47 protein-coding genes and 1 riboswitch (1 of these 48 running past the window's edge) are annotated in these 57671 nt (G+C 38.9%); of the genes, 14 read left to right on the forward strand and 33 right to left on the reverse strand.

Annotated features, from left to right (window positions below; genetic code table 11):
- Nucleotides 1-482: 482 nt before the first annotated feature.
- The 6 genes from gmhB to AC27HL_RS11935 form a co-directional block, all read right to left on the reverse strand.
- Nucleotides 483-1031 (reverse strand): D-glycero-beta-D-manno-heptose 1,7-bisphosphate 7-phosphatase, encoded by a 549-nt coding sequence (gene gmhB / locus AC27HL_RS11910; protein WP_487081223.1) that lies wholly within the window; start codon nt 1029-1031, stop codon nt 483-485.
- Nucleotides 1032-1144: 113 nt separating this feature from the next.
- Nucleotides 1145-1906 carry an SDR family oxidoreductase gene (locus tag AC27HL_RS11915; protein ID WP_487081224.1) on the reverse strand — a complete coding sequence of 254 codons (762 nt, stop codon included), beginning with the start codon at nt 1904-1906 and terminating at the stop codon, nt 1145-1147.
- Between the two features lie 114 nt (nt 1907-2020).
- Entirely contained in the window at nt 2021-3145 is a 1125-nt protein-coding gene (locus AC27HL_RS11920; protein WP_487081225.1) for an enoyl-CoA hydratase/isomerase family protein, read from the reverse strand.
- 70 nt (nt 3146-3215) lie between these two features.
- A complete protein-coding gene (locus AC27HL_RS11925) occupies nt 3216-4229 on the reverse strand; it encodes an oxidoreductase (protein WP_487081226.1) in 1014 nt (337 codons plus the stop codon).
- A 134-nt stretch (nt 4230-4363) separates the two neighbouring features.
- Nucleotides 4364-6157, reverse strand: coding sequence for an acyl-CoA dehydrogenase C-terminal domain-containing protein (locus AC27HL_RS11930; RefSeq protein ID WP_487081227.1), 1794 nt, complete (start codon nt 6155-6157; stop codon nt 4364-4366).
- 10 nt (nt 6158-6167) lie between these two features.
- The gene (locus AC27HL_RS11935) at nt 6168-9563 is read right to left on the reverse strand and encodes a methylmalonyl-CoA mutase family protein (RefSeq protein ID WP_487081228.1); all 3396 of its coding nucleotides are present in this window, start codon (nt 9561-9563) and stop codon (nt 6168-6170) included.
- A 243-nt stretch (nt 9564-9806) separates the two neighbouring features.
- Here AC27HL_RS11935 and AC27HL_RS11940 point away from each other — a divergent pair, with 243 nt between their 5' ends.
- A complete protein-coding gene (locus tag AC27HL_RS11940) occupies nt 9807-10694 on the forward strand; it encodes an AraC family transcriptional regulator (protein ID WP_487081229.1) in 888 nt (295 codons plus the stop codon).
- Nucleotides 10695-10856: 162 nt separating this feature from the next.
- Here AC27HL_RS11940 and AC27HL_RS11945 read toward each other — a convergent pair whose 3' ends face one another.
- Both AC27HL_RS11945 and AC27HL_RS11950 read right to left on the reverse strand, forming a co-directional pair.
- Nucleotides 10857-13145: a M14 family zinc carboxypeptidase gene (locus AC27HL_RS11945; protein ID WP_487081230.1), complete on the reverse strand. Its 2289-nt coding sequence runs from the start codon at nt 13143-13145 to the stop codon at nt 10857-10859.
- Between the two features lie 112 nt (nt 13146-13257).
- Complete coding sequence (locus tag AC27HL_RS11950; protein ID WP_487081231.1) at nt 13258-14442, reverse strand: acetyl-CoA C-acyltransferase; 1185 nt, start codon at nt 14440-14442, stop codon at nt 13258-13260.
- A 294-nt stretch (nt 14443-14736) separates the two neighbouring features.
- Here AC27HL_RS11950 and AC27HL_RS11955 point away from each other — a divergent pair, with 294 nt between their 5' ends.
- The 10 genes from AC27HL_RS11955 (at nt 14737) to AC27HL_RS12000 (ending at nt 25750) form a co-directional block, all read left to right on the forward strand.
- Nucleotides 14737-15129: a MerR family transcriptional regulator gene (locus tag AC27HL_RS11955; RefSeq protein WP_487081232.1), complete on the forward strand. Its 393-nt coding sequence runs from the start codon at nt 14737-14739 to the stop codon at nt 15127-15129.
- 112 nt (nt 15130-15241) lie between these two features.
- On the forward strand, nt 15242-16411 hold the full coding sequence (locus AC27HL_RS11960; protein WP_487081233.1) for an isovaleryl-CoA dehydrogenase: 1170 nt from the start codon (nt 15242-15244) through the stop codon (nt 16409-16411).
- Between the two features lie 329 nt (nt 16412-16740).
- A complete protein-coding gene (locus AC27HL_RS11965) occupies nt 16741-18348 on the forward strand; it encodes a carboxyl transferase domain-containing protein (RefSeq protein ID WP_487081234.1) in 1608 nt (535 codons plus the stop codon).
- Between the two features lie 13 nt (nt 18349-18361).
- Nucleotides 18362-19225: an enoyl-CoA hydratase/isomerase family protein gene (locus AC27HL_RS11970; protein WP_487081235.1), complete on the forward strand. Its 864-nt coding sequence runs from the start codon at nt 18362-18364 to the stop codon at nt 19223-19225.
- A gap of 4 nt (nt 19226-19229) precedes the next feature.
- Nucleotides 19230-21242 carry an acetyl/propionyl/methylcrotonyl-CoA carboxylase subunit alpha gene (locus AC27HL_RS11975; protein ID WP_487081236.1) on the forward strand — a complete coding sequence of 671 codons (2013 nt, stop codon included), beginning with the start codon at nt 19230-19232 and terminating at the stop codon, nt 21240-21242.
- Nucleotides 21242-22153 (forward strand): hydroxymethylglutaryl-CoA lyase, encoded by a 912-nt coding sequence (locus AC27HL_RS11980; protein ID WP_487081237.1) that lies wholly within the window; start codon nt 21242-21244, stop codon nt 22151-22153. Before AC27HL_RS11975 ends, AC27HL_RS11980 begins: the two co-directional genes overlap by 1 nt.
- 64 nt (nt 22154-22217) lie before the next feature.
- Nucleotides 22218-22928 (forward strand): CoA transferase subunit A, encoded by a 711-nt coding sequence (locus AC27HL_RS11985; protein WP_487081238.1) that lies wholly within the window; start codon nt 22218-22220, stop codon nt 22926-22928.
- A 20-nt stretch (nt 22929-22948) separates the two neighbouring features.
- Entirely contained in the window at nt 22949-23605 is a 657-nt protein-coding gene (locus AC27HL_RS11990) for a 3-oxoacid CoA-transferase subunit B (RefSeq protein WP_487081239.1), read from the forward strand.
- Nucleotides 23606-23864: 259 nt separating this feature from the next.
- Nucleotides 23865-23963, forward strand: a riboswitch (cyclic di-GMP riboswitch).
- Between the two features lie 65 nt (nt 23964-24028).
- Entirely contained in the window at nt 24029-24388 is a 360-nt protein-coding gene (locus tag AC27HL_RS11995) for a DUF3718 domain-containing protein (protein ID WP_487081240.1), read from the forward strand.
- A gap of 210 nt (nt 24389-24598) precedes the next feature.
- On the forward strand, nt 24599-25750 hold the full coding sequence (locus AC27HL_RS12000; RefSeq protein ID WP_487081241.1) for a patatin-like phospholipase family protein: 1152 nt from the start codon (nt 24599-24601) through the stop codon (nt 25748-25750).
- 84 nt (nt 25751-25834) lie between these two features.
- Here the strand turns inward: AC27HL_RS12000 and AC27HL_RS12005 are convergent, their stop codons facing one another.
- Nucleotides 25835-27802 carry a monovalent cation:proton antiporter family protein gene (locus tag AC27HL_RS12005; RefSeq protein WP_487081242.1) on the reverse strand — a complete coding sequence of 656 codons (1968 nt, stop codon included), beginning with the start codon at nt 27800-27802 and terminating at the stop codon, nt 25835-25837.
- Between the two features lie 314 nt (nt 27803-28116).
- Here AC27HL_RS12005 and AC27HL_RS12010 point away from each other — a divergent pair, with 314 nt between their 5' ends.
- Entirely contained in the window at nt 28117-29019 is a 903-nt protein-coding gene (locus tag AC27HL_RS12010; RefSeq protein WP_487081243.1) for a GGDEF domain-containing protein, read from the forward strand.
- Nucleotides 29020-29031: 12 nt separating this feature from the next.
- On the opposite strand, the gene AC27HL_RS12015 is transcribed toward AC27HL_RS12010, so the two are convergent.
- From AC27HL_RS12015 to AC27HL_RS12100, 18 genes are all read right to left on the reverse strand, one after another.
- Nucleotides 29032-29667 (reverse strand): hypothetical protein, encoded by a 636-nt coding sequence (locus AC27HL_RS12015; protein ID WP_487081244.1) that lies wholly within the window; start codon nt 29665-29667, stop codon nt 29032-29034.
- Nucleotides 29668-29693: 26 nt separating this feature from the next.
- Nucleotides 29694-31025 carry a DEAD/DEAH box helicase gene (locus AC27HL_RS12020; protein ID WP_487081245.1) on the reverse strand — a complete coding sequence of 444 codons (1332 nt, stop codon included), beginning with the start codon at nt 31023-31025 and terminating at the stop codon, nt 29694-29696.
- Between the two features lie 109 nt (nt 31026-31134).
- Entirely contained in the window at nt 31135-32571 is a 1437-nt protein-coding gene (locus AC27HL_RS12025; RefSeq protein WP_487081246.1) for an alanine/glycine:cation symporter family protein, read from the reverse strand.
- Nucleotides 32572-32817: 246 nt separating this feature from the next.
- Nucleotides 32818-35346, reverse strand: coding sequence for a PAS domain S-box protein (locus AC27HL_RS12030; RefSeq protein WP_487081247.1), 2529 nt, complete (start codon nt 35344-35346; stop codon nt 32818-32820).
- Nucleotides 35343-36509 (reverse strand): response regulator, encoded by a 1167-nt coding sequence (locus tag AC27HL_RS12035; RefSeq protein WP_487081248.1) that lies wholly within the window; start codon nt 36507-36509, stop codon nt 35343-35345. Before AC27HL_RS12035 ends, AC27HL_RS12030 begins: the two co-directional genes overlap by 4 nt.
- Before the next feature lie 80 nt (nt 36510-36589).
- Entirely contained in the window at nt 36590-37504 is a 915-nt protein-coding gene (locus AC27HL_RS12040; protein ID WP_487081249.1) for a GGDEF domain-containing response regulator, read from the reverse strand.
- A gap of 22 nt (nt 37505-37526) precedes the next feature.
- A complete protein-coding gene (locus AC27HL_RS12045) occupies nt 37527-39260 on the reverse strand; it encodes a SpoIIE family protein phosphatase (RefSeq protein WP_487081250.1) in 1734 nt (577 codons plus the stop codon).
- A gap of 2 nt (nt 39261-39262) precedes the next feature.
- A complete protein-coding gene (locus tag AC27HL_RS12050; RefSeq protein WP_487081251.1) occupies nt 39263-39571 on the reverse strand; it encodes an STAS domain-containing protein in 309 nt (102 codons plus the stop codon).
- A 42-nt stretch (nt 39572-39613) separates the two neighbouring features.
- The gene (locus tag AC27HL_RS12055) at nt 39614-40795 is read right to left on the reverse strand and encodes a methyl-accepting chemotaxis protein (protein WP_487081252.1); all 1182 of its coding nucleotides are present in this window, start codon (nt 40793-40795) and stop codon (nt 39614-39616) included.
- On the reverse strand, nt 40792-41868 hold the full coding sequence (locus AC27HL_RS12060) for a protein-glutamate methylesterase/protein-glutamine glutaminase (RefSeq protein ID WP_487081253.1): 1077 nt from the start codon (nt 41866-41868) through the stop codon (nt 40792-40794). The genes AC27HL_RS12055 and AC27HL_RS12060 overlap by 4 nt, the downstream gene beginning before the upstream one ends.
- Before the next feature lie 15 nt (nt 41869-41883).
- Nucleotides 41884-42543, reverse strand: a complete 660-nt coding sequence (gene cheD, locus AC27HL_RS12065) for a chemoreceptor glutamine deamidase CheD (RefSeq protein WP_487081705.1) — start codon at nt 42541-42543, stop codon at nt 41884-41886.
- 26 nt (nt 42544-42569) lie between these two features.
- Nucleotides 42570-43418, reverse strand: coding sequence for a CheR family methyltransferase (locus AC27HL_RS12070; protein ID WP_487081254.1), 849 nt, complete (start codon nt 43416-43418; stop codon nt 42570-42572).
- A 6-nt stretch (nt 43419-43424) separates the two neighbouring features.
- Nucleotides 43425-46073 carry a methyl-accepting chemotaxis protein gene (locus AC27HL_RS12075; RefSeq protein WP_487081255.1) on the reverse strand — a complete coding sequence of 883 codons (2649 nt, stop codon included), beginning with the start codon at nt 46071-46073 and terminating at the stop codon, nt 43425-43427.
- A 25-nt stretch (nt 46074-46098) separates the two neighbouring features.
- Nucleotides 46099-46602: a chemotaxis protein CheW gene (locus tag AC27HL_RS12080; RefSeq protein WP_487081256.1), complete on the reverse strand. Its 504-nt coding sequence runs from the start codon at nt 46600-46602 to the stop codon at nt 46099-46101.
- 11 nt (nt 46603-46613) lie between these two features.
- Nucleotides 46614-47141, reverse strand: a complete 528-nt coding sequence (locus AC27HL_RS12085; RefSeq protein WP_487081257.1) for a chemotaxis protein CheW — start codon at nt 47139-47141, stop codon at nt 46614-46616.
- Nucleotides 47141-49267: a chemotaxis protein CheA gene (locus AC27HL_RS12090; protein ID WP_487081258.1), complete on the reverse strand. Its 2127-nt coding sequence runs from the start codon at nt 49265-49267 to the stop codon at nt 47141-47143. The genes AC27HL_RS12085 and AC27HL_RS12090 overlap by 1 nt, the downstream gene beginning before the upstream one ends.
- Before the next feature lie 5 nt (nt 49268-49272).
- Complete coding sequence (locus tag AC27HL_RS12095) at nt 49273-49635, reverse strand: response regulator (protein ID WP_487081259.1); 363 nt, start codon at nt 49633-49635, stop codon at nt 49273-49275.
- 35 nt (nt 49636-49670) lie between these two features.
- Nucleotides 49671-49946, reverse strand: coding sequence for an STAS domain-containing protein (locus tag AC27HL_RS12100; protein ID WP_487081260.1), 276 nt, complete (start codon nt 49944-49946; stop codon nt 49671-49673).
- A 263-nt stretch (nt 49947-50209) separates the two neighbouring features.
- Here AC27HL_RS12100 and AC27HL_RS12105 point away from each other — a divergent pair, with 263 nt between their 5' ends.
- Complete coding sequence (locus tag AC27HL_RS12105; RefSeq protein ID WP_487081261.1) at nt 50210-51079, forward strand: tetratricopeptide repeat protein; 870 nt, start codon at nt 50210-50212, stop codon at nt 51077-51079.
- A 95-nt stretch (nt 51080-51174) separates the two neighbouring features.
- On the opposite strand, the gene pntB is transcribed toward AC27HL_RS12105, so the two are convergent.
- Nucleotides 51175-52578 carry a Re/Si-specific NAD(P)(+) transhydrogenase subunit beta gene (pntB, locus tag AC27HL_RS12110; RefSeq protein ID WP_487081262.1) on the reverse strand — a complete coding sequence of 468 codons (1404 nt, stop codon included), beginning with the start codon at nt 52576-52578 and terminating at the stop codon, nt 51175-51177.
- A gap of 11 nt (nt 52579-52589) precedes the next feature.
- Entirely contained in the window at nt 52590-54128 is a 1539-nt protein-coding gene (locus AC27HL_RS12115; protein ID WP_487081263.1) for a Re/Si-specific NAD(P)(+) transhydrogenase subunit alpha, read from the reverse strand.
- Nucleotides 54129-54406: 278 nt separating this feature from the next.
- Between AC27HL_RS12115 and AC27HL_RS12120 the strand changes: the two genes are divergently transcribed.
- The gene (locus tag AC27HL_RS12120) at nt 54407-54928 is read left to right on the forward strand and encodes a gamma carbonic anhydrase family protein (RefSeq protein ID WP_487081264.1); all 522 of its coding nucleotides are present in this window, start codon (nt 54407-54409) and stop codon (nt 54926-54928) included.
- Between the two features lie 43 nt (nt 54929-54971).
- On the opposite strand, the gene AC27HL_RS12125 is transcribed toward AC27HL_RS12120, so the two are convergent.
- From AC27HL_RS12125 to rnd, 4 genes are all read right to left on the reverse strand, one after another.
- Nucleotides 54972-55520: a YcgN family cysteine cluster protein gene (locus tag AC27HL_RS12125; protein WP_487081265.1), complete on the reverse strand. Its 549-nt coding sequence runs from the start codon at nt 55518-55520 to the stop codon at nt 54972-54974.
- A gap of 19 nt (nt 55521-55539) precedes the next feature.
- Nucleotides 55540-56589 (reverse strand): lytic murein transglycosylase, encoded by a 1050-nt coding sequence (locus AC27HL_RS12130; RefSeq protein ID WP_487081266.1) that lies wholly within the window; start codon nt 56587-56589, stop codon nt 55540-55542.
- The gene (locus AC27HL_RS12135) at nt 56589-56894 is read right to left on the reverse strand and encodes a YcgL domain-containing protein (protein WP_487081267.1); all 306 of its coding nucleotides are present in this window, start codon (nt 56892-56894) and stop codon (nt 56589-56591) included. Before AC27HL_RS12135 ends, AC27HL_RS12130 begins: the two co-directional genes overlap by 1 nt.
- A 154-nt stretch (nt 56895-57048) precedes the next feature.
- Nucleotides 57049-57671, reverse strand: partial view of a ribonuclease D gene (gene rnd, locus AC27HL_RS12140; protein ID WP_487081268.1) — the 3' portion only. Its footprint extends 529 nt past the window's final position; only the last 623 of its 1152 coding nucleotides appear in the window; its start codon lies beyond the right edge, outside the window — the gene reads right to left on this strand; it ends in the stop codon at nt 57049-57051.

A 57671-nucleotide genomic window follows, 5' to 3' on the forward strand; every position in this document is an offset into this window, starting at 1 on the left:
AAAAGGTAAGCGACTAGGTAAAATCAACATCAACGTGAGTGTCCACACAAATTGCATGATAACTAATTGTTAAAGAACGTTAACTCGAAGAGTTAACCGTTAAACATCTCATTCGTGTTTAACGTGTCGCTGCAGGCCTTGCCCGAAGCGAGATGCGCATTCTACGCAACCGTGTTTTAAAGTCAACATTTTTTTGATTTATTTTTAAAGTTTTTCAACTTTCAAAACCAACCGTTTTAAAACGTTAAGTTAATCACATCAGCCTAAACCGACAGAGATAACTCTTTAAAACAGCAAACTGCGTCCTGCGTTTGCTTAATACCGTACTTCCTGTACATACCTTCTTGGGTTGCCCCGAAGAAGTGGAGCGCATTTTAGGGAATTCTACGCTTAGGTCAACAACTAATTTCACTTTTTTGAAATTAGTTACTAGATACTAGTTCATCAGCACAAAAAACGCACAATAAGATGAGAAAATAATCTTAAATAATATAAGTGGAAGCTTCCTTGAGATTTTGTATCTCAATTACGCCAGCCAATTGCCCTGATGTTTGAGCATTAACATAGCGACTACTCATTAATATTTTGCGATCAACACCGGCGTTACTTGCCGCCTGCATATCAGAAAGTTTATCACCAATAAAAATGCTATTTGCTAAATTAATTCTAAATTCCTGTTGCGCTTGATTGAGCATACCGGGCTCGGGTTTACGACATTGGCAAGACATAACAAACTCATTAACACCTTTTACTGGGTGATGGGGGCAATAATAGACCTTCATTATCTTTACTCCTTGCTTAGCAAACTCCTCAACCATCCAGTTTGTTAATTTTTCAAAAGCAGGGATATCATAATAACCTCTCGCTATTCCCGCTTGGTTGGTAATAACAAAAATTTGATAGCCCTTATCTATTGCTCTTTGACAAAGTTCAAAAATGCCATCAACAAATTCGAAATCTTCTATTTTATGGACATAACCATGGTCGATATTAATAATGCCATCTCTGTCGAGAAAAAGTGCTTTAGTCATTTACAGTCCAAATTAGTCTTTACTGTTAGAATTAAAAAAGACGAGCACAGCTCGCCTTTTCATTATCTTCTTTCTATATACTCTCTGGCAACTATTATGATTGCCATATGAGCTTACATACAAAGGCCACCATCGATTTCAACCACTCGCCCCGTGAAAAACTCATTTTCAAAAATATAATTCACTGTATGCGCTATTTCATCCGCTTCACCTAAACGCCCTACTGGTTTCATTTTCTCAAGACGCTCACGCATTTCAGGTTTCATAGCGTCTGTCATCGCTGTACGAATAACACCTGGTGCAATCGCACCAACACGAATACCGTGGCGACCAAGTTCTCTGGCCCAAGTTACCGTCATAGCGACAACCCCAGCTTTTGATGCTGCGTAGTTAGTTTGCCCCATGTTACCGCCACGAGCAATTGACGACATATTGATAATAACACCTTTACGATTGCCTTCTATCATATGAACAGCTGCTTCACGGCCACAAAGAAACACGCCTGTTAAGTTGACATCAATTACTGATTGGAATTGTTCTAACGACATTTTTTTGCTTACAACACCATCTTTAGCCTTTACGAACATACCATCTCGTAAAATACCTGCATTGTTGATCAGGCCATCAATACCAGAAAAATCTTCATTAATTTTAGCAAAGGTTGCTTCTACTTCACTTTCGTTCGTTACATTAGCTAAATAATATTTCGCGTTTGAACCAGCTTCTTCAACTAAAGAAACGGTCGTTTGTAATTGCTCTTCATTTAAATCAATCAGTGCTAATTTGGCACCCATTTTTGCCAAGTTCAATGCCATTGCGCGACCTAAGCCTTGACCACCACCCGTAACAACGATAGTTTTACCGTTTAAATTCATTTGTAATCCTCTGTACTCTATTTTTATTTATTTACTCAATTGACTTTAACTGAGTTTGAATCGCGTGAAATTTAACGAAACACTATAAATTAACAGTCAATTAAAATTAATCTTTTATAAGTTTTCTATCGGCGAAAAAAACCAAGCCAATAATTCTGTTGGAATATCTTCAATATGATTAAATGCCCATTGCGGCTGCTTGTCTTTATCGACTAATAATGCACGCACACCTTCACTAAACTCTTGATATTGACAACAACGAAGACTTAAATTTAGCTCTGATGAAAAGCATTTTGCTAATGAATAACTCCTGCTAGTTTGCAATTGATGATAGATTATCATAGCTGAAAGTGGGCTGCCTTTTTTTAATTTAGCTTGTGCACTTTGCAACCACTGATTATCAGTTTCCAACGCTACTAAAGCGTTATAGATATTCAAAGCATTGTCAGATTCAAATAATCCACCGATCAACTCTTGGTGTTGCTCAATGTTAGACTCTATTAATTCGAACACTTGCTCACTGGTTTTAATAAAATATGCCAATGCTTCATCAAGCAACTTGAAATTTTCTCGTTCACTTTTCCACGCTACTTTACTTAAACATTGTAATAATTCATCCTTAAATTCGCTTTTAATTGCAATATTGGCTAATCCAATGTTTATCGCATCTACAGCATTAAAAGTTGCGCCTGTAAGGCCTAAAAACAAACCTATATTGTTTGGTATTTTATTGAGAAACCAACTTGCGCCAACATCAGGATATAAGCCTATGGTAATTTCAGGCATTGCGAGTAGGGAATTTTCAGTGACAACTCGATGACTAGCTCCGGCAAATAAACCAATACCGCCTCCCATAATATAGCCATCGCCCCACACTAACAGGGGTTTAGTATATTCATGTATAAGTTGGTCAAGTTGATATTCTTTCGTAAAAAAATCATAAGCCAAGCTTTCAACAATAGCTAAATCACTAAGAGTTGCTTCATTATCACCCTTTTCAGACTTTAGTGCATGAAATAAGCTAACAACATCCCCCCCAGCACAAAAAGCTTTGTTGCCCGCGCCTTGTAAAATCACCATAGCAACATCATCATCAGCTTGCCAGAGTAATAATTGTTGTAGCAACAGCTCAAACATATTCAGACTTAGGGCATTAAGAGATTGCGGCGAGTTTAACTCTGCAACAGCTAACTTTTTACTATTTGACGTAACTATCTCGTTAAATATTACAGCTGACATTATATTTTTACGCTCTTGTTATTTAAAGTATGACGAGTTTTTTTGCCACTAGGCACTTATCAAAGATTAGTTACTCTAAGCTCGCGTCAATTTCCACAACTGTTCGACCCGTTACCGTACCATCAACATAAGCGTCAAATGCATTAGGTAAATCGGCAAATTTAATAGTCGTTGGTGAGATTAATGCTAATTTGCTTGGTTTAAGATCGGTTGCTAAACGTTTCCAACCTTGCTCACGAACAGAAAGTGGCATTTCTACAGAATTGATACCTAACAAACTAACACCGCGCAAAATAAATGGCATAACGGTAGATTCAAGTTTGAAACCACCCGCTAAACCAATAGAGGCAATATTTCCCCATACATTAGTCGTTCGGGTTAACCATGCCAGTGTATCGCCACCAACATTATCAATGGCACCACCCCACTGAGCATTTTCAAGGGGTTTTGAACCCATATCGATGTCATGACGATTAAGCAATTTACTCGCGCCAAGCTCTTTTAAATAAGCTTCTTGTTCGCTTTTACCCGTATAGGCAATAACTTCATAACCTAATTTTGCCAGCATATTAATTGCAAAACTACCAACACCGCCTGTAGCGCCTGTTACTACGATTGGGCCACGTTCGGGAATTTGACCGTTATCTTCCATACGCTGTATTGCAATAGCAGCAGTATAACCGGCAGTACCAAGCGCCATAACATCACGCAAGCTCATGCCTTCAGGTAAATTTACCACTGACTCTGCTTTTACGCGGGCATATTCGGAATAACCACCATCATATAGTTCAGACAATTGTGCGCCACAAACGAGTACTTTATCACCCGCTGAGAAACGTGCGTCTTGTGAACTTACAACAACACCGGATAAGTCGATACCGCCAACTAAAGGATACGTTCTTAAAATTCTGCCTTTTCCCGTTGCCGCAAGTGCATCCTTATAATTAATATCTGAATACGCAACTTTAATGACGACTTCGCCAGCCGTTAAGTCGTCTAGGCTAATTTGCTCAAAACCACTGCTGATCACTTTGTCATTTTTATGAATACGAAATGCAGTAAATTTTTCTGGAACTATAGACATGGACTCACCTTAATAAAATTTATTTTATAGCCAGTTTAAGGAATTTCACAATATGGCTAGGACTAATGAATAAATAAGCATCTAATAAGAAAAACACTTATACAATTAGACATTAGTCCCGCGCCCGATAATTATTAATTATTATAATTAAATAAGTTTTCAGGCATTGCCATTAAGGTTCTACTCCCCGCTTCAACAGCCTTAAGGTGACCATCAATTTTCGGCAGTAATCGTTCAATATAAAAGGCACCAACATACATTTTAGCTTGATAGAATTCGTCATTTTCGTGTTCAACGGCTTTTTCAGCCATCATTGCCCACATGTAGGCATAACTAACTAGGCCAAAAGCTGCTAAATAATCAGTTGCCGATGCTCCAACCATATCTTTATCATTACTTTGTTGAGTGATAATAATGTCGGTGACTGCTTGCAACTTAGTTACTGCAGCACTTAATGGTTTAAGGTAAGGTGTTAATGCTTTTACACTGTTATTTTGGCTAATAAATGTATTTATTTCTTCTACATAACTTTCAAGAAACTGCCCTTTATTAGCTACGACTTTACGGCCTAATAAATCAAGCGATTGAATACCATTTGTACCTTCATAAATTTGTGCAATACGAACGTCACGTACTAGTTGTTCTTGTCCCCATTCTCGCACATAACCGTGGCCACCAAAAACCATTTGACCTAAGCCACAACTTTCAAAGGCCATGTCGGTCATAAAGGCTTTCGCAACTGGGGTTAGCAATGCCACCAATTGTTCTGCCTTTTGTTTTTCTGCTTGATTATCAGAAAACTTAACAATATCTAGTTGTTTAGCAACGTAAGTTGAAAAACAACGACCAGCCTCATTGTATGCGCGCATGGTTAATAGCATTTTGCGAACATCAGGGTGAACGATAATTGAATCTGCTTTTTTGTCTGGTGATTTCACTCCGGTTGCACTGCGACCTTGTAAACGCTCAATGGCATATTCAGCCGCTTGTTGATATGAAGTTTCAGCAGCACCAATACCTTGAATTCCCATACCTAAACGTTCGTAATTCATCATAGTGAACATATAGTTTAGGCCTTTGTTTTGCTCACCAACTAAATAACCTTTAGCACCATCAAAGTTCATTACACAAGTTGCAGAGCCTTTAATACCCATTTTGTGTTCAATAGAGCCACAACCTAGGGTATTTCTGGCGCCTAAACTACCATCTTCATTAATTAAAAATTTAGGTACAACGAACATTGAAATACCACGTGGCCCTTCTGGAGCGCCGGGTATTTTAGCTAATACTAAGTGAATAATGTTCTCAGTTAAGTCTTGCTCGCCACCGGTAATAAAAATTTTAGTGCCGGAAATAGCAAAGCTGCCATCTTCTTGCATTTCGGCCTTGGCGGTCATAATACCTAAATCACTGCCTGCATGAGGCTCGGTTAAGCACATAGTGCCAGCCCACTGACCCGAGTACATATTCTCTAAATAGGTTTGTTTCATTTCATCAGATGCATGAGCCGATAACGCTAAGCAGGCACCCGCTGTTAGCATTGGGTATAGCGCAAATGAAATAGAGGCCGATTGCGTCATCTCTTCGAAAAAAGATTGCAACATTTTCGGCATACCCATACCACCAAATTCTGGGTCGCCACTTAGAGCGCCCCAGCCGCCTTCACAATACATTTGATACGCTTTTGCAAAACCATCTGGCGTAGTTACATCACCATTATTCCACGTAGCACCTTGCTCATCGCTATTTCGATTTAACGGCGCAATAACTTCTGAGGTTAATTTCGCACCTTCAGACAAAATAGCATCAGCAGTGTCTTTATCAATCATCTCTGCAACAGCAGGCATGCTTGCCCATAGTTTTTCAGCGTTAAATACTTCATGTAATAAGAACTGCATATCGCGCATTGGCGCTTGGTAATTACTCATCACAGAACTCCTACATGTTACGACGGTATTGACCGCCGACTTCAAACAATGAATTTACAATTTGCCCTAATGAACAAACTTTACATGCGTCCATCATTAATTCGAAAATGTTTTCATGATTTATCGCGGCAGTTTGAAGACGTTTAAGTAGTTTTTTCACTTCTTCTTCATTTGATTTATGCAAGCTTTCAAGCATATTAATTTGATAAGTCTTTTCTTCTTCTGTCGCGCGAATAACTTCTTCTGGCACTACTGTAGGCGAGCCTTTTGCACTTAAGAAAGTGTTAACACCAATAATTGGGAATTCACCTGAATGTTTTAAATGCTCGTAATGCAAACTCTCTTCTTGAATTTTGCTACGTTGATACATAGTTTCCATGGCACCTAATACGCCACCACGTTCATTAATACGATCAAACTCAGTTAATACAGCTTCTTCAACAAGGTCGGTTAATTCTTCAATAATAAATGCACCTTGAATAGGGTTTTCATTTTTCGATAAACCTAATTCGCGGTTAATAATTAGTTGAATTGCCATTGCACGACGCACACTGTCTTCTGTTGGTGTGGTGATCGCTTCATCGTAAGCGTTAGTATGCAATGAGTTACAATTATCATTGATTGCATACAAAGCTTGTAACGTTGTACGAATATCGTTGAAGTCAATTTCTTGTGCATGCAGTGAACGACCAGACGTTTGAATATGATACTTCAACATTTGTGCGCGTGGGTTTGCACCATATTTGTTTTTCATGGCTTTTGACCAAATACGGCGAGCCACTCGGCCAATTACTGCATATTCTGGGTCAATACCGTTTGAGAAGAAAAATGATAAGTTTGGACCAAACTCATTAATGTCCATACCACGGCTTAAGTAATATTCTACAAAAGTAAAGCCATTCGCTAAGGTTAACGCCAATTGTGTAATTGGATTCGCACCAGCTTCTGCAATATGGTAACCAGAAATTGATACCGAATAGAAGTTACGTACGCCTTTCTCAATAAAGTATTCTTGTACATCACCCATTAAACGTAAGGCAAATTCAGTGGAGAAAATACAGGTATTTTGCGCTTGATCTTCTTTTAAAATATCAGCTTGTACCGTACCACGCACTAGCGTTAATGTGCGATCTTTAATTTCTTGATATACCGCAGGTGGTAGTACTTGGTCGCCAGTAACGCCTAACAGCATTAAACCTAAACCATCATTGCCTTCTGGCAATTCACCTTGGTACTGCGGACGTTCGCAACCTTTATCTTTATAGATTTTTTTGATGGTAGCGTTAACTTCTTTTTCTAAACCATTTTCAATAATGAAACGCTCACATTGTTGGTCTATAGCTGCATTTAAGAAGAATCCTAGTAACATTGGCGCTGGACCGTTAATGGTCATCGACACCGATGTCATAGCGTGTGCTAAATCAAAACCTGAGTAAAGTTTCTTTGCGTCATCTAAACAACAAATAGAAACACCTGCATTACCAATTTTACCGTAAATATCTGGGCGTAAATCAGGATCATTACCGTATAAGGTTACTGAGTCAAACGCGGTTGAAAGGCGCTTGGCCGGCATACCTTTTGAAACATAATGGAAACGACGGTTAGTACGTTCTGGGCCGCCTTCCCCCGCAAACATACGTGTTGGGTCTTCACCTTCGCGCTTAAATGGGAATAAACCAGCAGTATACGGGAACTCTCCTGGCACATTCTCTTGCAAGCTCCATTTTAAAATGTCACCCCAACCTTGATATTTCGGCATGCTGATTTTAGGAATGTCAGTATGAGAAAGTGATTTAGTATGAGTTTCAATTGATAACTCTTTATTACGTACTTTAAATTTGAATTCTGGGTCTTTATAACGCTGAACCTTTGCTTGCCATTGTTCAATAACTAACTTATTTTTCGGGTCTAAGTCTAATTCAACGGTTTTATATAAGGTTTCTAGCTGTTTAACTAATTCAGCACCACTTTCTTCACCGCTTTCTTTCGCTGTTTCCATAGCTTTATGAATGCCATAAAGTTTTTGAGCCACTTTTGCTTGCTGCTCAACCCAGTCATCATAGCTACGGTTATTTTCAGAAATTTCAGACAAGTAACGAACACGCTTACCAGGAATAACACTGCTCTTTTCTTCTAACGTACCTTCAATTGACAATGGTGCTGCAATTTCAAAATTTGCTTTAGTGTTTAATTCTGCGATAACGGCGTTATAAAGTTTAGTCATACCACGGTCGTTAAACTGTGATGCAATTGTGCCATACACTGGAACCTCATCATCACCGGCTTCAAACATACCACGGTTGCGCTTGTACTGCTTTTTAACATCGCGCAGTGCATCTAAAGCGCCACGTTTATCAAACTTGTTTAGTGCGATAATGTCGGCAAAGTCAAGCATGTCGATTTTTTCTAGCTGAGTTGCCGCACCGTATTCTGGCGTCATCACATATAAAGAAACATCTGAATGCTCTTCAATTTCTGTGTCTGATTGGCCAATACCTGATGTTTCAAGAATAATTAAATCAAAATCAGTTGCTTTTAAAATATCAAGCGTATCGTTAACATAAACAGATAAGGCTAAGTTTGATTGACGTGTGGCAAGCGAGCGCATATAAACTCGCTCATTGTTTACCGCATTCATACGAATACGGTCTCCAAGTAAGGCGCCGCCCGTTTTACGTTTTGAAGGGTCAACCGAAACGATGGCGATTTTGCTGTCATCCGTTGCCATTAAAAAGCGTCGAATCAATTCATCAACTAATGATGATTTACCGGCACCACCTGTACCGGTAATACCCAACACCGGCGTTTTGCTGACTGCTGAAATTTTACGAATTTTATCAAGTGCTGCTTTGTTTTCTTCCGGCGCATTTTCTGCAGCGGAAATTAAGCGTGCAATGGCTTGCTTTTTATCTTGTAACGGAATACTTTTCTTCAGATTAGCAACATCGTCTTTTTTAACGTCTAAACCCGTTTTAAAGTCGCAACGCTCAAGCATGTCATCAATCATGCCTAGTAGCCCTAACTCACGTCCATCATCAGGTGAGTAAATACGGGTAATACCGTAATCTTGCAGCATTTTAATTTCTTCTGGCAAAATAACGCCACCGCCGCCGCCAACGATACGAATATGCTCGCAACCACGCTCTTTTAGCAGGTCATACATGTATTTAAAATATTCGTTATGGCCGCCTTGGTATGAGGTCATAGCAATGGCATTCGCATCTTCTTGAATAGCCGTATTTACTACTTCTTCAACACTACGGTCATGTCCTAGATGAATAACCTCTGCACCGCTAGATTGTAAAATACGACGCATAATATTAATTGCTGCATCATGACCATCAAATAGCGATGCCGCCGTTACGATACGGATCTTATTTTTTAACTGATATCTTTCAGTATTCATCTTCAACTCTCTTATTTGTCAAAATTGCTTTTACTAAAGCAATAATTGCTTATTTGGCAACGACTAAAATTTATAAATAAATTACTTGTGACCTAGTTTTAGTCGCAAAAACCAATAATGGAAACTTAATGGCAAAATTAAACCATAGTAAAAATACAATGAACATTGATTTTATTGTTAATTTGATGGACTATATTGTGATTACTCCGGTTAAAAAGCACTTCATTTAAAATTTAGATAATCATGGCAAATAATCCCTGTTACATTTCTTCAGATATTCGCTTATTTATTCCAGTATTCCTATTGAAAAAATTGTCCAAGCATCGCTTAACAGATGGACTATACCCAGTTTCATTAGGTATGACTCAAGCAGAAAGTAACTATAAGTTACAACAAGGAAATGAAGGCTGCCATACGCTTATTTACTGTTTGTCCGGCTTAGGAAAATTACAATATAAAGGCCGAGAAAGAATAATAGAACGTGGCGATCTTGTTATTATCGAACCGAATTCGCCTTTTAAATTTAGCATTTCTAAATCAAATAAAACGGTACGAAATAATGTTTATTGGATTAACTTTACCGGGTGTTTAGCGCACGATTTTGCTGAGCGATTATTAATGAAAATGGAAGCAGGTGTAGCACAGGTCGGTATACAAAATAATATAGTTACTGATTTCGATCACCTATTGGCACTAGGGGCAAGAGGCTACACCGCCACCAACGTTATACATGCGGTTCATATTTTACAACAAGCATTAAGTTTTTTAGCACTGCAATTACGCCTAACCATATTTAACAGTACCTCTAGTTTTGATCTTGAGGCGGTCGAGGCTTTAATGCGTAATAGCTTACATCAAGAATTAAGTTTAGATACGTTGGCGCATTACAGTCAGTTATCGAAATTTCACTTCGCAAAGAAGTTTAAGGAGCTTACAGATAGTTCACCGATCCAACATTTTATTAATATGAAAATTCAGCATGCCTGTTCACAGTTAGATAATACTGATATTACTATCAAAGATATAGCTAATGGTCTTGGTTACAGTGATCCTTACTATTTTTCTCGACTTTTCAAAAAGGTTGTTGGTATATCACCAAAGCAATATCGAGATTCTCGCCATAGTTCATAAACTAAAACGTATCAATACATATTCGAGTGTTATCAACATAGCAATATCATAAGTATCATGCTCGTTTTCGAACTTCTTTATTTTTCAACACACTAAAAAGCTACATTGACGCTGTCAATGTAGCTTACAAATATGATAATTAAATCTTTGAAGTGTATTCAGCTAAACAGGCAGTTTTTTCGCTCTTAGTAAGGGCAATCCAAGCATTAAGCAAAGTAATATTGCAATTGCTCCACCACCACTACTAGCACGCTCAGGCACGTCAGGTGTCGCTTCAATATTTGTCAACGTTATAGTTTGTTCGGAGGATGCTTCTGCACCACGGTTATCGGTAATCAACAACCTAATGATAATACTACCAGCACTTGTGAAACTATGTGTTAGCGTTTCACCAGCGCCAATTATTTCACTTGTGCCAGACGTTATACTCGACCATTGAAATTGCACAATTTCGCCATCGCTATCAACGCTCTGAGAAGCATTAAAATCACACGTAAGGTTTTGGCATGATGCGGTAAACTTAGGCTCAGGTAATTTATTTGTGACATCGACTTCTAAGCTAATAACTTGCTCAATACTAGCTTGTAATTGGCTATTATCCTCAATCAGTAAACGTACTTTTACGTCTCCTGCTTGCGCAAAATTGTACTGTAACAACTTACCATTTCCTATGATTTCAAGTTCGTCATCATTAACATACCTTGCCCATTGATAACTTGTAATTTCACCATCGCTATCAATACTTTGAGAGGCGTCGAAGGTACAATTTAAATATTGACAGTCAAATGTGAAGCTTGGCGTTGGTGCACTGCTGTCTGAAATATTAATAAAAGCTGATTGCACTACACCATATTGATCATCTGCATTTTTTGCTCGCACCGAAATAATATGCTGCCCAAGGGCTAGCTCGGCAGTATTTAGCTGTATCTTGGTACTAACCGTTTCATTAACTACCTCAAGATTTTGCAAACTGATAACTTTATCACGCTCAGTAAATGAACCATCAATAATGTATTCAAACAGTTCAATATCATTACTGGCGCTAGCTAAGTTAGTTTGCTTGCGAGTACTAATATCAACGTCAATTAACGATGCTGGAACGACAGTTACCCCGTCTATATTGTTATTTAATTTAAGTACTGAAACATCAGGGCCGGTCGAGAGTAAGTAAGGAGCTTCACTTACTTTAGCCGAATATATTAATGCTTTTAAGTTATCAGGCTTAATTTTATTATCATACTCAGAGCAGTTTTGAAAAAAGGAAGAGCCAAGTTCAAAGGTAATCGCCGCTACGCCCAGCTCACCATAACTGACATTATCACTCGTTCCATCGGTGGCATATAAGCCAATTGATTGCTGTGGTGTATAATCATTAAACCAAGCTAGCTTATGACCAAGATGTAAAAAGCCATTATTATTAGGTGATACGCCCTCTTTATGGCCATATGGCCACAATATGAGTTTTCCATAACTGTGTAAATCTATATGCATACCGCTTTTATTTTGTGGGGCTGCATCGTCATCATTTTCCCCTCGTTCATCAGGAAATAATGAACGAATGTAATTAGATACTGCTTGAGTTTCAGGCTCTGATTCTGCACTCCTACCACGATAAACTTCAGAGCATTCATCACCGCTTGAGCCATTTGCAGTTACCCCCCAGGTTTGGGCAAAATTTCGATTTAAATCAACACCAACGGTTGAGCCAGCGCAATGATTTTGATTAGTATTTTTACGTTGAAATATTTGGTTTTCTGCGATTTTTCTGCCATCAGGATTCATATGAAACATTAAATGCACTTCGCGATTATCAACAATCCACTTAGCTTCAGCATTGGTAAGGTAGTTATTTAATAACCAATAAGCAAAATCTAAATTAAGGGCGGCTGGAGCATATTCGCGAGCATGCATACTGCTATGAACAAATAAAATAGGCTTAGTGGCAGTTATTTCACTATTAGTTATTTTTAACACCATTAAGTCATAACCACCTTGAGCATTAGCTTTCATCCAAGAATCACCAATGTCACGCCATGATGCCAATTTAGGAAAATTATCGGCTAATGCCTGCGCTTGGCTATAGGTTTCTTCAACAGTTGCGTAACATTCAAAGCCATCAATCGTATTTAAATACTGAGAGCCTGTGTTATTAAATAATGGTTTATCGTAATTTGGAAAAGTATTTGATAATTTTTTAGCCCACTGCTTAGCCACACTTATTTGAAAACCTTTTTTCATTAGCAGCTGTTTTTCAGGCTCAGTTAACGTCGCAATAATATATTTTTCATTTCTGTTTATTTCTAATACAGCGTGGTGCAAGGAGATCAGTAACTTATCAGCTGATTTTTGCTCGCCGTAGCTGATTTTAGAAAACATGTTGGCACTTACGTCCGCACTCGAGAACAATAATACCAACACTAGAAAACACCATGTACGAAATGGTTTCATCATAAAGACTCTTATTTAATTAATCACACACCTTTTTTAACATTTTTTTTACAAATAAAAAAGCCATATAGGTATTGCACCTATATGGCTTATTAAACATATAAAATTTATGTAATTACATCATTTCTACTGCAATTGCAGTGGCTTCACCGCCACCAATACATAAAGAAGCAAGACCTTTACTCAAGCCTTTGTTTTTCAATGCGTGAATTAGTGTAACCATAATACGAGCACCACTAGCACCTAAAGGGTGACCTAAAGCACAAGCACCGCCGTTGACGTTAACTTTCTCAACATCTAAATCAAGTTCTTTAATACCTAGCATAGTTACCATAGCGAACGCTTCGTTGATTTCAAATAAGTCAACGTCAGCAGTTGTCCAGTTAGCTTTTGCTAGTACTTTTTTCATTGCGCCAACCGGAGCTACCGTAAACTCAGCTGGTTTTTGTGCATGCATAGCATGGGCTACAATTTTACATAATGGTGTTAAACCACGCTTTTGCGCCTCTGATAACTTCATCATGACTAATGCCGCAGCACCGTCAGAAATTGAGCTCGAGTTAGCCGCTGTAATCGTACCGTCTTTTTTAAATGCAGGACGTAAACTTGGAATTTTATCTGGGCGAGCATTGCCAGGCTGTTCATCAACAGCAAAAACTGAATCACCACGACGAGATTTAATTGTAACCGGAACAATTTCATTGGCAAAAGCGCCATCAGCAATGGCCGCATTAGCGCGTGCTAAAGAACGAATGGCATAAGCATCCATATCTTCACGACTAAATGCCGACTCATCAGCGGTATCTTGGGCAAAACAGCCCATAGCAATACCGTCGTAAGCGTTTTCTAAGCCGTCAGTCATCATGTGGTCTAAAATTTGGCCATGACCCATTTTAATACCTGAGCGACCTTTTGGCATTAAATGCGGGGCATTAGTCATGCTTTCCATACCACCGGCAACCGCAACATCAATAGAGCCAGCTAATAGTGCATCGTGGGCCTGCATTGCTGCTTTCATACCTGAGCCACATACTTTATTAATGGTGGTACAAGCAGTTGATAAATCTAACTCTGCTTCAAGTGCCGCTTGGCGTGCTGGAGCTTGCTTTAAACCCGCTGGTAAAACACAGCCCATGATCACTTCATCTACCTGATCATTAGATAAGTTAGCATCTTGCATAGCACCGCGAATAGCAGTAGCACCTAAGCTGGTAGCACTAACTGCTGATAAACCGCCCATAAAACCGCCCATAGGGGTACGTTTGGCAGCAACGATAACGATAGGATCTTGAGTAGACATATGGCTCTCCGACAAAGTATTGTTCAATATATTTCGATACCTGCTTACTAAATATAAACGGTATTCGATAAGAATTGCGCAACAGGTTAACTTAAATTTACCTTTACGCCAACGTAAACTTTATGGACCTTTAGTCTAATAACTATAAATTATTACGAAATTGACAATCATTCTTTACAGTATCAGAAACTAACATTTTATTTACATAGCTCAAGGCCGCACTTTACGTTAACGTAAACTTGTTGTATGGTAGCTCACAGATAAAGTAATACGAGTTAACTAAGAGTATCAAGAATGAGCGATAAAACCCCTGTCACCTTCTCTATCGGTGAATTAGCGAGAGAGTTTGACATTACCACTCGAAGCATTCGTTTTTACGAAGATCAAGGTTTAATTCTGCCAACACGTAAAGGCCAAACAAGAATTTACAACCAAAGAGACAGAGTTCGTCTAAAGTTAATTCTACGCGGTAAACGCTTAGGCTTTTCATTGGCAGAAACTGGCCGACTATTTGAGCTTTACGATGCAGATAAATCAAGTGTAACGCAATTAAACACTATTATGGATTTAATTGCAGAAAAGAAAAACGATTTAAACCAACAATTAGAAGATATTCAAGCGGTGTTAATCGAATTAACAGGCTTGGAAAATAACTGTCAAGACGCCTTAGCGGCAATTGACAAGTAATGATAAAAATTTAGCCATAATATAAGCAATAAAGAACAATCTACATTTACGTAAGCCTTAACGCACAATAATTTACCTGCGTTAATACGACAACAATGATTAAGGTAACACTATGATTTCTACATTCTCATCAATGAACTTTAACTTAGGCGAAACTGTTGACATGATCCGTGACACAGTAAATGCATTTGCACGTGATGAAATTGCACCTCGCGCTGAGAAAGTTGACCAAGAAAACGAATTTCCAATGGACTTATGGCGCAAATTTGGCGACTTAGGTTTATTAGGTATGACAGTAGATGAGCAATACGGTGGCTCAGGCTTAGGATACCTTGAACACATGGTTGCCATGCAAGAAATTTCACGTGCTTCAGCATCTGTTGGTTTAAGTTACGGTGCTATGTCTAACTTATGTTTAAACCAATTAAACAAAAATGGTAGTCATGAGCAAAAAGCTAAGTATTTACCAAAACTTTGTACTGGTGAGCATATTGGCGCTTTAGCTATGTCTGAGCCAAATGCAGGCTCTGACGTAGTTAGCATGAAGCTACGTGCTGACAAAAAAGGTGACAAGTATATTCTTAACGGCAACAAAATGTGGATCACTAACGGTCCCGACGCCCACGTTTATATCATTTACGCAAAAACTGACACTGCTGCTGGCTCAAAAGGCATAACTGCATTTATTGTTGAACGCGACTACCCAGGTTTTTCACGCCATCAAAAATTAGACAAGTTAGGTATGCGTGGCTCAAATACATGTGAATTAGTATTCCAAGATTGTGAAGTCCCTGCCGAAAATATTTTAGGTGAAGAAGGCAAAGGCGTTCGCGTACTTATGTCTGGCTTAGATTACGAACGTTTAGTATTAACCGGTGGTCCATTAGGCATAATGGATGCATGTATGGACTTAGTTGTACCTTACATTCATGACAGAAAACAATTTGGCCAATCTATTGGTGAATTCCAATTAATTCAAGGCAAAATTGCCGACATGTACACACAAATGAATGCGGCTAAATCATACGCTTACATGTGTGCAATGGCAGCAGATCGCGGTGAAACTACCCGTAAAGATGCCGCAGGTGTAATTTTATACTCTGCCGAATTAGCAACAAAAATGGCGCTAGATGCAATTCAACTTCTTGGTGGCAACGGCTACATTAACGAATTCCCTGCGGGCCGTTTATTGCGTGATGCTAAATTGTATGAAATTGGTGCGGGTACTTCAGAAATTCGCCGTATGTTAATCGGGCGTGAGTTGTTCAACGAATCTGTTTAGTGTAATTTTTCTCATTGCCAATGAGCACGACTTCTTTGTCAAAAATACACTCATAGACGACTATGCTTAGTATTTTTCCTTGAACTCTCGCCATTGGCTTCGAGAAAGCTAAATAGTGAACCAATTCAATTATTAAATTATCAATGAATAATACGATTACTAACAAATTATAAACCTCAGTGACTATTGCTATTGAATACGTTTAACACTTTTGTCTCTTAACAAGTCTAATGTTAAAGCGTTCAAACAATACCAATGTGCATTGTTAACTTACTGGCATTAACAACGCCAACAATTAACAAAACGATCAACAAATAAAAGGTTATACCGTGGCTAAGATAATATCGAAAATCAATCCCCGCAGCCCTGATTTCATTGAAAATGCTGAGCATATGCAGCAACAAGTCAATGATTTAAAAGCAAAGTTAGAAGAAATTAAACTTGGTGGTGGCGAACGTAGCCGTGAACGTCATTTATCTCGCGGTAAATTATTACCACGAGACCGCGTATACGCCCTACTTGATCCAGGTTCAGCATTTCTTGAATTATCACAATTAGCAGCCTATGAAGTATACGATGATAACGTACCTGCCGCTGGTATTATTACTGGTATTGGCCGTGTTGGCGGACAAGAATGTATTATAGTAGCCAACGATGCCACGGTAAAAGGCGGAACTTATTACCCATTGACCGTTAAAAAGCATTTACGCGCACAAACAATCGCACAAGAAAACAATTTACCGTGTATCTACTTGGTTGACTCAGGTGGTGCAAACCTACCAAACCAAGATGATGTTTTCCCAGACAAAGAACATTTTGGTCGTATATTCTTCAATCAAGCCAATATGTCAGCGCAAAGCATTCCGCAAATTGCCGTTGTAATGGGTTCATGTACTGCTGGTGGTGCTTATGTACCTGCCATGGCCGATGAATCTATTATCGTCAAAGAGCAAGGCACAATATTCTTAGCTGGCCCTCCGTTAGTGAAAGCAGCAACAGGTGAAGTGGTGAGCGCTGAAGACTTAGGTGGCGCCGATGTTCACTGTCGTACATCTGGTGTGGCTGATCATTATGCCCAAAATGATCATCACGCGTTAGAAATAGCGCGCAATGCTGTAAGCAATTTAAATCGCGTTAAGCCAGTACAAATGGCAATACAAGAAGTTGCTGAGCCCGCTTATGCCAGTGACGAAATTTACGGTATTGTTCCAAAAGACTCTCGCCAACCATTCGACGTACGTGAAATTATTGCGCGTGTAGTTGATGGCAGCGAATTCGACGAATTTAAAGCACTTTACGGCACCACTTTAGTTTGTGGTTTTGCTCGTATCTACGGCTACCCTGTCGGCATAGTTGCAAACAATGGTATTTTATTTGGCGAATCAGCACAAAAAGGTGCTCACTTTATCGAGCTTTGTGCGCAACGAAAAATTCCACTGGTATTTTTACAAAACATCACTGGCTTTATGGTCGGTCAACAATATGAAGCTGGCGGAATCGCAAAACATGGCGCTAAAATGGTAACCGCTGTTGCAACTGCACAAGTACCAAAGTTCACCATTTTAATTGGTGGTAGCTTCGGCGCTGGTAACTACGGCATGTGTGGCCGCGCTTACGACCCGCGTTTCTTATTTATGTGGCCTAACTCACGTATTTCAGTTATGGGCGGCGAACAAGCCGCGGGCGTACTTGCACAAGTTAAACGTGACCAAAAAGACAAACGTGGCGAAACATGGAGCGAGCAAGAAGAAGCAGACTTCAAACAACCTATTATCGACAACTATGAGCACCAAGGTCATCCGTATTATGCCTCTGCTCGATTATGGGACGATGGCGTGATTGACCCAGCAGATACTCGCCAAGTGTTAGGTTTAGCTATTTCAGCTTCATTAAATAAACCTATAGAAGAGACCAAGTTTGGTCTGTTTAGAATGTAGGGAGAAGTTGATTATGTTTACACATCAAAATATTAAAAGTCCTAGCGAACAAGTGTTATTCGACGTTGACAGTCGTGGCGTAGCAACCGTTACCATGAATAATCCTGACAAGCACAATGCCTTTGATGACAGTATTATTTTTGCCTTAAGCCACTTATTTCATGAAATCGCAAAATGTCATGACATCAAGGTAATGGTGTTGGCTTCAACCGGTAAAAGCTTTTCAGCCGGCGCTGATTTAGGCTGGATGAAACGTATGGCGTCATACACTTATGAAGAGAATTTAGCCGATGCTAATGCCCTAGCCCATATGCTTAAAAACCTTAACTTTTTACCTCAACCGACGATTGCTAAAGTACAAGGTGCGGCTTTTGGCGGCGCAGTTGGGCTAGCAAGTTGCTGTGACATTGTGCTTGCTAGCGAAAAAGCCAGCTTTTGTTTAAGTGAAGTAAAACTTGGCTTAATACCTGCCACTATTAGCCCATACGTAGTTAATGCCATTGGTCAAAAAGCCAGTCGCCGTTACTTTCAAACTGCCGAACGATTTTTTGCTGATAAAGCGCAGCAACTTGGTTTAGTTGACGAAATTCTGCCTTTAGAAGAATTAGATTCAGCCGTTGAGAAAATGACAGCAACATTATTGGCAAACGGGCCATTAGCGGTGCGCCAAGCTAAACAATTAGCGCTTGATGTTGCTTATCAAGATATCGACGAAGCATTAATTACAATTACCAGTGAGCGCATTGCGTCAATTAGAGTATCGCCAGAAGGTCAAGAAGGATTAAGCGCCTTTTTCGAAAAACGCCAACCAACTTGGCAAGCTCCATTGCAACAACAAGCATTAAAACAAAAATCATTAGATAAAGGCGAAGGATAAATTCATGTTTACTAAAATATTAATTGCCAACCGTGGCGAAATCGCCTGTCGTGTTATTAAAACTGCACGAAAAATGGGTATCCTAACCGTTGCTGTTTATTCTGATGCCGACGCTGATTCCTTACATGTCAATATGGCCGATGAAGCTATTCATATTGGTGGTTCACCATCGCGTGAAAGTTACCTGTTATCTGAAAAAGTTATTGAAGCTGCTAAGCGCACTGGCGCGCAAGCAATTCACCCAGGTTATGGTTTCTTATCAGAAAACGCTGACTTTTGTCGTATGTGTGCCGCCGAGGGCATTACATTTATTGGCCCTCCTGTTGGTGCAATTGAAGCTATGGGTTCAAAGTCTGCCGCTAAAAATATTATGGAAGCGGCACAGGTACCACTAGTACCAGGTTATCACGGCGATGACCAATCAGAAGCTGTGATCAAAAAAGCTGCCGATGATATGGGCTACCCTGTACTATTGAAAGCTACTGCAGGTGGCGGTGGTAAAGGTATGAGACAAGTCTGGAGCGAAGCCGAATTTTCAGAAGGTTTTGCTGCCGCAAAACGCGAAGCGAAGTCTTCATTTGGCGACGATACCATGTTGGTTGAAAAGTATTTAACACAACCACGCCATGTTGAAATTCAAGTTTTTTGCGACAATCACCAAAATGCCGTTTATTTATTTGAACGTGATTGCTCTGTGCAACGACGCCATCAAAAAGTGATTGAAGAGGCACCAGCCTTTAGCATGAGCGAAGAGTTACGCGCTAAAATGGGAGAAGCTGCAATTAAGTCTGCCCAAGCTATTGGTTATCAAGGCGCTGGTACAGTTGAATTCTTACTTGATATTGACGGTTCATTCTACTTTATGGAAATGAATACCCGCTTGCAAGTAGAGCACCCGGTCACTGAATTAATTACTGGCCAAGATTTAGTTGAATGGCAATTACGTGTTGCTGCCGGTGAAGTATTACCGAAAGCTCAACATGAATTAAAAATCAATGGTCATGCGTTTGAAGCACGTATTTATGCTGAAGACCCAAACAACGATTTTTTACCCGCAACCGGCACCTTAGACTTTTTACAACCACCGGTTGAAAGTGAGTTCGTCCGTGTTGACACTGGCGTTCGTCAAGGTGATGAAGTCAGCGTTTTTTATGACCCTATGATTGCTAAACTGATTGTTTGGGATGAGAATCGTGAAAAAGCGCTGCAGCGGATGGCAAAAGCGCTTTCTGAATACCGTATCAATGGCGTTACCACCAATATCGACTTTCTTTATAACTTAGCAACTTGCGCACCGTTCGTTAATGCCGATATTGATACCGGCTTTATCGAGAAAAACCAAGAAATTATTTTCCATGAAAGTGAGCAAGCCTTAGCCGGTGAGTTGCCAATGGCAGCGCTTTATTTAGTATTATCGCAAGAACTACAAGCTCAGGCTAAAGCCGCGAAAACCAATGACCCTTTTTCGCCATGGAATATGACCAATGCTTGGCGCTTAAATGAAGCCAATATTCATCATATGGTGCTCGCTCATAACGACACTGAATACCCTGTTGTTGTAGAGCAAAAACGCCAAGGTAGTGGCAGCTATTACTTGATCACGGTTGATGGTCAAACGGTTGATTGCCAAGGTCGAATCGAAAACGATACTTTATATGTCAGCATTGATGGCTATCGCAGCCATGCTACGATTGCACAAAACGGCACACAAATTAGCTTATATCATCAAAATGGCGTGTTTAATTTCACGCACATATTACCAGACTGCGGCGACAACAGCGGAGACGACAGCCATGGTGGCTTAGTTGCGCCAATGAACGGCACTATGGTTTCAGTACTGGTTAGTGCCGGTGAAACTGTAACAGCAGAGCAGCCGTTAATGATCATGGAAGCGATGAAAATGGAACACACTATTCGTGCGCCAAGCAATGGTGTTGTTGACACTATTTACTATAAAGATGGTGATATGGTTGACGGTGGTGCAGAATTGATTGCTTTTACTGCGGAGGAAGCGTAATGGCTAATACGGCAAGCTTACCAACGCAGGTAAAAATTGTTGAGGTTGGCCCTCGCGATGGCTTACAAAATGAAAAGCAGCAAATCAGTGCTGAAGATAAAATATCTTTAATTGAGAAGTTAGCAGATGCAGGCGTTCGCTATATTGAAAGCGGCAGCTTTGTCTCACCTAAATGGGTGCCACAAATGGCAACGTCTACGGATGTATTTAATGGCATCAAACGTAGAGACAACGTTACCTACGCGGCCTTAACCCCAAACATGAAAGGCTATGAAGCAGCAGTGAATGTTAATGCCGATGAAGTGGCGATATTTGGCGCCGCTTCAGAAGCCTTTAGTCAAAAAAATATCAACTGCTCTATTGAAGAAAGCTTGCTACGTTTTGAGCCTATAATGGCAGCAGCAAAAGCCGCTAATATTCCGGTGCGCGGCTATGTTTCCTGTGTTGTCGGTTGTCCTTATGACGGCTTTATTGAACCAGAGCAAGTCGCTATTGTTGCGGAAAAACTATACCAAATGGGCTGTTACGAAATATCACTCGGCGACACCATAGGTGTTGGCACTCCAGCTACCGTAACTAAAATGATACAGGCCGTTAGCGCCCGAATACCAGTAGAAAAACTCGCCGTTCACTTTCATGATACCTACGGCCAAGCGTTAACTAACATTTACAGTGCTTTACAAGCGGGTGTTATGGTAGTCGATAGTGCTATTGCAGGTCTTGGTGGATGTCCATATGCTAAGGGCGCTTCTGGCAATGTAGCAACTGAAGATGTTTTATACATGCTTAACGGTTTAAATATTGATACCGGTATTGATTTTAACAAGTTATTAGCTGCGGGTTGGTACATAAGCGACAAATTAGGTAAAGCGCCGGTATCTAAAGTATCAACAGCGTACCGCGCAAAATGAGTTTCTGCGAACTTCAAATACGAAGATAGCAATCACGATAAGAATTTTTAATGAGGAACAAACAATGGCAGGATTTGACAAGGTAGTGTCAAGCTATGAAGAAGCTATGGCAGGTCTTGAAGACAATATGACCGTAATTGCCGGTGGTTTTGGCTTATGTGGTATTCCAGAAAACTTAATTGGTGAAATTAAGCGTAAAGGTACCAAAGGTTTAACCGTGGTTTCAAACAACTGTGGTGTTGACGATTTTGGCTTAGGAATTTTACTACCGGATCGTCAAATCAAAAAAATTATCGCGTCTTATGTCGGTGAAAATGCTGAATTTGAACGTCAAATGATGAATGGCGAGCTTGAAGTAGAATTAACGCCGCAAGGCACTTTAGCTGAAAAAATGCGTGCTGGCGGCGCTGGTATCCCAGCATTCTACACGGCGACAGGTTACGGCACTCCAGTTGCCGAAGGCAAGGAAGAACGTGAGTTTGACGGTAGACATTACATTTTAGAGCCAGCTATTAAAGGTGACTTTGCTATTGTCAAAGCTTGGAAAGCCGATCGCTACGGCAACTTAGTCTTTAGAAAAACGGCACGTAACTTTAACCCTATGGCAGCAACTGCCGGTAAAATTACCGTCGTGGAAGTCGAAGAAATTGTTGAACCTGGCGAGTTAGACCCTGATCAAATCCACACACCAGGTATTTATGTAAATCGACTGATATTAGGTTCATTTGAAAAACGCATTGAACAACGTACCGTTCGCAGCGACGCATCATCATAAGTGTTAGTAAGGAGTAATTTATGGCTTTATCAAGAGAGCAACTAGCACAGCGCGTTGCACAAGAATTACAAGACGGTTATTACGTTAATTTAGGTATAGGTATTCCAACGTTAGTGGCAAACTATGTGCCTGAAGGTATGGAAGTGATGCTGCAATCTGAAAACGGCTTGCTTGGTATGGGGCAATTCCCTACCGAAGCAGAAATTGATGCTGACTTAATCAATGCAGGAAAGCAAACCGTTACTATGGCTACCGGTGCATCAATTTTTGACTCAGCAGAATCGTTTGCCATGATCCGCGGTGGTCATGTTGATTTAACCGTTTTAGGGGCATTTGAGGTCGATGTTAACGGTAATATCGCCTCATATATGATCCCAGGTAAGTTAATCAAAGGCATGGGCGGCGCAATGGATTTGGTTGCCGGTGCAGATAATATTATTGTTACTATGACTCACGCTTCAAAACACGGCGTATCAAAGCTACTCAGTAACTGTACTTTGCCATTAACAGGTAAAGGTTGCATAAAGAAAGTGTTAACAGATCTTGCCTTTATTGAAATTAAAAACGGTAAGTTTTACTTGTTAGAGCGTGCACCTGGTGTAACAGTGGAAGAAATCGTCTCATTAACCGAAGGTGAACTTGTTGTTAATGGTGAAATTCCAGAAATGATTTTTTAAAAAATTAACAACATATTGACATAAAACTACAAAACAAAGGAGCAAACGCTCCTTTTTTTGTACTTAATATCTCACAATCATTACAGAAAACAGCCATTTTTGATGGTTTTATTGGCTATTTATACAAAATACTTACAACTGTTAAATACCATCATTCCACCATAATATCAACAACTTAACAAAGTCAATGTGTTATACAGCGAAACAAATTATAACAAAGCAGTTGCATTTAATTATCGTTTTGGTAATACTGAAATTGACAAAGAAAAGGCAAGACACGCGAAAACGTGTTACGCAAAACCACCGGTCTAAGGGTAAATATAATACTGTATTTATCTATGACAGCGGAGTTACCGTGTTATTAGGTACATCCTGTGGTTTTTTCTTTTACTAACTCTATTTGTATTATAAAAGGTTATTAAAATGAAAAAATTATTACTAGTTACTACCATTACTGCTTTAACTATGACGTCTATAGTATCTGCGCCGAAAGCGCAAGCCGCGAACATCGCACAAAGTGTATGTGAGTATGTTGCCGCTGACGACAAGAAACGTATGCGTTCATTCTTAAAGACGAACAAATTAAAAATTCGTAATATCTTCGCGGGTATCCAGTGTAACGGTAAAAACTTGTTAGAATTCGCTGCTACTAAAGGTTCAGTAGAAACAGGCTCTTTGATGATTAGTAAATTACCAAAGAAAACAGTTTCAGCTAACATGGCACTTATTCAAAGTGGATCGCAACCATTAATAGACGCTGCTAACAAACGCGTAAGCAGCTAGAAATTTATTTTCCAGTAGGCGTTAATACTTATTGTAAGTTCAATGTTTTACTAGTTAATAATTCTTATGTCATTAAAAAGGCCAGCATTAGCTGGCCTTTTTCTTTAGTAGTTTTTTACTTCATAAAAATCATAAAATTCAACTAGCTACAATGCAAAAAACTGATTAAAATTAAATTAACTGAGTACCTCTCTTTCATTGGTTGTTTTAATGCCCCATAAGCGTAGTTACATTGATAGGAATAACGCCCTAATACTTACCGGTGGCGGCGCGCGTGCAGCTTATCAAGTAGGTGTATTATCAGCCATTGCTAAATTTATTCCCAGAAATCATGGCATTCCCTTCCCTATTATCTGTGGCACTTCTGCTGGCGCTATAAACTCAACAGCGCTGGCTTGTTATGCCTCATGCTTTCAATTAGGTGTTAAGAAGCTCGAATGGGTATGGAAAAATTTAGACCCAGGCCGCATCTATCACAGCGATGCTATACGAGTACTGGCTCATTTATCCGCAGGTTTGTTAGGGAGCTTTCAAGCAGATTATGCAAATAAAAGTGCTAGAAGTTTGTTAAACAACGCACCTCTTAGAGATTTGCTTAATATGGTGATAGATTTTAATCGTATTGATACCAATATTCGGCGAGGTTATTTATCAGCGGTTTCGGTTACCGCATCGAGTTATACCAGTGGTGATTCAATTAGTTTCTTTCAATCTAACGACACCATATCTCCTTGGTTTCGGGCAAAACGTCGAGGAGAGCCTACTCAACTAAATAGTCAGCATTTGATGGCTTCTGCAGCCATTCCGTTAGTTTTTCCTTCTGCTAAAGTTAGGCATGACCATTTAGGCGATGGTTCAATTCACCAGCTTTCACCGTTAAGTCCTGCAATACACTTAGGCGCTGAAAAAATATTCGTGGTAGGCGTTGAACAACCAAAAGAGCCGATTCACAATAGAGAAAATAATCCTCACCCACCAACCACAGCGACCATTGCAGGTCATTTGCTTGATACAATTTTCTCAGACACATTACAAAGTGATATTGAACGGATGGAGCGGGTAAATCATACGTTATCACTTATACCTGAACAGTTAAAAACAGAAACCACCGGGCTGAAAAACATCGAATCACTGGTGATCAACCCTAGTCATGACTTTAATGCTATTGCGGTAAAATATTACCGAAAGCTGCCATTATCAATCAGGCTTTTATTACGTAGCGTTGGTATTACTAATGATGCTGAATCAAGCTTGGTTAGCTATTTATTGTTTGAAAAAAACTACTGTAAAGAACTAATAAATCTTGGTTTTAACGATGCCTTGGAGCAAGAAAGTAAAATTCGCTCATTTCTTGAACTTTAAAAAGCAGGTGTTAATTTAAATAAAGCCTGCTAAAGATAATGACGGATAGCAATTTAGATGCAATAGAATAATCTTCTACAGACGCTACGGCCCTTCTTGAACAAAGCGTTCAGCTCTTTCAACACGGCGAGGTTTACCACGTACAATTAAGGTATCCTGAGGCTGTAGCACAGTATCTGCAGCTGGCTCTTCGGTTTCAATATCGTCTCTTCTTAGCGCTACAACAATCACACGGCGCTCCTCTAATTTTAGCGACGCAATAGAATGACCATTAGCATATGAGTCATCAGTTAAAAGAATGGCATGGGCAAACTCAATACGATCAATGGCATCTGGGCCCATATCTGTATGCTCGCCTTGAAAGAAACCATGTAGGTGATTGTAATGATTTTTTCGCTCTTTTTGCACACGACGAACAATTCTCGAAAATGGCACGCCAGTAAGCGATAAGACTTGTGACACTAGCATTAAACTCCCTTCTAAGCTTTCAGGCACAACTTCATTGGCGCCAGCTGCATGTAATTCATCAAGTTGATCATCATTACGAGTTCTGACTAAAATAGGCACCTCTGGCGCCAATGAGCGCACTCGTTGAATAACATCTAATGATTGTTTATCTTCACCAAAAGCAATCACGACCAATTTAGCACTTGATAATTTAGCCGCATGTAACAGCTCTGCTTGCCTTGATGAACCAAACAATACATTTTCGCCGGCTTCACGGGCCTTTGTTGCCCGCAGTGGGTCAATATCTATAGCGACAAAATCGATTGATTCTTGCTTTAAAAAACGACTGACAGTTTGGCCTATTCGTCCAAAACCACAAATAATCACATGGTCTTGCAAACTGGCACTTTTTGGCAATTGTTCAAGGGGTTGAGTGTCAACTTGCTTTTCTCGACTAAACCACAGCGCCCAACTACGTGCATGAGCTACCATATAAGGCGTTATTGCCATACTCAACACACCCGTTCCCAACAAAATAGATGCTGTTTTTTCTGGTAGAATTTCAACTTGGCTCGCTAAAGCTATTAGTACAAAACCAAATTCGCCCATCTGTGCCAACATAATGCCCGATGCCCATGCATCTTTTGGCGACTCACCTGCTCGTATGGCAAGTACAGCAATAATGACCGTTTTAATAACCATAAAACATATTAAAAGAAAAACTATGGTCAAAGGTGAAGAAAACACGACATTAATATCGAGTTTCATACCGACTGTAACGAAGAACAAACCAAGTAAAATATCGCGATAAGGCCTTATATCAGCCTCTAGTTGATGTTTATATTGGCTTTCCCCTAACATCATACCCGCCAAGAATGCGCCTAAGGCCATAGAAAGACCAAACCATTGCGTAAGTGCTGATGCGACCAAAGTAACCAACAAAGTTGTTAACACAAATAGCTCATCGGTTCTGACTTGTGCAACTAAATTAAAAAGGCGAGGTAGTATCCATTTGCCAGCAAACAACAACAATGAAACAACAAAAACTCCTTTTACCAAGGCAAATAACAACGCCAAAATAAATGAAGAATCACCATCTTGTGCTAGCAATGGGATAACAATTAATAATGGAACAACTGCAACATCTTGAAAAAGTAATACCGCTACAGAAAGCTGCCCAGATTTTTTCTTCATACCGCCACTTTCGCTCAATTGCCGAATAACAATTGCAGTAGAAGACAAAGCTAAAATACCACCAATAGTTAATGACGCTGCAAAGCTTTGCCCTAACAACATGGCAACAACCATAAATAACACCAATGATATGGTAACTTGTAAACTTCCGACGGTTACCACAAGGTGTCGCATGGCCATTAGCTTAGGCAATGAAAACTCAAGTCCAAGGGTAAATAAGAGAAAAACAATACCCAGTTCGGCGAAGTGCTCATAATCCACATGCTCTTGCGCAAGTGCTAAGCCATGTTCACCAACGAGAACACCAGCGACTAGGTACGCTAAAATTGCCGGTAACTGTAGTCGTCTAAACAACCAGACAATTAATACTGCACTGGTTAAAATCGCAAGTAATTCAAGGTGCCCTGTCACAAAAAATCCTTAGAAATGAAAAACGCTCGTGGCTAATAAATGCTTCAAACAAGTTACTGTAAGTTTAGCCTCCTAAATGACTGTTTGTCTAAGACATTTTTAATCTTCAAAAGAGGCTATTTTACATTACAGAAATATGTGCCAGTTATTGTCTAAATAAATAGGCTCGACAAGCTTTAAATCATAACAAGCTCTCAGCCAAATGCCTCACTACCCATCATTTTCCCTACAAACATAAGCGTCACAATTAAATAGGTACGATATTTGCTTTAATCGTAATGAAGTTACCGCCCCCAACTGAAACGGAACATTGTATGCGAACAGTAAATATTGTTAATCATCCAAACTCAAAATTTAACGCTTTTACGTTATTTCAACATAATAGCCAGCACAGTGAGCGCAACCTCGCCTTATTAGAGCAGTTGCAAACAACACTGGATGTTAGTGAACTGATCAATGTTTTCGCCTTAGAAGTAGCAAAGTTTGTCGATTTTACAGGGCTTTACTTTAAACACGACGAAGTTAGCGCAACTGCCAGAGGTAGTCGACAAGCAAAAGCCGAACGACAGTTTGAACTTAAACTTAACGGCAAGTTTATTGGATTACTTAGTTATTCTGTTAATGCACCAATTAGTCTTACTAACTTCAAAATATTAACGGAATTACATCAGCTATTAGTTAACCCGCTCAATAACGCCCTTCGTTATCATCAAGCGATGCAATTAGCCATGCAAGATGCATTAACGCAATTAGGAAACCGTCGAAGTTTTGACAACCAACTAAAACGAACTATGGCACAAGCAAACCGCCGCCATACACGTGTTGGATTAATTCTTTGTGACTTGAATAAATTTAAAGCCATTAATGACACGTATGGCCACATGGTTGGTGATCAAGTACTCGAACATTTCGCTAATGCTCTACGTCAGAGTGTTCGTGACACTGACAGCATTTTTCGTTTTGGTGGCGATGAATTTGCCGTTATTGTTGAAGATGCTTGTGAACAATCATTATCGGCAATTGAACATCGAATATATCAATCAATCACTAATGAAACATTACTTGCTAAATATAATGTCACCTGCAGTTTAGGTTTAGCATTTATGAATAGAGCCGATACCACAGACAGTTTCTTTCAACGAGCTGACACAGCCTTATATTCACAGAAGATGAATATGCCGCGTAAACTCAGTGTCGTTTCCAAAATTTCCAGTTAACGGTAATTTAGCCTAGAAACTATTTAACGCCTGACGCTTTTCGTCAGGTGTTGCTCCTATATACAAGCGGCAAAACCTTACCGCTTGTGAAAACTTGTCATTGCCAATTTTTGCCAGTACTTGGCGAAGATAAGCCTTATCTAAATTAAAGTTATCACAGTAGTGCTCAATCGCCTGTTCGATACTCGGATAGATAACCCCGTCAAATTGAAAGCTAAGTACACTACTATCTTGTTCTAACGCTATACCATCCAGTACTAAGGGCCACGCTTTGGCATTAACTCGTTGTTTAGCAACTTCATACATAAACCAGGCACTTTTTTGAAAACCAGCGAAGCAGCCATCTTCAAAGCCAGAATTTTGCAACTCCTCTTGTGTCCAATTTAAACCTATTGCCAAATCCTTTTTATATTTTTTAATTAGAGCGGATTTTACCTGCTGTTTTACCTGCCAAATATCTCTTACTTTTGCTTTTAATGCCATCGCATTACACTCATCACAGCTAGGCACAGCTAAACTAGGGTGAGAACAATCTAATACTAGGTGCAGATGATGAGGAAAACTAAAATAACATCCTGCTGGCTCTTGGCAAAACCAGCACTGATATCTATTTTCAAAAGGAACTTCAACGAAGTTATTGATAAGCATAACTTTAGAGTATAAATTTTCGGGAACTACCTAGGTTTCTTGCCTATCAGTTTGCTCTGCTTTTTCTTCGACTTTGCTCTTCGCTTGGCGGCGGGGGTAGAGTTTTCTTTCTTACGCGCTAACATTTGGTTTTTCTCTTGCGTCGCTTTGTAACGGCTTTTCTTTAACGGCGCATCTTCTTTAGCGTCATATTGTGCTGGTAATGCTCTATTTAATTCATATCCAGGAACAATAATACGTTCGAATTTTCGACCAATTAACGCTTCTATATTATCTAAAAACTGTTCATCTTTCGGGCTTACCAAAGAAATCGCGGTACCTGACTTGCCAGCTCGCCCAGTACGGCCAATACGATGTACGTAATCTTCAGCTAAAAATGGTAAGTGAAAATTAACCACATAAGGTAAGTTTGGAATATCTAAGCCACGGGCGGCAACGTCCGTTGCCACTAACACTCTAACGCTACCATCAACAAACTGTTCAAGTGCTTTATTGCGTGCGCCCTGAGCTTTATCTCCGTGACATATCGCTGCCTTAATGCCATCGAGTTTTAACTCTTTAGCCAACACATTTGCGCTTTCTTTGGTACCAGCAAACACTAATACCTGTTGCCAATTATTCACGCCAATAAGCTCAGACAACAATTCCGCTTTACGTGTTTCAGATACCCAGTAAACGGATTGCTTCACTTTACCTGATGTCGAGTTTTGACGTGCAACTTCAATGGTCTTAGGTGTTTTTAAAATTTTCTTAGCTAAAGTTTTCACTTTATTTGAAAAAGTTGCGGAAAACATCAAGGTTTGATGTTTTGCTTTGATCGCTGCAGAAATACGCTCAATATCCTTATAAAAGCCCATATCCAGCATACGATCTGCTTCATCAAGTATTAGAAATTGTACTTGTGATAAATCGAGGTTGCGTTGTTCCAAGTGCTCTATAAGGCGACCCGGTGTCGCTACCAACACATCTACGCCATTTTTTAACATTTTAGTTTGTGGCGGCATATTGGCGCCACCAAATACTGCGCCACAGCGTAATGATAAAAACTCACTATAGGCGTTAATGTTATCAGCAACTTGCGCTGCCAACTCTCGAGTTGGTGTTAAAACCAAAGCTTTAACGGTCGTTGTTGAGTCAAAGCCTTCAGTGGCTGGCTTTACCTTACGTGCCAATATATCCAGTACAGGCAAAGAAAAAGCGGCAGTTTTACCCGTGCCCGTTTGCGCACTTGCTAAAATATCAACGCCAGTACGTATCATCGGAATAGCTTGTTGTTGAATTGGGGTTAAGGTTTTATATCCACATGCTTTTACCGCTTTTAATAAATTAGCCGATAAACCTATTGCATCCACACTCATCACATCACCATCTTTTTTGTCATCAACGACGCCATTCTAAAACACGCCCTAAAATATTAAGGCGCGGATTATAGCAGCTTTATTTGTACTTGTTGGCATTAAAATAATACTAGTTTTTATTCCAGATACCTTTAGTTAAATTAAATCGCTGTTGTTCGCTGTGATCTGGCTGATAGCAAGGTAAATCACCATTATCATGTTGTTGGTGATAATCTTTAGCAATAGAAATTACCACTTTAGAAAGCATAAACAACGCAGTAACATTAAAAATTGTCATTAAACCCGTTGATAAGTCTGCCAAAGCAATCACCTCAGGTAAGGTCGCCACAGAGCCAAACACTAACATTAATAAGAAACCAATACGTAAAAACCAGCGGCCTAACAAGTTGTCCATATTCAAATATTTAAGATTATTATCTGCGTATGCAAAATTAGCCACGATTGAAGTAAAGGCAAATAATAAAATCGCAATAGTAATAAAGTCACTACCCCAAGCCCCGACTTGATAGGCCAGTGCTTGTTGAGTTAATTGAATGCCTTGTGCTTCACTTCCCGTATCTTTGAATAACAAAATTAATATTGCAGTACATGAACAAATAACTATGGTGTCAAAAAATACCGCTAACATTTGGATATAACCTTGTGATACTGGGTGTGGTGGAAATGGCTCCGCCGCAGCCGCCGCATTAGGCGAGCTCCCCATACCTGCTTCGTTAGAATATAAGCCACGTTTTACACCTTGAACAATAGCCGCACCTACTAAACCACTACCCGCTTCTTTTAAGCCAAAAGCAGAAGCGAAAATATTACTAATTACCGAAGGGATCTTTTCAAAATTTAACAATATAACGCCAATACAAACGAGCAAGTATAATAAGCCCATAAACGGCACCGTTAGTTCAGCGAAACGAGCAATATTTTTTAAGCCACCAAACACAATAAAGCCCGCCGCTAACGTGATCACTATACCGGTATAAAGTGGATTAAAACCATAGGAGCCATTAAATGCATCAGTAATGGAGTTTGCCTGTACCGCACTAAAAACAAAGCCATAACCAAAGAACAAACACAGTGAAAACGTTACTGCCAACTTTCTATTATTGAGGCCTTTACTCATATAATAGGCAGGTCCACCACGAAAATTACCATTAGTATCGCGCTCTTTATAAAGCTGCCCTAAGGCACTTTCTGCGAAAGCTGTAGCCATACCCACTAAAGCAATTAACCACATCCAAAAAACAGCTCCGGCACCACCAAGCGAAATAGCGACAGCCACCCCCATCAAATTACCGGTACCAACACGTGCAGCTAGTGATGTACAAAGCGCTTGAAAAGAAGAAATACCGTGACTTGAACTTTTTCGACTAGATTTCAAAATACTGAACATATGAAAAAAACGGCGAATTTGTAGCGCTTTTAATCGGATCGTAAACCAAATACCACAAGCACTTAACAAATATATTAAAACACTGCCCCACAAATAACCGTTAATAGTTCCTATCCATACTTCAATAAAGCTCGGCTCTATTACACTTGGTTCAACCACATTGTTCTCCAAAGGCTTTGTTATTTTTATATAAGATAAGGCAGCTTAACAAAAAAGTTAAAAAGATGAATAGCTTTCTTATTTAAATGGTAAGTAAATCACCAAGCATTAGTCTGTATTGAAGTAATGCAAAAAATTAGCGGCCAGTTGGCTACTCTTTACATAGACTAATACATAGTGGCCGAGCTTAATAATTACTTATTTTTATTAAATTGATGTATTTGCAAAGAGTGTATAAAAAGGCAATTAGTATTGCTCGATTAAGAAATTACCGAGTTCTTTTGAATTAAATGGCTTACGTAATACCGGATACGGCCATTGCTTATCTTCCTCAGCTATATAACCACTGATAGAGTATATGCTGATATCCGGGAATTTCGCTTTTACTAAATCCACCGCTTCTCGACCTGACATATCAGGCAAAATCATATCGGTAATGAAGATATCAAATACATCATCTCCAGCTAATGTCTTTAGTAAATTGGCTTTGTTGGTAATATGATTTGCTAGTACCCCTTCACTTTCTAAATAAAGCGAAATAAATTCAGCAATACTTTCTTCATCATCAAGGATTAGTGCACGTTTACCCGGCATATACAGTTTTGATTTGTTGTCAACAGGAACAATACTCAAATGTGGTCTACCATCGCATTTAAATATTAAGGTGAAATGCGCGCCACCTAGCTCTCCTTTACCTTCAACTTGTATTTGACCATTATGCTTATAAATGGTGCTATAAACATTAGCTAGACCAATTCCATTCCCCTTATTTACCGATTTACTGCTATAAAATGGGTCGAATATTTTCGAGATATTTTCATCAGCAATGCCAATACCACTGTCTTGTACATGAATTTCCAGACGATTTTCAGACATTAAATTAGCCGATATTTTGATTTTGCCAATAAGTCCTTGCTCTTGAATAGCGTCTTGAGAATTAAGTACTAAGTTCAACAAAATATTTATGAATTCCCCTTGTGGAAATTTAATCGCACACTCAACGTCTTTAATATCGAGCGTAAAATCTATGGTTGGTAGTAATAACTGTTTAAATAGGTATTGGTTTTCTTCAATTTCTTTAATTGGATCAAACTCAATCACTTTTACAGTAGGTTTACGGGTAAATGCCAATAAACGCTCAGTAACACTTTTCCCCTTATCTATGGCATTTTTAACCCGTTCTATATAGCCATGAATATCTCTTTCACCTTGGTTAAACTTCAGTTCAAGCATTTCAGTGGCACCGAGCGCAACGCCAAGCACATTATTAATATCATGCGAAACATTACCAAAAGTATTACCGAGTAAGGCCAATCGATTACTAATAATTTGCTGCTGCTCTTTGCGGAATTTCTCGGTAATATCTTCAACAATCCAAATATAAATTCCCTCATCGCGTTCATAGGTTATTGATAAATCAAAAACGGAATTGTATTTGTCAAAGCTAATATTACTTCGCTTTATATGACCATGCGCTTTCGCTTTTCTTTTATATTCAATGTAATCGGTAATGCTGAAATTTATATAATTAAATAAAACTGAGTTTTTACCATTATTTTGTGGTGATAAATCTTGATAGACAATATTGTCTTGCTCATCAATAAAAAATATCGGCACCTTAATGGTGTTGTTAACCAGTGCTAGTAATTTAAGCTTTTCAATCGTTTCTTCTGATTTAGTAATATCTCGACAAACACCAAATATGCCAGCAACTTCACCTTCAGAGTCAATTTCAACCTCAGCCAATACTTCAACTTTCACTCGCCGACCAGATTGGTGTTTAATCACACTTTTAACGTAGAAACCTTGTTTTTGTTTAACAGCATTTGCCATTTTATCTTTGATTATTTGCTGTTGTTCATCAACATAATAGTTAATAGCACTTTGTATATCTGGCTTATAACTACTCGGGTCTAAACCATGAACACGAAATACCCCCGTCGACCAAAATAACTCTTGCGTAAATAAGTCATATCGCCAGTGGCCAGAACTGATCAAATCTTCCGCTAACACGAGATAATTATTCTTTTCTTTCAACCGTTCCACCAATTGATAGTTTTCGGTAATATCTTTCACTGAACCGAAAACTTTCTGTGGTTTATTGTCTTTGTACGCAAATACTTTTCCTACAATACAGAGCCATTTGGTGATACCAAACTTGGTTTTAATTGGAAAGGTTAAATTTACACAAGGTATACGGCCACTTAAATGTTCATCAAACATCGCATAAATGCTTTTGAGTACGTCGCGGGTAACGAGTTCTTTTCCTAATGTTGCCGGGCCTGTGTATGCTTCTTCACCATAGTCTAAAATTGCCATCATATGCGCAGAGTAAAACATAATGTTTTTGTCAATGTTCCACTCCCAGAACGCTTCTTCGATACTACTTAAAACTTGCTTAACATCTTTGGTAGAAGGTTCGTGATCAAAACTTGCAGCTTCTAAATATTCGGTTAAATAAACAACAAAACCCTGTTCTCGCTCTGTTACTCTAATCGTACAAGGAATACTTTGCTCTGATTGATTAAGCAATAAAATATGCCTAGGGTGGCTAATTGCGTTAGCATTACTTTGATAATGCTGTCGATGTTTAACATGAACTTCAACCAATGAATCGGGTAATAATAACTCTAAAGGCTCACCGATTAATTGCTCACGACTATAGCCAGACAAGCAGGAAAATTGCGCATTACAGTCAACAATAATGCCCTCTAAATTTGTCGATAGAACGGCAAAAGGCAAGTCAGCAAGGCGAATGTTTTCAGAAATATTCAAAACAGTTCATCCTCTTCTTCAAGTACTTCTTGCTCTTCTTCTTTTAGCGAATTTAGCGACTTAAGTTCGTCGACACTTTTCAAAGCGCTATCGAGTAATTGCCCAACTTCCAAAAAATTTATATCATCTTGCGTATGTTTTTTTAAAGCCTTATGGACTAAGTCTGTCAAGTACTCTTCTTGTTCAAAGCTCATATCTAAAATATGAAAACTTTGGCCAATATTCGTAACAATTTCATTCATAACTTCTTGTTGATGGTGTTTAGAAACCGCTAACATTTTCTTAGTTTGAATAACCGCTTGCTGAATTTTATCTTGCACGGTAATCAAAGAGTTTTGGTAACTAATAAATGCAATTCTTGCCCCTACACACTCAATTACCGATGCGAGGGCATCAATATAGATATCTGTATCTATTGTGCCATCTTCCAGGTTCAAAATAAGAATTGACACTAAGTCATGGTTGAAAATAGTTCTCGCACCAAAACGATATAAACGCGGCTTTATCTTCAATAGTTTCATTACATCAATTTCGACAGGAGAACAAACGCCGTTCTTGGAGCTATAAAAGCTGGTAGTATCATTGATTGGATAAAAGGCAATACAGCCTTGCAAGTTCATACTGTACAGGTAGGAAAATACTTCGTCTCTAATTTTTTCTAAGCTAAAACATTGGTTTAGTTTAGAAGTTAGTTGCATGCAACTACCATATTTAGAGGCTTGTGCCATTGAAATGTTAATAACACGGTCTTTAGATATCAACTCATTTTCAAATGAGTGCATTTTTTCTTGATACTCAATCAAACGCTTTAATTTTTTAATCAACGCCAATAAAGAAATTGGCTTAGATAAAAAATCATCCGCGCCGCATTCCAAGCCCTTTAAAATGGCATCTTCAGTTGCTAAACCTGAATACAAAACAAAAGATTTAGCTATTTTGTCACCATGAACCTGTTGTTTAATCCAGTCTGAGCCTTTTTCTTTACCTATATGTTCGTCAACTAATGCAATATCAAAACTGTTAGTATTCTTATTACTAATTATATTTTCGACTTCATTAAGATCAGCTGCACATTGCACAGAAAAATCTAATGCTAATGCTTCATACAAAAGCTCTAAATAGGCTCTGTCATCATCAATTATTAATACACTTGGTTTAGACATATATATCCCTTTCAGTACTTCCCTAAAAAATATAAAACTGTAAACAACCTCACATTTAAATTAACGCAAGATACAGCCCACTACGCTGCTTTGTATATCGAACATTGGTTACGCTTATTTGCTTTAGCCTGATAAAGGGCCAAGTCTGCCTGTTCAATAAGTTCACCAATATCTTTTGCCCCTAAACTTGAAGATGACACTCCAATACTAACTGTGACCTGCGGTAGCACTGTGGAGTATTTATGTTCAATTTTTGCGGCAAGTAATGCGCGAATAATTTCTTGTGCTTTAAAATGTGCGCCAGCTATAGGCGTATATGGCAAAGCGATAATAAATTCTTCTCCACCATATCGCCCAATCACATCTGTAGAGTGATCCAATTGATAATTAAAAACATTGGCAACTTTTGTTAGGCATTCATCACCTTTTTGGTGCCCATAGTTATCGTTATAAAACTTAAAACAATCAATATCTAACATAAGTAAGGATAATTCTGCTTCATCTGCAGCATTCTTATGCCAAGCAGTATTTAGCATGTTATCTAAACCGCGACGATTAAGAAGTTGTGTTAGCGGGTCAATGCTACTTAGTACTTCCAATTGTTTATTGGCTCGCTCTAATGCTGACTTCATTTGGGAAATGCGCGCCATTGCCCTAACTTTTGCCGCTAGCACAACTTGTTTTACTGGCTTGGTTAAGTAGTCATCACCACCGGCATCAATTCCTTGAGCTAAGTAGTTTTCACTATCATTAGCACTAAGAAAAATGATCGGCATCCATTCTTGGTAGGTTAAACGAATAATTTTAGTCAGTTCAAAGCCGTTCATCTCCGGCATTTCAATATCCATCAAAATTAAATCGATACTGTTTTTTTCCAGAATTGCCAAGGCTTCAATATGCCCGTTTGCGCAAATAGCTTTGAAGCCGCTGTCTTCTATCATGGCATTAACTATTTGCCTTTGGTAACTACTGTCATCAATTACTAAAATATTCACTATAATTCCTCACAAGTTTAGCTTATTTAAGCCACAAATACGTTGACTCTACGGTTCTACCGCCATCAAAATACTGCAAGCTTTCTGCAAGATGTTTAACTAACTCAATCCCTCTACCTGATAACTGTATGCCAGTACTTGCAGCTTTAGGCTGCCGTTGTAATGTTTTGCTAATATCAAAGCCCTCACCACTATCTGTCATTTTAATTTTCAGACGTCCGCCTTTGGATAATGGGTAATATGCTAAGCTAATATCGACAAACCCAGAATTTAGCGCTTTCAAGCTAATTTCTCTTTCGTGATAATATTGAGTAAACCCGTCAGGATAAGTTTTTAAATCTGAACTTAAGCCTAAAACACCATGCTCTAAAGCGTTTGCAAAAAGCTCTGTAAGAATTGTTTGCAAACTTAACCATTGTTCACCATTTCCTTCAATTTCATGGATATGATTCATAACAATTGGGATAGGATTTACCGTCGCTAGACGGGAACCGGTAAGTGACAATTGCCATTGCCAAGCAGGTGAGGATTCTATATCGCTATTAAGATCAGCGTCATCGCTTGCTTCGTCAATTACGCAAGCTTTTAAATAGCTTTGTTGCCACCCCGAACAAGGAATATCAACCAAAGATATATCATCTTCTTGCTCCATGCTTTGACAAAAAGTGTCTACGCTTGCCAACACGGTTTTTGTTATATTTCCAGCCTTGAATCCATCTTTAACGGCAACCTCAAATCTCTGATAGTCATACATTTGATCAAGCTTATTCCTTGCTTCTACTATGCCGTCACTTAATAAAATCACCCGGTCCGACTCAGCAACTGAAATCACCGACATTTTTGTCTCAGGCAGTAAGCGCTCAATGACTCCCATCGGCGGATGACTAGATGATATTTTTTGCTTTATTTCGCCAAGCCCTGAGAATACGTAGACGTCAGGCAAGCCCGCGTTTAGTACATGTATTGAGCTTTCGTGAGTAGAAACCGTAACAAAAGCGGCGGCTAAAAATAAATCAGACGGCAATAGATTATAGAGTTGGGTATTTATTTGCGTAACAATATCGAGTATTGAAAAGCCTTTACGCGTCATCGCTCTAAACGTTTCTGCCAATGGTACCGCACCTATTGATGAGCGCAAACCATGACCAGTAAAGTCCCCTAACAGTACATTGACGTCACCATTAGGACATAATGCACTTAGCTGAATATCACCGCTAAATAATGCCGCGGGTTTTTTCAAAATTCCGATTCGCTCTAGACCAAAATTTCGAGCTTCGATAACATCTGACATTAATTTTTCGGCTATCTCAACATCCGCATCTTGCACTTGTTGTAAAACTTTTAGTTGCCCGTACAAATCGCTAATTCGCTGAATTGATTTGATTTTAGCTTTGAAAACCTGAGCAGAAAAAGGGCGTACTAAGATGCCGTCGCCACCGGCTTCAATACTTTTAATATAGGCTTGGTCACTACTTTCATTGGTCACGAAAATCAATGGGCATAAACTATATTTATCGGAATGTTTTTTAATTTTTCGCGCAGCTTCATAACCGTTCATAATGGGCATATTGATGTCCATTAACACTAAATCCGGCTGGTACTTTATATACTTAGTTACGCCATCAAGGCCATCGTTTGCAGAAATAACTTTATAGCCTTCTTCTTTCAACATCCGACTTAGCACTTCTCGCTGTAATTCTGAGTCGTCAACAATTAGCGCCAGTTTTACATCTAGATGAATAGCAACAGCTTCCATACCTATGCCTCTATCGTGAGTAAGCGATGAAATTGAGCAATTTCTAAAATTTTATTAACGGTTTCATTTGGTTTTTGAATTACAATTTGGTTTTCACTTTTTTCAGCGTGATCTTTTAATAACAAGATCATGCCTAAGGCAGAACTGTCCATATAGGTTGTTTTCGATAAATCCAGATTAATAACAACATTGTTACCTTGAAAATCGACATAGGCATCTCGAAAATTTTGATGCAAAGAGAAGTCAAACTTACCGTCAATCATAATAGAAAGTTGGTTACCATCTTTCGTTATTACTTTTTCTACAGTCATATTTAATCCTTAAAAATTTACGTAAAAAATTATCTGCACTAGTTAGAACAATTCAACTTCGCCTTCATTCATTGTAACTTGAGCAACACTGCGCTGCTCATCTTGCTTATTCGTTTTATTGAGTATGTCGTGACACTGGTTTTGCAATGCTTGTAATTGTTGTTCTTGCCGCTCAGGAGTAATTTTTATATCAGCAAGCGCAACATTAAGCTCAGTAATCGATGACAAATTATGCTTAATTGAGGTTAACGTTTGGTTGGTTAAATCTTCAAATTGTAACGAGCGAATGGCATTGGCAACATGTGTAGCTATTTGTGGGGTAATTAAAGACAATTCTTCAACAACAAAATGCGTATTCGAATTCGTTTCTCCAATATACTCAACCATTTCGGCAACTTTCTCTTTCGCTTTTAATGTTGGCGTCATATCTGCCGACGCCATAGCTTCAACCGACGAACGTAGTTGACTTATAATGCTCTGCGCACCGGAAATTTTATTGCGAATATCATCATTTAACTCCGTTGAATTTACCGATAACGACCTCACCTCATTGGCAACAACCGCAAATCCCCTACCGGCTTCACCGGCTCTCGCCGCTTCAATTGCCGCATTTAATGCTAATAAATTGGTTTGATTCGCTAAATTTTCAACTTGCCCAAGCAGGCTAAATATACTGTCGAACTGTGCTATCATTTCATCTGTATATGACAGTGTTTCAAGACTTTTTTTACTGGTATTAATAATAACTTCAACGAACTCTTGTAAGGTGTTATTGGTCTGGGAAATAAAAGAATCAATAATGGAGTCTTGGTTTTGCTGTTCATTGCGGGCGACATTGGCAATAACCTGACTAATCAAATTTTGCTGCGCATCAGTTAAAGATTGCAAACTTTTAAAGCTATCGGAAATATCGACCACAGCTGAGCCAACAAAGCTATTTGCTCGATTAACTTCATTATCAATAATGGCTACTTGTTTGCTCAGCAACGCACTTACTTCTTGAAAGCTTGATTCTATTTCTTTGCTATTTACAGAGCTTGTTTTCACTTTATTAATTGGCCTAAACGGTAAGTGTTCAGTTATGCGAAGTTGTACTACAAAAATAATTAATATACTTAAGGCCAGCACACCAGTTAGAAAATCAAGCGACAAAACGAGTAAATCAATTAACAATATACAGCTAATAAATATACCGACTAAGGTTAATATTTTATGTTTACTCATACACTATTCTCCGGCACAAGATTCCAACCAAAGGCTGCGTTGTGCAAAAGCTCAGTGCCTAAGCTTTCTAGCGGTAATTGTTTATTATGTGCATTAAGCTTAAAAGCGCTGCCGGGCATTCCCCAAACAAGGCTGGAGTTTTTATCTTGAATTATGGTCATCGCACCATGAGATTTAAGTGCTAATAGCCCTTGCGCGCCATCTTGCCCCATACCCGTTAAAATAATAGCCTGAACATTATTGGCCAGTGGAACTAGTGAGTTGAAAAGCACATCAACCGCAGGTTTATGTCGATTAACCACAGGCGAGTCTTCGAGTACACACATTAACCCGAGTGCATTCGACATCACTTTTAAGTGCTTATCTCCAGGCGCTATATAAACATGACCACTTTCAATTTTCTCACCATGCCTAGCTTCTTTCACTGTCATTGAAACATTTTTATTCATTCGTTCGGCAAAACGTGAGCTAAAGACATTAGGAATATGCAAGGTAATTACTATCGCGGGCGAATTACTTGGTAAACTCATAAGTAATTTCTTAATAGCATCGGTACCACCGGTAGAAGCACCAATAGCAATAATATGATTTGAGTTTTTCGCTTTGGTAAAACTTAGTGGCTTTGTTTCATGATTTTGACTTTGTCGATTATAGGCAAGATCTCGAGACTGAACGCTGGCAGCATAGCGTATCTTCTCAACAATGGTATTTTTAAAATTTGCCTTTTGGCTAGTTAAAGCTTCAAAACTAGGCTTGGCTATAAAATCTATTGCTCCAAGCTCAAGTGCTTTTAGCGTGGTATCAGCTCCTTTAGTTGTTAATGTTGACAGCATAACTACTGGCATTGGCCTTAAACGCATTAAATTTGACAAAAAGGTAATGCCATCCATTTTGGGCATTTCGACATCAAGCGTTAGTACATCAGGGTTGAGTTGCTTAATTAACTCACGGGCAACAAAAGGATCTTTCGCCTCGCCAATAACGACAATGTCGTCAACATCGCTTAATAGTTCTCTAACAATATTTCGAATAACTGTTGAGTCGTCAATTATCAGTACTGTGATCTTTTCCATGTCACTCACCATCCTTTAAAATAACTCTACCTCGCCATCACCAGATATATCTTGCAAATGGCTTTGGTAAACACGCTCTCTTTTACTTATGGTGTCATTATGTAAGTTCTCGATAATTTTCACTAAGGCCCGACCGGATTGCGGTTCAAAAACGACTTTTCGTGGATATATTGACCCTAAGTCCGAGCTAACAAGGGGAATATTTTCATCCTCTAAATAGCCTAAAACAAAATTAATATTACGAGCGCCAATATCTGTCATATGTTCCATAACTCTTGCGCCACCGAACGCTTTAGCTTTTAGGTTTCTTTTCTGGCCACCATTTTTCAGAATTAAATTGATTAAATACTCCATGGCAAAATTTCCATATCGAGTCGCATCAGAATGCATCCCCCTTTGCCCCCAATCTATTTCATGGGCCTCTTTATGGGTTAACGGCAGCATAAAGTGGTTCATTCCGCCAATGTTTTGTTTCTCATCCCAAATACAGGCCGATACACAGGAACCTAATGTCGTTGCTATGGGAATATACTCTTTAGAAACATAAAACTCCCCAGGTAGAATTTTCGCTACAACTGCGCCTCTGCTGCTATCCCAGTAATGGTTAATATGGGAAAACTCTGCTAAGCACTGTTCTTTAAAATGCTCTACATCTGCACTTTTAGTTTTTATCAACAAATTAATTCATCCTTGATTTCAGACTAAAATGGTTTACGAAATATAGTTCTACCCACACATTCAAAGTATTTTTGATAACTGCCTAAGTTTTCACTATGCCCTAAGATCAATAAACCACCCGGCGCTAACATATTGTAATAACGCTCAAATAAATTAATTTGCGTTTGTTTATCAAAATAAATTATGACATTACGACAGAAAATAATGTCAAACGGCCCAGTCATTGGCCAAGGTGCCAATAAATTTAGTTGCTTAAAAGTGATGTAACTGCGTATCAAATTATTAACTTTTATTTGCTTGTTACTTTGCCCTCGCCCCTTTTTGAAATACTTACTTTTTAAGTGGTGGGGAATAGCTTCAACACTCTCAATTGGGTATACAGCTTGTTTACCCTGTTCAACAACATTACTGTCGATATCTGTTGCCAGTATTTTTGCATCCCAGTTTACCAAAGCCTGGCCTATGGCTTCTTGCAAGGTAATTGCAATGCTATACGGTTCTTCTCCAGTAGAGCTAGCTGACGACCAAATACGAATGCGCTTACTATGCTTTTTAGTCGTTAATAACCTTGGCAACTCTATTTCACTTAAATAATTAAAATGATGTTGCTCTCGGAAAAAGCTGGTTAAGTTGGTTGTAATGGCATTAATAAAATAATCTTTCTCTTGCTCAGGCGATGTTTGCAATAACTGACAGTAAGCCGAGAATGAAGGTAGTTTTCGCTCGCGAACAATACGGGTAAACCTGCGATATACCATTTCTCTTTTTGACTCATTAAGCACTATGCCAGCATTCTGATATGTAAACTGGCAAATATAGTTAAACTCGTCAGAGGTTAAACTTACTGTGTCATTTCTGTGCAAGGCAATCATATTGGTTTAAAACTCTTCCCATTCTTGATCACTGTTAACTACATTGGCATTTGATCTTTCTTTAAATACCGTTCGAATAGGTTCTTCAACAGCAGACAACCTTGGCTTAATACGCTGTTTTGTCAGGTTTGGCCTTGAATGATTTACCTGATTCTTGGCGTGCACGCCGTCTTGCTCATTGCTTTGTGTAAAGAATGAAATTTGCTCAAGTAGTTTTTGCGCTTGCTCTTCCATTGACTTACTCGAAGCCGCGGCCTCTTCAACGAGCGCTGCATTTTGTTGAGTCATTTCATCCATTTGGCTTACAGCGGCACTAACTTCACCTATACCTGCTGACTGCTCTTTACCAGCACTGTCGATATCGCCAATCATTTTGCCGACATCTTGGATTGCGTCGGCCAATTCGCTAAAGGTTTTACCCGTTTCATCCACCAATTTCGTGCCTAGACCCACCGCTTCGACACTATCATTAATCAAGCCTTTAATTTCTTTGGCTGCACCTGCCGAACGCTGTGCTAAATTACGTACTTCGGCAGCAACAACGGCAAAACCTCGACCTTGCTCGCCAGCTCGGGCAGCTTCAACCGCTGCATTTAGTGCTAATAAATTAGTTTGAAATGCTATTTCATCAATAACACTAATAATGTCGGCTATTTTTTTACTCGACTTATTAATGTCGCTCATGGCAGATATTGCATTCTGTACGACTTCGCCGCCGTTACTAGCCTTATCCATTACCGATGACGAAAGCTTACTCGCTTCCGTTGCATTTTCAGCATTCTGTTGCACGGTACTAGTTAACTCCTCCATTGCCGATGCCGTTTCTTCTAGTGATGATGCTTGAGATTCAGTACGGTGACTTAACTCGCTATTTCCTTGTGCTATTTCACGAGACGAGTCAAAAACATTGGTTGAAGCACTGCGGATATCAGTTACCATCTCATTCAAGACATGAATAAAGTCATTTATTGAGTCACCAATAATGCTAAATTCACCAACTAAGTCAGTCTCTATTCCTTGCGAAAGATCTCCTTGTGACATAGTGATCAAGGTATTTTTAATCTCAGAGATTGCTTGCTTTCGTGCGGTAATATCAGTGGCATATTTAACAACTTTATAGGTGTCTCCATTTAGGTCTAAAATCGGATTATAGGAAGCTTGAATCCAGACTTCTTTTCCTCTTTTACCTATGCGTTTATATTCACCACTGTCGAATTCGCCACGGTTTAATTTGTCCCAAAACTGTTGGTAATCAAGACTATTTTTTTCATTCGGTTCAACAAAAATACTATGGTGTTGCCCTTGTATTTCAGCCAACGTGTAGCCAACCGCATTAAGAAAGTTTTCGTTGGCGGTAATTATGGTGCCATCCATATTAAATTCTATTACCGCCTGCGACTTTCCAATAGCATTTATTTGCCCAGCAAAGTCTGCATTACGAAGCTTTTGTTCAGTCACATCTGAGGCAAATTTAACAACTTTAATTGGCTTGCCATTTAAGTCAAAAATGGGATTATATGAAGCTCGTATCCAAATTTCTTTGCCACCTTTACCAAGGCGTTTATATTCTTTCGACTCAAATTCACCACGATTTAAACTTTCCCAAAACAACTTGTATTCGGCGCTCACTTTAAACTCTGGCTCTACAAACATACTATGATGCTGGCCTTGAATTTCTGCTAGGGTGTAACCAACTGTGCTTAAAAAGTTGTCATTGGCAGTAATAATTGTGCCATCCATATTAAACTCTATCACCGCTTGTGACTTGTTTATTGCATCAATTTGCCCCTGAAAATTTGCGTTAGCTAACTTTTGTTTACTAATTTCAGTCGCAAATTTAATGACCTTTATAACTTTCCCATCAACATCAAAAATAGGATTATAGGAAGCTTGTATCCATATTTCTTTACCGCCTTTACCAATACGCTTGTATTCTTTTGAATCAAATTCACCACGGTTTAAGCTTTCCCAAAACATTTTATATTCGGTACTTGCCTTATATTCAGGCTCTACAAATATACTATGATGTTGGCCTTTTATTTCATCCAAAGTGTAGCCAACGGTGTTCAAAAAATTCTCATTGGCGGTAATAATCGTCCCATCCAAATTGAATTCTATAATTGCCTGAACTTTGTGTATGGCATCGAGTTGTGCCGCCATATTCGCAATTTGCATTTCATTATTTTCTGACGTTAAAACTTCATTACTTTGGCTCATTGTCGTTAAATTCCCTGTCGATTGAAGGTGTTCAAATACGCTTTTTGGCAGTGTTGACTCACTAAACTGCGTAGTTAAATGTTTAATAACTGCTGTCCAAGCCCTCTTAAGAGCAAACGAAAAGTTATCCTTATGAATATCAATTAAGGCATCAAGAAATGCCTGACCAATACTGTTTTGTATAATGTTCCATTCTTTATTTCCTGTTTCGGTTTTTGTTTTAACTGGGCTTTTCTTCGCGGCAATTAATTTTGGGATCTCTGTATTTAGCAGCGCAATTACACAATGTTTTTCGACTTTAGCCTTAGTTATAAAGTCGCTTTTAAAACTTGGCTGAGCTTTAAATAAATACTGATAAAATAGAGCGTTCAATTGCAATAAATTATCTTGTAAGCTTTGCCAGTTTGTTTGTACTAAAGTAACTTGCTTGGGTGTCATAAACGTTAACTCCAAACCACTTTATTTAAATTGCAACGGCATTGCTGCTGTGTATCGGCTTATCAAGGTGCTCATTCATTTGATAAAGTTCATTGTGATCAAGCAATGATGCGTTATTGAGTAAAATAATGAGCTTGTCTTCAACAGACGCTAGACCTTCTAGAAAGCAGCTATCGATATGTTGACCAAAACTTGGTGGCTTTCGAATAGCATTGCTGGAAAATTTATAAACATCAGACACCGCATCGACGACAATACCAACTACCATAGGTTGAGATTTGTCAGGATTTCGCAAAATAATAGTGACGGTTTGTTCATTATAGGCAAGCGGTGTAAAGCCAAATCGTAAACGTAAATCGATAATAGGAATAATAACCCCACGAAGGTTAATAACCCCTTTAATATAGTCAGGTTTATTTGGTAATTCGGTTACAGAGCTCCATACTCTAAGCTCTTGTACACACAAAATATCAACGCCAAATTCCTCGCCATTTAGGATAAAAGTAAGATATTCTTTTTCTTGTTCCACGATTATCTCCTTTATAATTTCGTTTGATATTCTTCTATAACTTGCAGCGCCGTAACATCAAGTAGCGTTACTACGTTTTCATCAACATTGACCAGACCTTTGACATAATGAGGCGCTAAACTCCCACCAAAAGCTGGCGCTGTTTTAATATCTGACTCTTCAGCATTTAGTACATCTGAAACTGCATCAACTACAAAGCCCATAGTGCGGTAATTATTGTCATGCCATGCTTTAAGCACTATCACAACCGTCGTTTTGCAGTATTTTTCCTCTCCGATTCGAAATTTAATTCGCAAATCGATAATAGGTACAATAACCCCACGCATGTTAATCACGCCTTTAACAAATTTAGGTGCATTAGGAATATGCGTGGGTTGCTCCCAACTTCTAATTTCTTCGACCGATAAAATATCAACGGCATATTGTTCGCTGCCCAATGAAAAAGTCAGGTATTGCTCGCCACTGGAAATAAAATCTAATCCTTCAAGTGCGTATTCACCTTCAACGGGAATTTCATCCACTAACGCTTGAATATTCATTAATGTACAACCTCTTCTGCTGCCGCATAATTATGTTGTTGTGTTTTAGCTTGCTTTAACGCCATGGCGATCATACTTGGAATATCTAATATCATTGCTACCGAGCCATCTCCTAAAATTGTCGCGCCAGAGATCCCTTCAACTTGTTGATAGTTTTCATTTAGGCTTTTAACAACCACTTGCTGCTGAGCGAGTAAATCATCGACCATTAAGCCAACCTTTTGCCCCTCAGCTTCAACCACAACAAGCAAGGAATGATTAATTTCTTTATTTTTTGCTGGAATATTAAAAAGCTTGTATATAGGAATAACGGGGACGTTGTCTTCACGAAGACGATATAACACCATGTCTCCGGATGTACGGTTAATCAATGACTCTTGTATTTGTAACGACTCAACAATGGTAATTAGCGGGATAATATAAACTTCTCGCCCAACCTTAATTAATTGACCATCTAAAATTGCTAAAGTTAATGGTAAAAACACTTTAAAAGTGCTGCCCTTACCCAATGTTGACTCTATTTGAATACGACCACCTAGCGATTGAATATTGCGTTTAACAACATCCATACCAACACCACGTCCCGATATATCACTAAGCTCTTTAGCCGTTGAAAAACCGGGCTCAAATAACAAATCATACACTTGGTTATCAGTGAGAGAGTTTGATTCGTCAACTAGGCCCTTTTCTACTGCTTTTACTAGTACGGCATTTCTATCAATGCCACCGCCATCATCCTTAATTTCTATCACAATACTGCCCCCTTGGTGATATGCATCAAGGGTAACGGTTCCTTGTTCGGGTTTGCCATTAGCCAGTCTAATATCGGTTGCTTCTATCCCGTGATCAACAGCATTGCGAACTAGATGTACCAAAGGGTCACCAATTTGTTCCATCACAGTTTTATCTAGCTCGGTTTGTTCACCTTTTATGACTAATGCTATGTCTTTATCCATTTTTTTAGATAAATCATGTATTAGCCGAGGAAAGCGGTTAAATGCAAAGCTAATGGGTAACATGCGAATACGCATAACACTTTCTTGCAACTCTTTAGTGTTTTGCAGCAACTGCTCTAATCCAGAATTTAAACGAGCAACTTTAGATAATTCAAAATCATTTCCTAACTCAGATAGCATTGATTGTGTTATGACAAGCTCGCCTACCAAGTTGATCAGACTATCGACTTTATCAACACCAACCCTAATAGAGCCTGACTCGACCTTTGATTTAACATTTGTAATGCCATTACTAGCGTTGGCAGGAATAGAGCTAGATACGGTACTGGCTTTTTTCTCGGGTTCTATTGATGCGGCATTGCTCTCGTTAACATTTTCAATTACAACTGCACTTTCCGGTTCAATAGTCGTAGTTTCCGGTGCTACTTTTTCAATAGTAAGCTGGCATTCATCTTCTACCCACTCAAATATTTCAGCAATATCTTCATAACTCGCATTTGAATGTAAACTAATATCCCAAGAAATATAAAGTTCTGTTGCATCAAACTCAGTTAAACTCGGAATGTTATTACAGTTGGCTTTAACTGAAATATCTCCAAGCTCGGCTAATGCATACAATAGTAATAATGGGTCATTACCTGTTTGTACTAAGTGATGCTCAGGTTCAAAGTGAATTATCCAGCGGCTGTCGGCGCTATGAAGCACTTCCGCTGTTTGTTCATTAACATTCTCACTATTATCCGACGTATTACGTTTTCCTTCCTGTGCCGTTTCAGCTGACAAATCGTTATCTTCAAGTGTTCGAGTTAACAACTCAGAAGTTGTAGTGATTTTCTCTTGATCGTATTCAATGTCATCGCGAATTGCTTCTATCAACATTCTTATACAGTCGACAGATTCTAGTAATATCTCAACATCTTGCTGCACAACCTCTCGTCGGCCGTCACGCATTTCATCAAGCAAGGTTTCAACCAAATGCGTAAATTCCGTTACATGATTAAAGCCAAAGGTTCCAGCTCCGCCTTTTATAGAATGAGCTGCACGAAAAATGGTATTGATAGTTTCGTCGTCACCTTGCGATAAATTTAAAAGGCTAGCTTCCATCAGTTCAATGCCTTCAAAGCTTTCTTCCAGAAAGGTCGGAATAAACTGTGATAAATCAATACTCATAATAACTACCGCACGACACGTTTAATGGTTGCTAAAAGTTTATCTGGATTAAAGGGCTTCACCAGCCAGCCGGTTGCCCCTGCGGCTTTACCTCTTTGTTTCATATCACTAGAGCTTTCCGTGGTTAGCATTAATATCGGGGTATATTGAAAGCTAGATAATTTTCGTAACTCCTGACAAAGCGTAATACCATCCATATTTGGCATATTGACATCAGTAATAACTAAATCGAATGTCCCTGATTGCGCTTTTTCCAATCCGTCTTGGCCATCCTGCGCTTCTACAGTTTGATAACCTGAACTTTTCAAGGTGAAACTAACCATATCGCGTATTGAGTTAGAGTCATCAACAACTAAAATTTTCGACATTTCAATTCCTTTACAAATGTTAAAAACGATAAAACTTAAACAGCAAAATGTTGCTGCAATATTGCATCTTCAAAACCTAATTGTTCAAAACTTTGCTTAATAACTGTCGAAGTAGACTGCCAAACCAGTTGCTTATTTTGTGCGGCAATATAAATAATACTGGCGAGAATAAGTTGTGCACCTAAGGTGTCTATTCGTTCAATGGCGCTATCATCAAATTCAACAATATCGGTATTATTAATTTCTTCAAGAAGTGCAGTGCGACAAGTTTCTACTTGTACTATTGTTAACTGAGAGGGAAATTCAAACATGCAAATCCTTAGCGTTGGTTAATGTTCTTCACTGAACTTATGTACTATTTAAAGATATGTCATGTATTGAGTTTTGCAAGTAAAAACTTTGAAAAATATGTTTATTCTTTATAATTTACAACTTGTTACTTTTAAATATTGCCAGCATAGTGTTTTATTTTGAAAAATTTAGTTCACTATTATAAGCTGATAAAGCAGCTGTATTAGAGAAATAAAACGCAGACAAATTAGTGTTGCTAGCACCAATAAACAAGGAATGTTTTATGTCGGACAACAACGTAAAAGCGCCGAGCCAAATTTTTAAGTGGTTCGAAAAAATGAAAGAAAATTACGATAAAAATATTTTAGCTATTTTGCACAGATTCGAGCAAAACAATAACTTGCAACAAAACCGCTTAGATGAAGCTCACAATAACCACATCAAAATAATGCAAGCAAACCACAATCAACAAACTGAACAACTGCTTAAACAAATTAGCGACAAAGAGCAGGAAATAACTTACTTCAAACAACAAGTATCAACACAACAGCAATCAATTATTCAACTAACAAACAAGTGTGATAACTTGATGTTGGAATTTATTTCACCTTCAGAAAATCCTAAAAACTACAAAGATATTTTTGATGAAAATGACATTATCAATATCGATAATAAACTCTCTGACCAAGACACGATTAACCAAAGTATTGCTTTAAACGAAGCAACAAAGTCAGCGCAGTTTATTAAATCACACAATGAGCAAACATCGTATAAAGTTGCCTCTGAACTCGAGAGCAACTGCGAATTACCTTTAAATACACATTTTCCCACAGAAACGGAAGCGCTATTTCAACAAGCGTTGCAAATGCGCGAACACAACAAAAATGAGCAAGCTTTTATCACATTTAAACAAGCCGCAACTCTTGGCCATGTGCAAGCTATGGGTGCATTAGGTCGTGCGTACTTTTTAGCTGAGGGGGTCGAAGAAAACCCAACATTAGGCTTAGCTTGGTTAATTAATGCAGCTAATTTAGGGCTGCCACAAGCGGTTAAACGAGTTGAACACTTTAAAACTAATGATACAAAATTATATCAACAAGCTATCCTTCTTGCGCAAGAAGTAGCAAGTGACTGTTTAGCAGCTTTAGTTTAACAAGTTTAGTTTTCTACTTTCGCCGTTATATCGCTGCATAACTCTATAACGAAATAACGGCGTGATTAAACTATTGGTAAATTTGATATTGTAATTTATAGCGCTTTAAAGATTTGCTCAACAGAGTCTTTGGCATCACCAAATAACATTTGACTATTATCTTTAAAAAATAGCGGATTTTGCACACCGGCATAGCCTGTACTCATAGAACGCTTAAACACAACAACATTTTTAGCATGCCAAACTTCAAGTACCGGCATACCCGCGATTGGACTTGTAGGGTCTTCAGCCGCTGCTGGATTTACCGTATCATTTGCTCCAATAACTAACACCACGTCCGTATCGGCAAAATCATCATTAATTTCTTCCATACCCAACACAATATCATAAGGCACTTTTGCTTCTGCCAATAATACATTCATATGCCCAGGTAAGCGCCCTGCCACAGGATGAATAGCAAAACGTACATCAATGCCTTTGTCTTTTAATGCTTGAGTCATTTCATAAACTGGATATTGAGCTTGAGCAACTGCCATACCATAGCCTGGCGTGATGATAACTGATTTAGCCGTGCGCAATAAATCTGCCACGGCATCAGCATTTACTTCAACATGCTCGCCATAATCGGTATCACTGTCGATAACCACATCGGTACCAAAGCCGCCGGCAATAACACTGATAAAAGAGCGATTCATCGCTTTACACATAATATAAGATAAAATAGCGCCAGAAGAGCCAACCAGAGCCCCTGTCACAATTAACAAGTCATTACTAAGCATAAAGCCTGCTGCTGCCGCTGCCCAACCTGAATATGAGTTAAGCATAGAAACGACCACTGGCATATCCGCACCGCCAATCGATGCCACTAAATGCCAACCAAAAGTCAAAGCAATTACAGTCATTAAAAACAAGGCACTATTGCCGCCACCTTGTTGTACAAAAAGTATCATTAAAATAAATGAAACAACACCAGCCGCCAAATTCAATTTATGGCGATGAGGAAGCATTAATGCCGCAGAATTAATAATGCCACGCAACTTACCAAATGCGACAACAGAGCCTGTAAAAGTTACCGCACCAATAAAAACGCCTAAAAACACTTCAACTAAATGAATGTTCGTTGCCATTTGCTGACTAGCGGTAAAATTTGCCATCACCGAATGGTCCATTTCAAAATAACTATTAAAGCCGACAAGTACCGCAGCTAAACCAACAAAACTATGCAATATTGCGACTAACTCTGGCATCTGTGTCATTTCAACTTTTTTGGCTAATCGTAAGCCAATACTGGCACCTATCACCATAGTAACCAAAATAATCCAAACATTGTCGACACGTGGATCAGCAATTGTCGCAACGAGCGCGATTGCCATGCCGACAATTCCATACCAATTGCCCATTTCAGCTGTTTGCTGTTTACTTAACCCAGACAAACTAAAAATAAATAACAAGGCAGCAATAATATAAGCCGCACTGATTAACCCTTGAGAAAATTCCATAACAGTGCCCCTTATTTTCTAAACATTTTTAACATGCGTTTAGTGACCACAAAGCCACCAACAATATTGATAGTGGCAATAAGTATTGCTACCCCCGCAAGCAATTGAATTAATAAGCTGTTATTCCCCACTTGTAATACTGCGCCAACCACAATAATGCCCGAGATAGCATTGGTAACACTCATCAGTGGCGTATGCAGTGAATGGCTAACGTTCCAAACCACGTTGTACCCAATAACACAAGCTAGAACAAATACCGTAAAATGAGACAGAAAATCAGCCGGGGCTACGCTGGCAACCCAAGCAAAAAGCAATGCACCTGCGGTCATAAAGGCATGTTTTTTCTGCTGATTCATAGGTTGTTCTTGCTTGGTTTCCACTGCTTTTACCGGTTCACTTTTAGCTGTTACCGGTGCTGCACTCACCTGAATTGGTGGCGGTGGAAACGTTATTTCATTTTGCTTAACTACCGTCATGTTGCGAATAACAATATCGTCAAAGTCGATATTGAGAGTCCCGTCTTTTTCTTTACACAGTAATTTAGTTAAGCTCACTAAGTTATTGGCATATAACTGGGAAGATTGATTAGGTAAACGAGAAACAAGATCAGTATAGCCAATAATTTTAACGCCATTGGCATTAACCACTTTACCAGCTTGGGTTAATTCACAATTACCACCGCCAGCTGCCGCCAAATCAACAACAATACTGCCTGTTTTCATTGACTCAACCATTTCAGCAGTAATCAGCTTAGGTGCTGGTTTGCCAGGGATCATCGCTGTGGTAATAATAATATCAACATCTTTTGCCTGTTCAGCGAATAACGCCATTTCCGCATCGATAAACGCTTGGCTCATTTCTTTTGCGTAACCATCACCTGAGCCAGTGTCTTCAGGCTCTTCATAATCAAGTTCTAAAAATTCTGCCCCCATACTTTCAATTTGCTCTTTTACTTCCGGGCGGGTATCAAATGCGCGCACTATTGCCCCTAAACTCCCTGCCGTTCCTATGGCCGCCAAACCAGCAACACCCGCACCTATGATCATCACTTTCGCTGGCGCCATTTTACCAGCAGCAGTTATTTGTCCTGTTAAAAAGCGACCAAAATGATGAGTCGCTTCAATGACAGCCCGATAGCCAGCTATATTTGCCATTGAACTTAATGCATCCATCGATTGACTACGAGTCATCCTCGGCACCATTTCCATGGCTAACGTGGTAATTTCTTTATCTTTCAACGCATTTAAAATTACTTCGTTTTGCGCTGGTGCAATAAAACTAACCAGATAAGCGCCATCTTTCATTAAAGCAATTTCTTCAATACTGGGCGGGTTTACTTTAAAAATAATATCAGACTGCCAAACATTCTTTTTAGTTACCACACTGGCCCCGGCATCAATAAATTCTTGGTCGGTAAAACTGGCTTTAGTGCCACAACCTTTTTGAACTTGCACCTCAAAACCTAGCTTACTTAATGCCGAAACTGCGCTAGGGGCACTTGCCACCCTATTCTCCCCAGACTGTGTTTCCTTTGGAACGCCAATAATCATAAATCACCCTTTTTGGTCATCATTCACTTAGACTAATTAGCACTTTATCAGGGCTTTTTTAGTAAAAATATTTAAGAGAATGATTGCTCTGAACGTTAAAATTATTTTTAGTTAGATTAATGTTTTACCATTATTTGTCTACTTTTCATACATTAAGCTTAGTTATTTTCAATATAACTTAGCGAAAATGGCTTAATTTTGTCTCAACCTAAGGTCTAGTTTGAGCCACTACAGAAATAGACTAAGATGGCGGGGTTAATAACTAAAAGGACATAATAATGATTTATCGACTCGCAGATGTTGCGCCTAACTTAACTGACAGTAATTTTATTGCCCCCAATGCAACGTTAATAGGTGATGTAATATTGGGAGAACAAGCGAGCATTTGGTTTAATGTTGTTATTCGTGCCGATCTTGCACAAATTAACATAGGCGCAAAAACCAACATTCAAGATGGTTCAATTTTGCATGTTGATGCTAAATTTCCAATGTCAATTGGCCGTAATGTTACGGTTGGACATAAAGTGATGTTACACGGCTGCACTATCGGTGACAACACCCTAATTGGCATGAATGCCGTCGTTCTCAATGGCGCAAAAATTGGCAAAAACTGCTTAATAGGTGCCAACAGTTTAGTCACAGAAAATATGGAAGTGCCAGACGGCCATTTAGTGTTAGGCTCACCCGCGAAAGTGATTAAAGCGCTAGATAGCTCAACAGCAGAAACTTTTACAAAATCAGCCTTACATTATGTGGAAAACGGCCAGCGTTATTTAGCTGATTTAACGCCTATAGAGTAACGACAAACGCCAGCTCATATTTTAAAAATGTAGCTGGCTTTATTTAATCGATATCATGTAGTGGCCAAGTGACGATATGATCTGGAAAGTCCTCCAACTCAACGTCGTCATCTTTAACAATTTTACCTCGTACCGACATGCCCGCTTTATGCATTGCTGACTTTTTGCCATTATTTAATAGTGGGTGCCAAGACGGCATACCGCGACCTTCTTTTAATCGACGGTAAGTACAACTAGGCGGCATAAAAAAAACATCATCTAAATTGTCTTGCGTTAGTTGCACACAGTCCGGCACCAATACCGTACGTTTTTCATATTTAGAACATTGACAACTTTTATCATTGAGTAAATGACAAGCAATATTTGAATAATTCATTTGCTCGCCATCAGCAATATGCGTTGTTGGCATAAACTCGGTTTCATCTGTGGTGTGTTCATCATCAATAAACTTATGAAGGCAACATTTAGCACAGCCATCACACAAAGACTCCCACTCAGGCCTTGTCATTTCATCTAATGATTTCGTTTCCCAAAAGCGCTCAACAACAGCTTTCTGTGCCTTTTTAGGTACACGACTACTTTTTTTACTCATAACGTTAACTTATTACAAATTACTGAATTGGTGGAAATTTAATATGATCAGATAAATGTCCAACCGAGCTAACAAAATAGTACGACAAGTTCCAGTGCATTAAACTTTTGTAGTTATTGTAAGCAAGATATGCACGGCCATTTGCATCATCAGGAAATACCAATGCCGCCTTTATATCAACATTAGGTAAATTAGTGCCATCTGTGCGGCGTATACCTAACGCTTGCCACTGTGCTAGTGTTTTCTCGGTTCTTGCCCAAGCTTTTAGCCAGTTTTTGCGACCACCAGTATTTTTCGGGATTGCTAAAGATGTATCAAAATCACTCGGCAGTTTAACTTGTCGACCCCATGTCAGCTCATCATTCCAGCCTTCTTTTTTCAAATAATTGGCCATCGACGAAAACACGTCAGCTTGGTTGCCCCAAATATCTTTTTTACCATCGCCGTCACCGTCAACCGCATAAGCAACAAATGAAGTCGGCATAAACTGATTTTGTCCCATAGCACCAGCCCAAGAGCCTTTCATATTAGCAACATTAATATGGCCATCTTTTAAAATTTTCAAAGCTGCCCACAATTGCTTTTTGAAAAAAGCTTCGCGACGGCCTTCATAGGCTAATGTTGATAACGCAGAAATAACATTATAGTTGCCCATAATTTTGCCAAAATTGGTTTCTAAGCCCCAAAGTGCAACAATAAAACGCGCTTGCACGCCATATTCTTGTGCTACTTTCTCTAGCAATACTTGGTGCTTTTTATACATAGCGCGAGCACGTTTAATTTTCCAATCTGGTAAACGTTTTGGTAGATAGGTATCAAGTGTTTCAACCTTTTCAGGTTGATTACGGTCAGCTTTAATCGCTCGCTTATGAAACTTAACCTTAGCAAAAGACTCATCAATTAACGCTTGTTCAAAGCCTTTAGCGAGCGCCTCTTGCTTTATATTACTGATATATTGCTCGAAAGTAATTTTGCTGGTGGCATTGTCGTCAGCAGCAAATGCCGATTGCGCTAACAAAACCAAGCTAAATACAAAAACAATTTTTTTTATAGAATTAAAGTAAGGCATTATTCATCCTCACTTTCAGCTTGCTCACCTTTAGCCATTTTCATTTTTTCTTTATGAGCTTTTAACATATCTTCTTCAGGTGGCGTTAATTGTAAATAGTAGCCTTGCTCCGATAAGTTCTCTTTTACTTTATCAAGATCGGCAAAACCAAGTTTAGTTTTTGTCGCCAAGTTAGTAATGGTTACCATAATTGGCGTTCCAAACATTTTCATTAATGCCTCTGGCACATCAGAAAAATCATCCCTTTTATTAACAAAAAGATAGGTTTGCGCTTTTTTTGAACTTTTATAAACACTACACAGCATAATGGAGACCTATGAATAAATGAGTATATGGAAATTAGTAATAAATTGAGTTTATTAAAAACATACTATTAAAGCTATCATAACCACGCCAAGAGATTTTGGCTTGTTATGCAACACTTCACCCAGCACAAAGTAAAATTACTAAACGCTGGCGTTATTTGAAATCATTTTCCACAAAAGCAAGTAACTTATCGCCTAATAAAGGTTTTCGCCAACCTTGCATAATATCAACTAAATGAACATTATTTTCGTCGCCGTTAAGTTTAAAATACCAAGAAAGAAACTGATTAATTTGTTTTTTAGACGCTAAATTTTCTACCAGTATATTTGCTTCTGCGCCAATCGTGGCGATTAAGTTTTTCACCTTTTTAAAATTCTGTTTGTAGCCTGGATATTCATCAAGGCGAACAATTTTCTCAGGCAGTTTAGCATCGTTATTTTCACTAGCACGTTTAAGCACCATCAACATGGCTTTGCCTTTATATCTTATATCCTGTAATTCCACACCTTCGATACCAGCCATAGCATTTACACTGCTAGGATTGACTTGTGCCAAAGCCAATAAGGTGTGATCTTTGGCAATAAAACCAATTGGACGATCTTTTTGTTTTGCTTGCTGGTAGCGCCATATAGCCAATTGTTGCAGTCGATATAACTGTACTGGGTTTAGTCGCCACGCTAGTTTGATATTTCTGTAAAGTTGCGATTCATCAATATCAGCAAACTTACGTTCAATCATCAATTCACTTTCTTGTTTAGCCGCTTGCAACCAGCCAG

The organism is Colwellia aquaemaris, from assembly GCF_057548755.1.

Excerpts from the sequence above, each read along its gene's own strand:
- AC27HL_RS12010 (WP_487081243.1), top strand. The coding sequence starts at position 28,117 with ATGCGAACAGTAAATATTGTTAATCATCCAAACTCAAAATTTAACGCT.
- AC27HL_RS12130 (WP_487081266.1), bottom strand. The coding sequence starts at position 56,589 with ATGCCTTACTTTAATTCTATAAAAAAAATTGTTTTTGTATTTAGCTTG.
- AC27HL_RS12000 (WP_487081241.1), top strand. The coding sequence starts at position 24,599 with ATGCCCCATAAGCGTAGTTACATTGATAGGAATAACGCCCTAATACTT.
- AC27HL_RS11985 (WP_487081238.1), top strand. The coding sequence starts at position 22,218 with ATGGCAGGATTTGACAAGGTAGTGTCAAGCTATGAAGAAGCTATGGCA.
- AC27HL_RS11930 (WP_487081227.1), bottom strand. The coding sequence starts at position 6,157 with ATGAGTAATTACCAAGCGCCAATGCGCGATATGCAGTTCTTATTACAT.
- AC27HL_RS11970 (WP_487081235.1), top strand. The coding sequence starts at position 18,362 with ATGTTTACACATCAAAATATTAAAAGTCCTAGCGAACAAGTGTTATTC.
- AC27HL_RS11940 (WP_487081229.1), top strand. The coding sequence starts at position 9,807 with ATGGCAAATAATCCCTGTTACATTTCTTCAGATATTCGCTTATTTATT.
- AC27HL_RS11980 (WP_487081237.1), top strand. The coding sequence starts at position 21,242 with ATGGCTAATACGGCAAGCTTACCAACGCAGGTAAAAATTGTTGAGGTT.
- AC27HL_RS11955 (WP_487081232.1), top strand. The coding sequence starts at position 14,737 with ATGAGCGATAAAACCCCTGTCACCTTCTCTATCGGTGAATTAGCGAGA.
- AC27HL_RS11960 (WP_487081233.1), top strand. The coding sequence starts at position 15,242 with ATGATTTCTACATTCTCATCAATGAACTTTAACTTAGGCGAAACTGTT.
- AC27HL_RS11915 (WP_487081224.1), bottom strand. The coding sequence starts at position 1,906 with ATGAATTTAAACGGTAAAACTATCGTTGTTACGGGTGGTGGTCAAGGC.
- AC27HL_RS12125 (WP_487081265.1), bottom strand. The coding sequence starts at position 55,520 with ATGAGTAAAAAAAGTAGTCGTGTACCTAAAAAGGCACAGAAAGCTGTT.
- pntB (WP_487081262.1), bottom strand. The coding sequence starts at position 52,578 with ATGGAATTTTCTCAAGGGTTAATCAGTGCGGCTTATATTATTGCTGCC.
- AC27HL_RS12100 (WP_487081260.1), bottom strand. The coding sequence starts at position 49,946 with ATGTTTGAATTTCCCTCTCAGTTAACAATAGTACAAGTAGAAACTTGT.
- AC27HL_RS12105 (WP_487081261.1), top strand. The coding sequence starts at position 50,210 with ATGTCGGACAACAACGTAAAAGCGCCGAGCCAAATTTTTAAGTGGTTC.
- AC27HL_RS11990 (WP_487081239.1), top strand. The coding sequence starts at position 22,949 with ATGGCTTTATCAAGAGAGCAACTAGCACAGCGCGTTGCACAAGAATTA.
- AC27HL_RS12075 (WP_487081255.1), bottom strand. The coding sequence starts at position 46,073 with ATGACACCCAAGCAAGTTACTTTAGTACAAACAAACTGGCAAAGCTTA.
- AC27HL_RS12035 (WP_487081248.1), bottom strand. The coding sequence starts at position 36,509 with ATGTCTAAACCAAGTGTATTAATAATTGATGATGACAGAGCCTATTTA.
- AC27HL_RS11945 (WP_487081230.1), bottom strand. The coding sequence starts at position 13,145 with ATGATGAAACCATTTCGTACATGGTGTTTTCTAGTGTTGGTATTATTG.
- AC27HL_RS12045 (WP_487081250.1), bottom strand. The coding sequence starts at position 39,260 with ATGGAAGCTGTTGCTATTCATCTAGATGTAAAACTGGCGCTAATTGTT.
- AC27HL_RS11925 (WP_487081226.1), bottom strand. The coding sequence starts at position 4,229 with ATGTCTATAGTTCCAGAAAAATTTACTGCATTTCGTATTCATAAAAAT.
- AC27HL_RS11920 (WP_487081225.1), bottom strand. The coding sequence starts at position 3,145 with ATGTCAGCTGTAATATTTAACGAGATAGTTACGTCAAATAGTAAAAAG.
- gmhB (WP_487081223.1), bottom strand. The coding sequence starts at position 1,031 with ATGACTAAAGCACTTTTTCTCGACAGAGATGGCATTATTAATATCGAC.
- AC27HL_RS12050 (WP_487081251.1), bottom strand. The coding sequence starts at position 39,571 with ATGACTGTAGAAAAAGTAATAACGAAAGATGGTAACCAACTTTCTATT.
- AC27HL_RS12095 (WP_487081259.1), bottom strand. The coding sequence starts at position 49,635 with ATGTCGAAAATTTTAGTTGTTGATGACTCTAACTCAATACGCGATATG.
- AC27HL_RS12090 (WP_487081258.1), bottom strand. The coding sequence starts at position 49,267 with ATGAGTATTGATTTATCACAGTTTATTCCGACCTTTCTGGAAGAAAGC.
- AC27HL_RS12120 (WP_487081264.1), top strand. The coding sequence starts at position 54,407 with ATGATTTATCGACTCGCAGATGTTGCGCCTAACTTAACTGACAGTAAT.
- AC27HL_RS12055 (WP_487081252.1), bottom strand. The coding sequence starts at position 40,795 with ATGAGTAAACATAAAATATTAACCTTAGTCGGTATATTTATTAGCTGT.
- AC27HL_RS12020 (WP_487081245.1), bottom strand. The coding sequence starts at position 31,025 with ATGAGTGTGGATGCAATAGGTTTATCGGCTAATTTATTAAAAGCGGTA.
- AC27HL_RS12070 (WP_487081254.1), bottom strand. The coding sequence starts at position 43,418 with ATGATTGCCTTGCACAGAAATGACACAGTAAGTTTAACCTCTGACGAG.
- AC27HL_RS11935 (WP_487081228.1), bottom strand. The coding sequence starts at position 9,563 with ATGAATACTGAAAGATATCAGTTAAAAAATAAGATCCGTATCGTAACG.
- AC27HL_RS12115 (WP_487081263.1), bottom strand. The coding sequence starts at position 54,128 with ATGATTATTGGCGTTCCAAAGGAAACACAGTCTGGGGAGAATAGGGTG.
- AC27HL_RS12060 (WP_487081253.1), bottom strand. The coding sequence starts at position 41,868 with ATGGAAAAGATCACAGTACTGATAATTGACGACTCAACAGTTATTCGA.
- AC27HL_RS12015 (WP_487081244.1), bottom strand. The coding sequence starts at position 29,667 with ATGCTTATCAATAACTTCGTTGAAGTTCCTTTTGAAAATAGATATCAG.
- AC27HL_RS11950 (WP_487081231.1), bottom strand. The coding sequence starts at position 14,442 with ATGTCTACTCAAGATCCTATCGTTATCGTTGCTGCCAAACGTACCCCT.
- AC27HL_RS11995 (WP_487081240.1), top strand. The coding sequence starts at position 24,029 with ATGAAAAAATTATTACTAGTTACTACCATTACTGCTTTAACTATGACG.
- AC27HL_RS12135 (WP_487081267.1), bottom strand. The coding sequence starts at position 56,894 with ATGCTGTGTAGTGTTTATAAAAGTTCAAAAAAAGCGCAAACCTATCTT.
- AC27HL_RS11975 (WP_487081236.1), top strand. The coding sequence starts at position 19,230 with ATGTTTACTAAAATATTAATTGCCAACCGTGGCGAAATCGCCTGTCGT.
- AC27HL_RS12085 (WP_487081257.1), bottom strand. The coding sequence starts at position 47,141 with ATGAATATTCAAGCGTTAGTGGATGAAATTCCCGTTGAAGGTGAATAC.